The organism is Maricaulis sp. (assembly GCF_017643475.1).
Classification (GTDB): Bacteria; Pseudomonadota; Alphaproteobacteria; order Caulobacterales; family Maricaulaceae; genus Maricaulis.
In genome coordinates this window covers 171191-226761 of record NZ_JAEPNI010000004.1, presented here as the reverse complement: position 1 = coordinate 226761, position 55571 = coordinate 171191, and the positions used below count along the sequence as shown (strand labels likewise).

Genomic DNA, 55571 nt, shown 5'->3' with positions numbered 1-55571 from the left:
GGACTCGCCGGGGACGCCACCGAAACGCTGAAGTCCTGTGAGACGGATCATGGTGCCCTTCAGCTTTCGCCCGGGCGGACGGATACGGATGGTTTCTACATCTGTGTGCTGGAGCGCGAGGGCTAACGTCCTGTCAGCTTGCCAATCACGCCGCGACCGAGCTTGAGAAGCGGTTTCTCGATCAGGTAAAAGCTGAGAGCACCATAGACCAGGGCGGCCGAGATCAGGACCAGATAGGCGAGCACGCCTGTCAGCGGAAGTGCGGTCAGGACCGGAGCGGCCAGCCTGGCCAGCACACCGATGACCAGCAGGTGGCTGAGATACGTTGAATAGGACCAGTCGCCCAGCTTTATGGCGATGTCGGGCAGTTTGGGCTTGAACGCCAGGAGCGCCCAGACAACGCCGACCGCAAGCGGAGCGAACATGCCGACGCGCAGGCTGACCTGGGCGAAACCTTGCAATCCGTCGATCTGGGTGAACCAGCCGGCGAGGCCCAGACCGGAGATCAGGAGGGCCAGCCCGATCCATTTGAATTTCTCTGCCCACTTGAACCCTTCAGCCAGAGCGACACCGGCCAGGAAGAGCAGGTTGAACGGGCTCAAAAGGAGCTTGCCCCATTCCGGCCAGCCTGATTGTCCGAGGAAGACGAAGATCAGGGTCACAAGTCCCCAGACGCCAAGAACGGGCAACCGAAGCCGGCTTGGCAGGAACAGAAGCAGTCCATAGATCAGGTAGAAGTACAGCTCATGCGTCAGCGTCCAGCCGACCGCGAGGACCGGGTAGGCGCCAGTTGGCAGGAGGGTAAGCGTATTGACCCAGTCGAAGGTCGCGGCATCACGGCTGAGCGCATCGCCCATCACTGCATAACCACCCAGTGCCGCAAGCGTATACAGCCAATAGATAGGATAGATGCGGTTGAGCCGTTTGAGGAAATAGCCGGCATCCGGTTTCTCTGCCTGGCGGTAGAGATGATGGATGATGAAGCCGGAAATCACGAAAAACACATCGACCCCGGCGAACCCGATATAGGCCAGGTCCCCGATCAGGGCTGGTCCCATGAAACGTTCCTGCGCCTGATGGACGTGGCCGATAATGACCATGAGGACGGCGAGGCCGCGCAGGGCCTGGAGTTCGACGATGGATTTCACGCTGGACCTGTAAACTGGCTGAACGGTACTTGATGTGTCGGGGGGAGGATTGCTTTAGCGTTAGCCGCGCTGAAACTCGATCACGAAACTGACCGGTACCTCGCGTGTAATGCTGTCCAGTCCGGCCAGCTCCTGCAGCGTGTCGATCCCATCCATCAATTCCAGGGCGAGGGCGTTCACTTCAACTGGCTGGGCGCTTTCAACCCGCACGCGATCGGTGTCGAGACGGGTGATGCGAACCGGGGCGACGAGGTCGAGCGGGATCTCGCGCATGGTCAGGGTGATCGGCAGCTCATCATCTCGCGAGGCGCCGACAGCCATGTCTTCAAGAGCGGCCAGGTCATAGCTGGCGCTGATCACGGCAATCGGGTGATCGGCGGTCTGGAACAGGTGTTCGCGAATGCGCTCATTGCGGATGTCGATGAAGGTCTCGACACTGTCCATCTCCAGCGCGATGTGTACCGAGCCGAGCGCGTTGGCGAATCCGGAAATGCCGGACAGTTCGTGTGTCTCGTCCACATCGCCGTTTTTGACGGTCACAAAGGAGAGGCTCGATTCGCTTTCTATGATCGTCCAGTCCCCCGCGGAAACATCGGTCTGCGGCTGCGAACAGGCGGCCAGAACAGACAAGCCGGCGAGGGCGGTAATGAGCGTGCGCATGAGAATCTCCGGCGACAGGAAAGGACGGCAGGCGCCAATCTAGCCCATCTCGGCAAATCCGCCATGTCGATATGAGGAGATTCCCCACTGGAATTTCAAACTGACTCGCGCTATCGGCTCGCCATGACGACTGATACCCACGAAAAACTCCTCATCATCGACTTCGGCAGCCAGGTCACCCAGCTGATCGCCCGACGTGTCCGCGAGAGCGGCGTCTTCTGCGAAGTTCACCCCTACAATCGCGCTGATGCCGCTTTCATCGACAGCTATGATCCCAAGGCGATCATCCTGTCGGGGTCTCCGCATTCCACACACTGGGACAATTCCCCGCGCGCCGACGAAAGCGTGTTCACACGCGGTCTGCCGGTGCTGGGCATTTGTTACGGCGAGCAGACCATGTGCGCCCAGCTGGGCGGCGCGGTTGAAGCCTCCGACGAACGCGAGTTCGGCCGGGCTGATATCACCATCAAGGCGGACAGCCCGCTGTTTGAGGGGCTCGGCGGCGTTGGTCACGAGGAACGGGTCTGGATGAGCCATGGTGACCGTGTCTCAGCCATTCCCGACGGGTTTGAAGTCATCGCCACCTCTGGCAATGCGCCCTATGCGGCGATCGCTGACGAGGCGCGCAGATTCTACGGCGTGCAATTCCACCCGGAAGTCGTTCACACGCCGCGCGGTGCCGAACTGCTCAAGAATTTCACCCACAAGATCGCCGGGCTCAAAGGCGACTGGTCCATGGCCAGTTTCAAGGATGAAGCCATCGCCAAGGTCCGCGCCCAGGTCGGTGACAAGCGTGTGATCTGTGGCCTGTCCGGCGGTGTCGACAGCTCGGTCGTGGCCGTGCTGCTGCACGAGGCCATCGGGGATCAGCTGACCTGTGTGTTCGTGGACACGGGCCTGATGCGCCAGGGCGAAGCTGACCAGGTCGTCTCCCTGTTCAAGGAGCACTACAATATCCCGCTCATCCATGCGGATGAGGAGAAGCTCTTCCTCGATGCGCTGGCCGGCGTGGACGACCCGGAAGTGAAACGCAAGACGATCGGCAAGCTCTTCATCGACGTCTTCGATGCCAAGGCAAAGGAAGCCGGTGGTGCGGATTTCCTCGCCCAGGGCACGCTGTATCCGGACGTCATCGAGAGTGTCAGCTTTGATGGCGGCCCGTCTGTCACCATCAAGTCCCACCACAATGTCGGCGGTCTGCCGGCGCGCATGAAAATGGATCTGGTCGAGCCGCTGCGCGAGCTGTTCAAGGACGAGGTTCGTGCCCTGGGTCGCGAGCTGGGTCTGCCGGAAGCCTTTGTGGGCCGTCATCCCTTCCCGGGACCGGGCCTGGCCATTCGTATTCCCGGTGAGATCACCAAGGAAAAGGCCGATATTCTGCGCAAGGCCGACGCCATCTATATCGACGAGATCAAGAAGGCCGGTCTTTACGACGAGATCTGGCAGGCCTTCGCGGTCCTGTTGCCGGTGCGTACCGTGGGTGTGATGGGTGATGAACGCACCTATGACCACGTTCTCGCCCTGCGCGCGGTGACCTCTGTCGACGGCATGACGGCGGATTACTATCCGTTCGAACACGACTTCCTGTCCCGCACCGCAACCCGCATCATCAACGAGGTCCGCGGCGTCAACCGGGTTGTCTATGACGTCACGTCGAAACCTCCGGGAACGATTGAGTGGGAGTAGTTCCACATTCCTTTCTGCAGCGCTGGGCCCGAAAGCTCCGAGTGCTTCCGGCGAACCGAATCTGTTTCGGCGATGTTCAGGCCCATGCAAAAACGGCGCCCTATACCTTCCATCGGCCCTCTGCGGCTCTGCTCGAGAGCCTCGAACCCGGCGATTTGGTTAAGGTGTGGTTCGAGTACGAACCGCGATGGTGGAATGTCTATTCCGGCGAGCGAATGTGGGTGATAATTAAGGCCCGTGATGGCGATGGCTTGACCGGTGAGCTCGACAATATTCCGTTTGATGCCACAGGTCTGAAGCCGGGAGACAAGGTTCAGTTCCGGATCGAGAACGTGCTGTCCGCGGAACGGCAAGATCCCGAGGGGGATGCGACAGAACCCTACTGGGCTTTTTGTACAACATCACAGGCGGTCCTTGACGGGGCGCCGGTTGATTTTCTCGCAAGAAGTGAACCGCTGGAACGTCAAGCGGGCGATAAAGGGCCGGATAGTGGCTGGAGTATTCTGGCTGCTGGTGAAACTGGGGAACAGGTGTATGAGGCCGGGCTGGCCCGCAGCGTTCCGCTTGGCCGGGTGTTGAATAATGACGATCGGTGGTTGCACCTGATCGATGAGCCGCCGGGGCAAGCATTTGAATGGTCTGATGAGGCAAGCGAGTTTGTTCGTCTGGCACCGTTCGAGCCGGGCAAAGAAGCCGAAGCCTCCGGGGACGATTGAGTGGGAGTGATGCTCCCTAGTTAATATGACGAAAAATCAGCAGGATAGACTTGCTGTTCTGGACCGGCCTGACTGGGCAACTTACAGGTTGGAATCGACGCATTGGCAGGCGTCCGACCTTCTCGATGCTGCCCTGGAGGCTTCGCGCGACGTTTCAGTCTCGCGTCTCGCTCGTCTGATTCTGTGGGCGAGCAGCGATGTTGATCTTGTTCGCTCTAAACTGATTTCGGTTATCGCGGTCAGATGGTGGAGTGGCCTCGAAGAGGCTATCTCATCATTGCCGCCCAATGATCGCTCGGGACACACGAAGGCTATTAGCCAATCATCGGGATTAACGGCGATCGGAAAGCCTTCCTTCATACTCGCAGAAAAAAGCGACCCCCTGACCTCAACCTATGTTTGGGCCCGCCTTGAGGCATTGGGGCGCCGTTATCCGGTCGATCGGTTTCCACATTACGATCCCGAAGACAGCTGGATCGCCGATGGCGTGAGATGGCAAATCGTGCGGTACTCGAGGCGTTGGAAAACGGATGCTGTTTATCGCAAAACAGTGTTGGCGGAACGGAGCAAGTTTCGTCGTGATCATTCAGCTCATTGATGATGCAGCTTGCGGCGCAGATTCCGCCGCTTATTCGAGTGTCACTACCAGGGCCGAAAAATTCTATTGCGGGTTCGCCGCGCACCCTTTCCGATCCGCTGCTGCGCACCGGCCCACCCCGGATCAAATCCGGGGCAGGCTCTTTCCCATCAAGGGAAAGGAGAGGCGACTGGTTCCCCACCTCGCCCTTGATGGGCGAGGTGGATTGCGGCGCAGCCGCAAGACGGAGTGGGTGCGCGCCGTAGGCGCTCTAAAGCAGCGCCTCGATCTCCGAGCGCAATTGTTCCGGCGTATCCTGCGGGCCAAAGCGCTTGACGACATTGCCCTCGCGATCGACGAGGAATTTGGTGAAGTTCCACTTGATCGACTTTGACCCCATCAGGCCTTTCGCCTCCGACTTGAGATACTCGTAGAGCGGTGCGGTATTGGGGCCGTTGACCTCGATCTTGGCGAACATGGGGAAGCTGACGTCGTAGGTCAGCTTGCAGAAATTGGCGATTTCCTCGGCATCGCCCGGTTCCTGCTTGCCGAACTGGTTGCAGGGGAAGCCGAGCACGCTGAGGCCTTTTTCGCCCAGCTCGTCATGCAGTTTTTCCAGGCCTTCATATTGCGGGGTGAAGCCGCACTTGGAGGCGGTGTTGACGATCAGCATGACCTGGCCCTTGAAATCGGCCAGGGCGCGGTCTTCGCCGGAAAGGGTGTGGGCATTGAAATCGTAGATCTGGCTCACAGGGCTGTCCTTGTTTTTAGAGGCGGGCAAGATTGACTTTAGCGTGCCTTGATTAGATAAGCGCCATCGCAGCGAGTAAAGGAGACGCGCACATGAAGCAGCACCTGCAGTTCGAAACCCGTCCGATTGCAGCCGTTGCCGAGAACCTTCATGTCCGCCTTGCTTACTCTCGATTCCCTTTCCCTGACCACGCCTGACGCCAAGGCTCTTTTTTCCGGTCTCAGCCTGACCCTGGGCCATGAACGCATAGGCCTGGTGGGGCGCAATGGCTGTGGCAAATCCTCCTTGTTGCAGGTAATCGCCGGCCGACAGCGTCCGGCGGGCGGTCATGTGCGGCGTGTCGGCCGGGTTGGACTGCTTGAACAGCGCCTCGAGGTCCAGGGCCTCAGATGGGCAGAAGGCCTTGGCGTTGGCGAGGACTGGCAACGCCTCAAACGCATCGAGCGCGGCAAGCCCCTTGCAGACGATATCGAACTGGCGGTCTGGGACTTGGAAAGCCGTATCGAAACCTGCCTGCGCGACATGGATTTGCCGGTTCGTAGCCTGGACAGTCCTTTGGAGGCCAGCAGTGGTGGCCAGCGTACTCGCCTGGCGCTGGCACGGCTGATATTGGCGCGGCCGGACGTGCTGTTGCTGGACGAGCCCACCAATAATCTCGACGCCGAGGGGCGAGCGCTGATCCTCCGGCTGGTCAGTGAATGGCGTGGCGGTCTGGTACTGGCCAGTCATGACCGCGACCTGCTCGAACATGTCGATCGCATTGTCGAGCTAAACCCCGTTGGCTGTACGGTCACGGGCGGAGGCTGGTCGAGTTATGTCGCCGAGCGCGAGGCGCGGCGGGAAAGACTGGCCGACGCGGTGGAGAGCGCGCAGTTAGGATTGCGCCAGGCGAAATCCGCGGGACAGCAAAGGGACGAACGCAAGGCGCGATCGGACGGGCAGGGGCGCGCCGCGCGCCGTTCCGGGTCCCAGAGCAAGCTGATCCTGAACGCTCAGCGTGAGCGGGCGCAGGGCACGGACAGCCGGACAGTGGCCGCCAGTGCGCGCCAGATCAGCGAGGCCGAGGCTGCGCTGAGACAGGCCCGCGAGCAGCTGGAAGTCATTATCCCGCTTCAGATCGCGATCCCGCCAAGCGGTTTGGCATCGGGCCAGAAAGTGCTGACACTGGATGATGTTGCCCTGGAACGTGGTGGGCGCCTGTTGTTTGAGGGGGTGAGCCTGGTTATCACCGGGCAGGAACGTGTTTTGGTCAGCGGCGCGAACGGAGTTGGCAAGAGCAGCTTGTTGGCGCTTGTGAGTGGAGGACTTGAACCGAGTTCAGGTGAGGTCCGCCGTCATGCGCCACTAGCCATCCTGGATCAGCATGTCGGTTTTCTTGCGCCTCATCAGAGTGTTCGCGAAAACTGTCAGCGTCTGAACCCGGAACTGTCCGACAATGATGTCCGAGCGGCGCTGGCGCGGTTCGCCTTTCGCAATGAGGCGGCGCTGAAACCGGCCGGGGTGCTCAGCGGCGGAGAGCGTATGCGCGCCGGACTGGCCTGTTTGTTCGCCGGTTCTGCGATGCCATCCCTGTTGATTCTCGACGAGCCCACCAATCACCTCGATATCGAGGCGGTAGAATTGCTGGAGGCCGCTTTGCAGGGGTTCGATGGTGCCTTGCTGATCGCCAGTCACGACAGGACTTTCATTTCTGCACTGGCGCCGGACCGCTGTATCGAGCTGGGTTAGGGCTTGACTTCCTAGATAAGCATAACAAGATATATATCAAGTTATGGAGGTCGTCATGGTCGAGGATTTTGTCGCAAGTTTTGGTCATACGGCACTGGGCACGCGCCTGAAACGATCGGGTATGGCCATGCAGGCCGTGGTCCAGAAATGGTTGCAGGCGCAGGGCTGCGAATTGCCTTCGGCGCAGATGCCGGTGCTGGCGGCATTGCATTTTCATGGCCCCAGATCCACGGGCGAGCTGGCGCAGATGCTGGTGATTGCCCAGCCGGGTGTGTCCCGCCTGATCGATCAGATGGAAAAGGGCGGCTGGGTTGTTTCCACGACGACCGATGCAGATCGCCGCGTCCGCCGGATCGCATTGTCTGAGAGTGGCAAGGCACTCGCGGCGCGCGCAGCCGAAGAGTTGTGGCCTGTGATAGATGCGGCCGTGACCGAGTTGTGCGGCGAGCTCGAGGGATCCTTCATCGACCAGATCTCTGCCCTTGAGGAGCGCCTGGCCGGCGGGGCGCTGGACGCCAGGCTCGACAGCATCTCGACCAAGCGGGAGCAAACATCATGACCCTGTTGGATCGACCGGTCTGGTTCAGCCTGACCACACATCATGAACGCTTTTCGAGGGGGGGCGATCTGGCCCGGCGTTTTCTGCCGGATGTGAACAAGTTCGTCTGTGGCGTCGATGATGGAGAGGCGGCGATGCAGGCGGCCGGCGCGCTGGTGGGGAAGGGTGAGGAAGCCTACTTCCTGCAGGTCCAGGAGATCCGCATTCCCGAGGGCTTGACCGTCACCTTCGAGGCGCTTGGCGTGCAGATGGTGCGCGAGGACACGTCATTCCTGCCAGTCGACTCTTCGGACATGATTGCACTGGGGGATGATGACGCAGCCGAGATGCTGGAGCTGGCAAGTTTGACCAAGCCCGGGCCCTTCCTGAGCCGGACGCACGAAATTGGTCAGTTCTGGGGTATCCGGATTGATGGCCGGCTTGCCGCCATGGCCGGTGAACGCATGCGTTTCCAAGGCTATACCGAGGTAAGCGGTGTGTGTGCGCATCCCGATTTTCGTGGTCGGGGCCTGGCCAAGAGACTGTCTGCGCATGTGACCAACGAGATCATCCGGCGCGGCGATATTCCCTTCCTGCATGCCTGGGCGGACAATGCGACAGCGATCGGCCTCTATGAAAGTCTCGGCTTTTCCATTAGGTGCCATGTCAATGCGGCGGTGGTTGAACGCGCCGATTGAGGCCGAAATGACAGATACAATCGATCAGCGCATTGATGCGCTGGAAATGCACATCACTCACCAGGACCAGTCGATCGAGGACATGAATGCGGTCATCCTGGCCCAGGGCGAGGAAATTGAACGCCTGACCCGCCGGCTGAACAAGCTGATGGGCCGTGTTGGTGATCTCGAAGAATTTATGCCTGCGCCGGAAGCCAAAAAACCGCCGCACTGGTAGGAGCGTGACATGAGCAAGCTGATTACGAACGCCCTCTGGCTGGCCGCGATCTTTGCCTTTCCGATTCTGGCGCTGGCCTGGCGCGATGGTGGGCTGGATACCGAGCTGATCATCGCCCTGGTCCTGGCCGTGCCATTCGGGTTTGTCGTGGCGTTCGTGGGCGAACATGTGCGCAGTTTTCTCGAGCGAAAACTGCCGGAGCGTCGCGACGACTAACCTTCCGCCAGTGCGCTTCTCACCTTGGGCATGATGCGGCGGGAGACGGGGACTTCCTGGCCGTTGGACAGGAGCAGACGGCCGATCCCGCTGGCATCGCGTTCCAGGGCCGACACAAAGGCTGTGTTGACGATGTGGGAGCGGTGCACACGCAGGAAGGTCGGCGGGAGGTCGCTCTCCAGCGCGGAGAGCCCGCCATTATAAAGCGAGGTCTTGCCGCCCTCGAGATGGACTTCGACATAATCGCCGGCGCCCTTGAACTGGGTGATGGTGTCGGTCGCAACATAGTCCACCCGCCCGCTGGAGACGAGCTGGATCTGTTCCGGAGCCGTACGCTGGCGGGCCTGAGCGAGGGCGAGTTCGAGCTTGTCGGCGCGAATGGCTTCCTCACGCTTGTCCCGTCTTGTGCGCACCAGTTCTGCAGCCTGTTGCTGGATCAGGAAGAGCAGCAGGCCGGCGAACGCGTAGAAGGCGTAGAAGTCGAGGAATTCGCCCTGGAAAACCAGTAGCAGCAGCGACATGCCAGCGCTGATCGCCAGATAGGTCATAGCTCCGGGTTTTTTCTGCCAGCTCCAGAGTGCACACCACGCCGCGGCGAAGAGACTTGCGGTCAGGAAGCCATAGCCGGCTTTGGAATCGAAACCCGGCGTGGTGAGTGCGATAGAGACGCAGACTGCAACCACGCCGCCAAGACGCAGGTAGCGCTGGACGGCGTTGAGGCCAGAAAAGCGCTGCATCAGCCAGGCGAGCAGGAGCAGACCCGTACAGACGGCGGCAACCGCGATGCTGATCAGGCGATAGTCGTGCCAAGGATAGGGATAATACAAGAGGCCGCGGGCAGATTCGGCGATAAGCTGAACACCGGCCGCCAGCGCCAGTAGCGCCAGCAACAGGGGACCTTCGCGTTTGTCCTCACGCAGTGCGACCACGCCGAAAAACACCAAGGCCAGCAGGAAGACACCAAAGGTGATCAGGGAAGGCCAGTAGGTCCCCAGGATCAGGAGGGTGGGATTGGAGTATTCGCCAATACCCAGGGCATGCATGGGTGCGATCAGTTCGATCAGGCTGTGATGGCCCGACATTTCGATGATGATCTCGTTCTCGCCGGACGTCAGGATTTCGCGCGGTACATAGAGCACCGCATCCATCAGCCCCGGGATCTCGCTGGCCCGGTCAGGTCCGGGAGTGCCATTGTTCTTGAGCTCATGCCCATTCACCCAGACCCGGCTGGACGCCTTGCCGGCGATGTAGAAGCCCAGCGGAGACTGCCCGTTCAGAATCGTGTCGCGCAGCGTGATGCTGGTCCGTAGCCAGAGATGCCGGCCCTGGGGGTTGAGTTCTGTCAGCCCTGTCTCCTCGCACCCGGCGCCGGTGAAATCCGGCGGCGCGGCGTTCAGGCCATCGGCTGGGCAGATGATCGCGCCCTCGCTGTTGGCCCGCTGAAAGGTTTGCGCATTGGCGGCGGCGGGGAGGGTGACGAGAGAAAGGATGAGGAGGAGCAGACGAAACATGATCCGATCATAGCGCTGCCGGTTACCGGCGTCTCGCCGCTTGTCGTAAGCACGCTACCGTTCACCGATTCAGGCGTGATTTCCGGTGTTTGCGCGTGCTTGAAGGGTCTGGTCAAAGCTTGGAGCGATAACAATGAAAAACGGTTGGACCTGGATCAGCGCCCTGATGGCAAGCACGGTAATGAGCGCCGCAGCCCTGGCGCAGGCCGAAGAAAGCATCACCTTTGAAGCGGGCAATGGCGAAACAGTCGAGGCCTTTCGTGGTTCCTTTGACGTGCCCGAAAACCGCGCGGACCCGGACAGCCGCATGATCACCATTGGTTATGTGCGTTTCCCGTCCACGAGCGAAACCCCGGGTGATCCGATCGTTTATCTCGCCGGGGGCCCCGGTGGGACCGGTACGGGTACGGCACGTGGCCAGCGCTTCGCGCTCTTCATGTCGATGCGCGAACATGGCGATGTGATCGCCTATGACCAGCGTGGCACCGGCCTGTCCGAAAACGATCTGCCACGCTGCCAGTCCAGCTATGGCGGAGATGACCTCGCCCTGCAGACGGATGAAGAGTTTGCCCAGGACCAACGTGATGCCATCGAGGAATGTGGCGCTTTCTGGCGTGAGGCTGGTGTTGATCTCGATGGCTATACGACGCTTGAAAGCGCCCGGGACCTGTCGGACCTGCGCGAGCATCTCGGCGCCCAGCAGCTGGACCTGTGGGGGATCTCCTATGGTTCCCACCTGGCGCTGGCCGCCATCAAGGAAATTCCGGACGAGATCGACCAGGTCGTGCTGGCTTCGGTGGAAGGTCTGGACCAGACCGTGAAAATGCCGGCCCGTACGGATGCCTATTTTGGGCGTCTTCAGGCCGCAGTGAATTCCCAGCCGGCAGCCGCAGCACGCTATCCCGATATCGCCGGCATGGTTCGTCGTGTGCTTGGCCGGCTGGAAGCGGAGCCGATGCTGCTGGATATCCCGCAGCGTGACGGTTCCGTTGCCCAGCTGTTGGTGCAGCGCCACCATGCCCAGCAGTTCGCGTCCATGCTGATCTCCGATCCGCAGAACGCCGCTATCCTGCTAGCCCTGTTCGCTTCGCTGGATGCGGGCGATACACGCCTTTTGACGGGCCTGTTGCAGCGTTTCCATACGCCGAACGAAACTATCGGACTGCGGGCCATGCCGACGGCGATGGATATCGCGTCCGGTATCGACAGCGCTCGCCTGGCGGCCTTCCAGCGGGAAGCAGCAACCGGTCTTGTCGGCGGCTATCTCAACTTTCCGATGCCGCAGGTCTTCGGTGCCTGGGACGGGTTTGATCTGGGTGATGAATTCCGCGAGGCCCCGACGGGCGATGTAGAAGTGCTGGTCCTGTCCGGCACGCTGGATGGACGCACCTATGTTGAAAGCCAGGCCGAGGCTGTCGCCGGCCTGCTGAATGCCCACATCGTCACCGTCCACAATGCGGGCCACAACCTGTTCATGAGCTCGGATGAGATCCATGACACCATCCATGCCTTCATGCGCCGCGAGGGCGGTCTGGCCAGCGATATCACCGTTGATCTGCCGGACATGACGCAATTGCCGTTCTAGGCAACTCGCGTGAGAGGCGAGAATCGGGTCGTATGGCCTGATGTCTCGCCCGCTCTACAGACTTTACGGCCTCAAGCTTTCCTATTTCACAGGAAAGCTTGAAGGCTATCTGCGCGCCAAGGGCGTGCCCTATGACTATGTCGAGATGGATATGGCGACGTTCCGGTCCTGCGCCGCAGAGACCGGAATCTCGCAAATGCCCCAGCTGGAATGCGAAGACGGCAGCTGGATGACGGACACATCCGATATCATCGCCCATTTCGAGGCCTATTGGCCCAATCCGCGCTTCAAGCCGGGCCCGCCCGCCGTCGCTTTCGCCAGCCTGCTGCTGGAAGATTTCTTCGACGAGTGGCTGTGGCGCCCGGCACTGTATTATCGCTGGGCCTTCAAGCCGGATTCGGAATTGATGAGCGGACAGCTGGCCGATGGCTTGCTACGGGACGTCAAGGCACCGCGTTTTGTCCGGCAGCGTTTCATTCGCCATCGCCAGCAAAAGCAGTTCCTTAAACAGGATGGTGTCACCGCCGAGACGGCGCCGCTGATCGAGAACCTCCTGCTAGAGGTCCTCGATATGCTGGAAGTGGTCTTCGAGGATCGCCTCTTCCTGTTCGGAGACCGGCCCTGCGAGGCCGATTTCGGCCTGTTCGGGGCGATGCATCGTCATTTCTCCTATGATCCGACACCCCACGCCCTGTTGCGTGAAAAGGCACCACACACGCTCAACTGGACGGCGCGGCTCTGGGCCACGACACCGGAGAGCCTGCGCGACAGTGTCGCTGCGCAGCGCATCCCGCCGGATCTCGGCCCGATCTTCGCGCTGCTGGGACGCCAGTACCTGCCGTATCTGCACTACAACACGGTGGCGATGGCCGGGGGGCATGAGAATGTGTCCTGGGAGGAGGAGGGGGTGACCTGGACCGTCCCGGTCAATCCCTATCGGGCACGCTGTCTCGAGGCGTTGAAACTGCACTACGCCAAGCTGGAGGAACCGGCCCAGAAGGTGATCCGCATTCTGGTGGGCGACAGTCATGCCATTCTGGCAGACACCAGTACTGGCCAAGTCGAACTTCCCGCCAGACCGGACAAGAAGGCGCCGCTCGACCACCGCTGGCGCAAGGCCTAGCCCAGCATGCCGAGGCGTGGGCTGGCGTTGCTGAGAAAAATTTCAGCCCGCTGCATCCAAATACATCCGTGGCGGCAACTCACAGACGAAAACAAACAAGAAAGCGAGGTTTGTCGTGGCAGATTTGTTCGAGAATTACTGGTGGCTTCTGTTCCCGCTGGGCTTCTTCCTGTTCATGGGCTGGGCCAGTTTCATGAGCTACAAGCAGACAAAGGCGAAGATCGACCTGCTCAAGACCTATGCGGCCGCCGGAAAGGAACCCCCGGCTACGCTGGTGGAAAGCTTGGACAAGATTGAAAGTCGTGATCACGCCGACTGGCACGACAAAGATGATGGCAGCGGGGCAGGCGGCAATGCTTTCCTGGTCGTCCTCTTTGTGGGGCTCGGTGCTGTGTTTGCCTATGAAGGGTATGCGGGCATTCTGGGCATGGGCGAGGTCGCCTATTTTGTCTCCATGATCATGGGCGTGATGGCCGCAGCCTTCCTGGTCGGCGGAATCTTCAAGTCGGGCAAGAAGTCGGACTGATGAACCAGGCTCAGACGGATGCGGACCTGGTGTCCGCATCCCTGGCGGGGTCTGATGCAGCCTTTTCACGACTGGTGGACAGGCACCAGCAAGCCCTTCGCAGCTTCTTGCGACGTGTCAGCGGCAATGAAGCCGACGCTGACGAGCTGGCCCAGGAGGTGTTTCTCGCGGCCTGGACCAAGCTGAAGCTCCTGCGGTCGCCGGACAAATTCCGTTCCTGGCTGTTTGGCATGGCCTGGAGCATGAACAAGACGTTCCGGCGTAGCGCCGCCCGGCGCCGGGCGCGCGACGAGGCATGGCAGGATCTCCAGCCGCAGACGGCAACGCCGCAGGACGAGCTGCGCCTGGCGTTGAACAAGGCCATGGCCGAGCTGGGAGAGGATCAACGCGCCGTTGTCGCGCTGTGCCTGGCCGGGGGCTGGACGCATGATGAAGCGTCAGGGGCTTTGGATATTCCGCTGGGGACGGTAAAGTCACATGTAAGTCGCGGCCGGGCGCGGCTTGAACAGATACTCGGAGACGGCCATGAGCGGTGAAAACGCACTCGACAGCCTGTTTGCACTCGACGAAGCCCCTGCAGTCGACCCGACTTTCCGGGCCGGGGTGATGCGCGCGGTCGCGCAAAGGCGTTTCAGGATCGAGCTGGCCATTTTCGCAGCGTCAGCCCTGTTCATGCTGATTGTGCTCTTCCTGTCGGGAGACGCGCTGATGGCAGCAATCACCCAAATCCTTTCCAGCCTGGGTGACGTGGGTATTGTTCTGGTGATCGCAGGCGTGGTGGCCTTTCTGGGACATGCCATCGTCACGCGAACCATCCGCTTGCCGGTGCGCGTGTTTTCCTGATCTGAGCACATGCAAAACTCTTGGTTATGAACTGAATCACCTATAGTTGGCGGTCAGATAGGGGAGGCGTTCATGCTTGTACTGGTTGCCGGCCTGGTATTGTTCATCGGCGTCCATTCGCTGCGTCTTGTTCCGGGGGGCCGCGACAAGCTGCAAGCCCAGCTCGGAGAAATGCCCTACAAGTTGGGCTACACAGTCATCTCGCTGGTCGGCTTTGCCCTGATCATCTATGGCAAGATCATCGCGCATCCGCCGGTCGTGGTCTGGTATCCGCCGGAGTGGACGCGTCATCTGGCTTTCACCCTGGTCCCCGTCGCGCTCATCCTGATCGTGTCGGCCTATGCGCCGGGACATATCCGTCGCTGGGTGCGCCATCCCATGCTCGCCGGTACGATGTTGTGGGCCTTTGGGCACCTGGTGGCCAATGGCGAGTTGAGCGCGGTGTTGCTGTTTGGATCTTTCTTCGTCTGGTCGGCAATCACCTTCATTGCGTCCTGGATGCGTGAGACCCCGCCACCCATCGTAAAGGGCTGGGGCGGCGATCTTACCGCCATCATCCTGGGTGTTCTTGCAGCGCTTATCTTGATGAATATACACATGTATTTGTTCGGCGTGGTGATTATTGGATGATCTGTGCATCCAAAATCGCCCTGACCCGCATCTAATGGTCAGAAACGGCGTGCAGCGCGCCGGTCGAGTACAAGGAGAATAAAAATGGAAATCTCTACTATGCTGGTTGCGATGTCGCCGTTCCTGATGGTTGTTGCCATCGTCTGGATCGCGTTCAATGCAAACACCCAGCGTCGCAAGGCAACGTTGGCCACCATCGAGGAAGCCATTCGTGGTGGTCAGCAAATGACTCCGGATACGATCAAAGCGCTCGGAATGCCGCAGAAGTCTAGCGCCAATGGCGACCTCAAGGCTGGATTGATCCTGATCGCCGTTGCCGCCGGCTTCCTGGTTCTGGGCTGGGCGATTGGCTCCGTGGAAGGTGATCAGGAGGCCATGTTCATAATGCCAGCTATCGCGTCCTTCCCGGGTTTCATCGGTCTGGTTCTTGTTGGGTTCGGTCTGATGGGCCGGAAAAAAGAACAACAGGACGCGGCTTAAGCCGTAATTTGGGAACCGGGATCTAAGTCATGGCGGCATCGGACGAAGAACTCACGGCACTGGTTGTTGCCACGCGCAACAGCGCAGCCTTCGGCGAGCTTGTCCGGCGCCACCAGACCCTGGTCCGGGCCATGCTGCAGCGGATGTGCCGGAACCACGCCCTTGCCGATGATCTCGCCCAGGATACCTTTGTCCGGGCCTTCGAGAAGATCGGCAGTTTCAAGGGCACCGGCTCATTCAAGTCCTGGCTATGTTCGATTGCCTATACAGAGTTCTTGAAGTCAGCCAGGAAACGCAAATCCGCCGACCGTTTGCTGGAGCAATACCAGCAGGGTGCAGAGGAGAGTGAAGCGCCACGTGACATGGGAAATGTCGTAGACCTTGATCGCGCGCTCGCTACACTCAAGGATGAAGAACGTGTTGCCGTCGTTATGTGCTATTCTTGCGGAATGTCGCATTCGGAGGCAGCAGAGGCGACAGGAATGCCGCTGGGGACTGTAAAGTCACACGTGAACAGAGGCCGAGCCAAGCTCCAGGCTTTTTTCACCGAAGCGGAGGTAACTGTGAGATGACCATGGAAGATGCATTTGACGCACGCCTGAAAGCCGCTTTCGCCGCAGCTGCGAAACCGCTTGAAGAAGATAAAAGTGCTGATGCCTTCGCGCAGAGCGTGATCGCCAAGCTCAACAACCCGGATCGCAAGCGGGTGCTGATCCTGGGCGGAGCCGGGTCCACCGGATCGGCGATTGCGGGAACGCAGCTCGAAAGTGTTCTGGGCAATATCCAGATCCCGGCCGAGGGCATTATGGCCAATGCTTCCTTCCTGATGTCACCGGAAACCATGGCCGCTGCCGCAATGGCACTCGCTGCCGGCATGGTTGCTCTGGTCTTGCCTCGCCGGATTCTCCAAGGCGGATAAGCCACTCTTTTGCACTGCAGCATTATCGTCTAGATTGGCGGCTTCAAATTGCTTTGAGGCCGCCTTTTCATGTCTGCACAAACTCAAGTTCGCCGCATTACGGCTCCGGATATTCGTGCCCGCAAGGGCGGTGAGCCGCTGGTCTGCCTGACGGCCTATGACGCGCCGATGGCCCGCATTCTCGATCCGCATTGCGACCTGCTGCTGGTCGGTGACAGTGTCGGCATGGTGGTGCACGGGTTGGACAGCACGATCGGCGTGACGCTGGACATGATGATCATGCATGGCAAGGCCGTCATGCGGGGCTCCAGACGGGCGCTGGTAGCGGTCGACATGCCGTTTGGCTCCTACGAGGCCAGCCCGCAGCAGGCGTTCGAGAACGCAGCGCGTATCATGTCCGAAACCGGTTGCCAGGCGATCAAGATCGAAAGCGGCACCTATGCCGCTGAAAGCATTGCCTTCATGGCAGAGCGTTCCATTCCGGTGGTTGGTCATATCGGGCTTCGCCCGCAGGCAGCGCTGGCCGATGGTGGTTTCAAGGCCAAGGGCCGTACCGATGCAGAGCGCCAGCGTGTTATCGACGAGGCCCGCGCTACAGCCGATGCCGGTGCCTTTGCCATCGTCATCGAGGGGGTGGCAGAAAACCTGGCGGACGAGATCACTCAGGCGGTCGATGTTCCGACCATCGGGATTGGTGCGTCATCGGCTTGTGACGGTCAGATTCTGGTCACCCAGGACATGCTGGGCGTGTTCGAGTGGACACCGAAATTCGTCAAGAGATACGACAACATGGCCGAACGGACGGACGCTGCAGTGGCGCGTTACGCCGAGGAAGTGCGCTCGCGGGACTTCCCGTCCAGTGCCGAGGTCTACACACTCGAGCGCAAGGACGGTTGACGCCTGTTGCCGCAAGGCGCTGAGACGGCTAGGGTCCGCCCCGAATATCTGTTTCAGGGAGTCTGGCCGAAGTGGTCGATGTTTTTGAAGAAGTCGAAGAAGAGCTTCGCAACGACAAATATCAGGAAGCGCTGAAGAAATGGGGCCCCTGGGTGGGTGGCGCTGCTGCCGCTATTGTCGTGGGCGCGGCTGGTATCCAGTTCTGGGATTACTGGCGCACCTCTCAGCTCCAGGAAAGCTCTGACGCCTATCGTGAAGCTGTCAGCAATTTTGAATCCGGTGAGTTCGCTCTTGCGGATGCCGGGTTTGACACGCTGACCCGCGAAGGAACGTCCGGTTATGTGCTGATGGCACAGATGCGTCGTGCTGAAATTGCCCTCGAGAACGGCGAGAACGAAACGGCGGCCAGCCTGTTCGACCAGATCGCTGCCTCGACCTCTGACCAGATCATCTCCGACATGGCCCAGCTCAAGGCCGTCTGGGCCCGCTGGGAAACGCTCAGCTTCGCCGATGTGGAAATCCGCGTCAGCCCCCTGGCGGGCGCGTCGTCTCCCTATCGCCTGCTGGCGCGCGAAACGATTGGTGCCGCTGCCTTGCGGGCGGGTGATCTCGAGCGAGCCGAGAGCGAATACCAGCTGTTGACCTTCGCACTTGATGCGCCGCAGGGCGTTCAGCGTCGCGGGCAGGAAGCCCTGGCCCTGATCGAGTCCCTGTCTTCGGTCCAGGAAGCGCCTCTCGAGGAAGCGGAAGCCGAAGCGGCGACCGACCCTGTGGACACCCCGGACAATGCTGCTGAGGAAGCCGGCAATGATTGATGTAAAGCGTACGCGTTCTCTTCTTCTCGCGCTGGCCCTGGCGCCGGTTGCAGCCTGTTCCTCACTTCCCGATCCGGGTGATGCGCTGGATTTCATTCCGGGCATCGGAGGTGGCAGTGATGCCCCTGAAGAGACGGCTCCGACGGACGGTCGCATCTCGATCCTTGATTTCGAGGTTGGGCTGCAGGCCGGTGCGGAACTGCCGCCTGTCCAGTTGCCGACCGCTTATGTCAACACGGTCTGGCCGGGGCCGGATGGATATCCGACCCATTCGCTGCAGCACACGCAGGCTTCTGGAAACCTGGATATTATGTGGCGCGAAAGTGTCGGGCAGGGCTCTGACAATAGTCACCGCCTGAATTCGCGTCCGGTCGTTGCCGACGGTCGGGTCTTCATGATCGACGCTCGCGGCGAAGTGTCTGCGATTGATGCGGATACGGGCAATCGTGTCTGGTCTCGTCGCCTGGAAGGTCCGAATGAACGCGATCGCATGGCCTTTGGCGGTGGTCTGGCGTTTGATTCCGGCCGTATCTATGCACACGCCGGCTATAATTATTTTGTCGCTCTTGATGCCCAGACCGGCAGCGAGATCTGGCGCAGCGAAATCATCGTACCGTTCCACGGCGCTCCGACGGTGGCTGACGGACGTGTTTTTGTGGCGTCTGACGATAACGAGATGCTCTCGCTCGACGCTGCGACGGGTACGGTGAACTGGACCTATCAGGGCATCGTCGAGACGGCACGCCTGATCACATCGCCAAGCCCGGCAGTTTTGGGTGACATCGTTGTTGCGCCGTTCGCTTCCGGCGAACTGGTCGCGCTTCGGGTCCAGAACGGAAACCCGCTGTGGTCCGACAGCCTGGGCAGTTCCGGGTCCATGACCGCCATGTCCGAGATCAACGACGTTGCCGGCAGCCCGGTGATCGTCGACAACATGGTCTATGCGATGAGCCATTCCGGCACCCTGGTGGCTATCTCCCTGCGCTCTGGCGAGCGTGCGTGGGAATTGCCAGCCGGTGGTCTGCACGCACCGTGGGTTGCGGGTGATTATCTTTATGTTGTCACCACGGAATCCCAGGTCGTCTGCGTCAATCGCCTGAGTGGCCAGGTGCACTGGATCACCCAACTCCAGCAGTTCGAGAACCCGCGCAAGCGTGAGGATCGTATTGCCTGGTCCGGCCCGATCATGGCCGGCGGCCGCGTTTTTGTGACCTCCAGTCATGGCGAAGCTGTGCTTTTAAACGCCTATGACGGTTCGGAGATGCGTGAGTACGATCTGCGTGACGAGGTATATGTCGCGCCCGTTATTGCCAATGAGACGATCTATGTCGTCACCGACGAAGCGCGGGTAATCGCGCTGCGATAGGCCAAAACCGAATGACTGATAATCTGCCCCGCATTGCCGTCGTTGGACGTCCCAATGTGGGCAAATCGACCCTGTTCAATCGTCTGGCGGGCAAGCCGCTGGCGATCGTGGATGACCGTCCCGGCGTGACGCGGGACCGGCGCGAGGCGCGTGGCCGCCTGGGTGAGATGGAGCTGCTGCTCATCGACACCGCCGGTTACGACGATGCCGAAAAGGACGGGCTGGACGCCGAGATGCGCACCCAGACCGAAATGGCCATCCATGATGCCGATGTCTGCCTGCTGCTGATTGATGCCCGTGCCGGTATCACGCCGCTCGATGAGATCTTTGCCGATGTCATGCGCAAGTCCGGCAAGCCGGTGATCCTGTGTGCCAACAAGGCCGAGGGCAAGGCAGGTCTGGGCGGTCTGATGGACGCTTATGCGCTGGGCCTGGGCGAGCCGATCGGCCTGTCCGCGGCCCATGGCGATGGCATGAGTGATCTTTACCAGTCCGTCTACGAGGCGCTGGGTTCGCCCAAGCGTCGTCGCAAGAAGGATGAGGACGAGGAACCGCCGCTGCGCATCGCCGTGATCGGTCGTCCCAATGCCGGCAAGTCGACGCTCATCAATACACTGATCGGTGAGGAACGCCTGATCACGGGCCCCGAGGCCGGCATCACGCGCGACGCCATCGCTGTTGACTGGATGTGGGATGGTCGCCGCGTGCGCCTGCACGACACCGCCGGCCTGCGCAAGCGCGGCAAGGTCAAGGACCGTCTCGAACGCATGAGCGCCGCAGACACGCTGCGCGCGGTGAAGTTTGCCGAGGTGGTGCTGTTGCTCGTCGATGCCCAGCATCCGCTGGAGAAACAGGACCTGCACCTGGCGGACATGGCCTACAAGGAAGGCCGCGCCGTTGCGATTGCCATTTCCAAATTCGACCTGGTGCCAAATCGCACGGCCTTCCTGAAAGAGATGCAGCTGGAGTTCGAACGCCTCCTGCCGCAGATGACCGGTGCGCCCTTGCTGCCGATCTCCTCGGTCAAGAACAAGGGGCTGGATGAAATCATGCCGGCCCTGTCTCGCCTGCACAAGGATTGGGACGCCAAGATCAAGACGCGCGATCTCAATGACTGGCTGCAGGAAATGATCGAACGCCACCCGCCACCCTCCGTGGCGGGGCGCCGAATCCGTCCGCGCTACCTCACCCAGACCAAGGGCCGCCCGCCGACCTTCGTGTTGATGTGTTCACGTGGTTATGCCCTGCCGGACAGCTATAAACGCTATCTGATTAACGGCATCCGCGAGGCCTTTGACATGCCGGGCATCCCGATCCGGCTGATCGTGAAGTCGGGCAAGAACCCGTATGCGGATCGGAAGAATCCGGACGCACGCACCAAGCGAACCTAGGCTGCTTAGGTGAGGGCAACGGAGAATCGGCTGGCGGCCTGATTTTACCGTTGCTTTCACCGTCAAACTCCTGCTGACAGTGCCCTTTGCTCTACCTACTTGCCGTCGGTGATTGTGACAGGGAATGCAGTCGCCCATCAAAATACCACCATTCGATGCCCGGCAATTCTGCATTGAGGCGCTCCAACAAGGCCCAGCCCCGGTCATAAAACCTTGTAGCTGCCTCGGAAGACTGGAACCCCACTTTGGCGGGAAAAGCGGGGTCGGCCAAATCTTACAGGCTGTCGAACTCTTCCGACCAACAATCAATGTCGCGAGTCAGTTCCTCCGATACACCCAGTGCCGAAGGGGAAATATTGGACGGCTCATCCATGTCCCAAAGCGCCCAGCACCGCACTTCAGCCATCAACTTGATCCGACGTTTCGCGTTTATCCGCAGACCGTCAGCTTCGGGATGCCAGGTTTGAAATCTATAAATGGGACAGAAACATTTTTCGGGCCGGGTAATCGCGCTCTGTCACGTATGGATTGGGGAACAGGATCAGAGAAAAGGTGTCTATCCCGGTTTGTTCCGCAACATTTATTCTCTGGACGAGTAGTACTTATCTATCCTCGCTAGAACTCCTCACCGTTCTCAGATTCCCATTGCGCCCGATACTTCCAAATTGAATCCGGGTCCACTAGTTGCGAATACGTGAATTCTGATGCGATAGACAGCTTAGAAAAGGCACCGTGCGTGGTTACTTGACCTCGCTCCACAAAACATACTCGCCAATCACTCGAACTGTGCCGCACTATGACGCGGCGCTCTTCGTACCGCCCTTCTTGCCCCGTTTTGCAGATCTCAACGCGATTTCCATCGATTCCGCTTTTAGAGAGCGCATATCTCAAGAGCGCGTAAATCTTACGCTCCTCATCACTCAAGAAATCTAATTTGGATTTTGACTTAAAGAACATGCGGTCCTCAGTTTAATCTCTTTCCTGTAGCCACTTCGCAGAAATTCTCTGCGTGGACATTTGGGCGCTGGACAACACAGAGACACACGCCAAGCATTCCCTGTCCAGACACGGGCGTTCACTTGCGCGGGGGCGTAGCGGGCGGGAGGATTGGTCTCCGGCCCGTCCAGCCCGCCCAACGGATAGCCTGTCTTGGTGAAATATCCCACCGGTGCCTCGCGCATTTTACGCGCGAGAGTTCTTCGCTGTTTCCCGATAGGCGCGCGGTGTCATGCCTGTCACCCGTTTGAACGCGGTGTAGAAGGTCGAGCGCGTGTTGAACCCCACATCCAGCGCGATGGTCAGTACGGTCACCTTGCCTTCGGCGATGTGGGGCAGGGCGGCTTCGATGCGCCAGCGATTGACGTAGTCGAAAAACGTCTCCTCTAGCGCCTCGTTGAGTGTCTGGGAGACATGATTGCTGGCCATCCGGACATGCCGCGCCAGCTTGGTGAGGGACAGGTTGGGATCCAGATAGAGCCTGTCATCCTGCATGGCCTGTTCCAGTCGCTCTGCTATTCGCGCCGCGTCGGTCTCGCTGAGAGCGGATTTCTTGTATTTTTGAAAGTGTTCGACAGGGGCCTGCTCCGGCAACGGGGCGTGGGCGGGCTCTGCTGGTGTGACCAGGCCATTATCCTGTACCAGGCCGCGAAGGCTGAGGACGAGGATCAGCAGCAACACCATGACAGGACCCAGACTGGCGGGAAGGTGTATCCCACCCCAGACATTGTCGAGCACAAGCAAGATGATCGCAGCTGACCAGAGCGCAGCGATAGCCAGAATGATGCCGCTAAGCCAGAACAGATCCCGTCCATCCGTATTGGACAGATTGTCCCGCAATAGTCGGCGGTGGCGGATGAGGCGGCGCTGGACGGCGATCCCGTATCCCGCGGAAACAGGCGTCCAGCTGATGACCAGGATGAACAGGACAAGGGCGACCGCTGCGGCGTGATCAGTTCCGTCCAGATCGCCGGAAACGAACATGGCCAGGCGAACCTCTGCCGGCAGCGTGATGATGCTCAGAAGGCCGAGGCCGCCGCACAACGGCGCGATGGCATGTGTCCAGTGAGGTGTGACGGGCGCGCTTTCGGGGGCCTGGGTCAGCGAGAGCGTGTACAGCCAGAACAGTACGGGCAGGGCATAGAGCGCGAACAGTACAACGCTCATGATGACCGGATAGAGCGGCGCAAAGAGTGCCGCGCTGATCGGGCCGGAGGCCAGACCGCCCAGGCAGATAAAGATCAAAGAGAGCCATCGGCTGTGTGGTGCCAGCGCTGCCCTGGAGAGGAGAAGAATGGCGCACAGGCTGGCTTGCCCGAATGCTGCGGCTGACAGGATAAGGGCCAACGGGTCCGGGATGATCGAAAGAGGCATCATACTCCCGCCTTAGACAGGCCAGGGGCCCCTGTAAATGTCTCTCGTGCCCACATGTGTCCAAGCCTGTCGGTCCGGACAGTCGTCTGTCCGGGCGTGCAGGCTTGGGCGCGCGAGTGTTCTGGAGCTGTGAGTGTGCGTGGTGTTTGAAACTACGCAGGATCATTTCGATGCCGATCGACTATCTCAGCCTCGTTCATATCATCACCGGGACGCTGGCCCTGGCCGGCGGTGTGCTTGCTCTTGTCGCGCCCAAGGGGCGCCACTGGCACCGGCAAGGAGGGAGAATTTTCTTCTGGGCCATGCTGGTCTCTGCTATGAGCGGCAGCCTTTTGGGGCTGTTGGAACCGGAGCGTCTGTTGATCACTGCGCTGGCGGGCGTTCTGACCCTTTACCTCCTGCTTTCAAGCCGCCGCGCCGCGCGTAATCGAAGCGGCAGGTTTGAGCGTATGGACGGAGCGCTGTTTGCAGCCGTTGTGGTGTTGATCCTGCTGCTCGCCGGCCTGGGCGGTTTCGCCCTCCAGCAGGCAGACGGACGGCTATTGGGCTTCGCTGGCGAAGACTATTTCATGCTGGCCGTTATGGCGGGGCTGGGCGGCTGTGCGGACGTCACGCTGGTCTTTCGCAAGCAAATGTCCGACCGGCACAGGATTGCGCGTCATCTCTGGCGCATGGGGCTGGCTTTCTTCATCGCCGTCGGCTCGGCATTCACGGGACCCGGAGTGGGCGTTTTCCCCGAGGCATTGCGATCCAGTGGCCTTCTGGCGGCGCCGGAAGGGATAACCGCACTCGTGATCCTGTTCTGGTTGGTACGGACGGTATTCAACCGTCCTCGTCCTGTGCCTGGAGATGCATCATGAGCGAGATAAGCCTGGTTGGGCAAATCCATTTCGCCATAGGAAGCTTGAGCTTGCTGGCGGGTTTTGCCGCATTTCTTCTACCCAAGGGACGCCCGACCCATGTGACTGCCGGGCGGGTCTTTGCGATCAGCATGCTGCTGCTGTGTGCCAGTGGCCTCTACATGAGTATCACGCGGGAAATCGTCTTCACCGTCTTCCTGTCCCTGTTCGCAGCGCATGCGGTCACGACTGGCTGGCTGGCGGCCGTACGACGCTCCGGTCAGATGGGGATGCCCGAGCGGGCTCTGGCTTTGCTGATTGCGGGGGTGGGGCTCGCCAGCCTCGTCACGGGCATGTGGGTGATGAACGCCGCGTCCGGAGAACTGGACGGTCTGCCACCCGTCGGATTTTTCAGCCTGGGCGGGGTCGCCATCCTGATCGCCCTGATCGATCTCCAGGCACTTGCCCGGCGAATGGTGTCGCCCAAGCACAGGATCGCCCGTCATGTCTGGCGGATGGGTTTTTCCATGTTCATCGCGACATTCATCTTCTTTTTCGGCAATAATCATGTCCTGCCGGAGCTGTTGCGGGCGGAGGTTGCGCTGATCATTCCGGTGCTTGGCGTGGTGCTCGCGACCTTTATCGCATTGGTGCGAGTGCTTGTCCGATCGCGGTGGCTGGTGGACTAGTTCTTGAGGCGGTCCGAGAGGGCCTCGACACTCTCGAAAAACCGCTCGCGCAATTCCGCGGAATAGGGATTGTGTTTCTCGATGGCCCGGAAGAGGGCGTCGCTGTCCTGGGCGACCAGGCCGGCGGCTTCCATCAGGAGATCGTAGCTGCGTGTGGTGTAGGCGGCCGGGGTGGCGTCGATTTCGGTGATGACCTTGGCGACCAGATGGGTGAGGCCCTGAACGCGGGCCATGGTCCTGTCATGGGTGTCGGCGTCGGAGACATGAACGTCCAGCTTGAGGCGCTCGGCCAGGAAGTCGCGCTCGCAGCTGACATCCTCGCCATGGGACGGGCAGAGCACGATGGGCAGGCCTTCAAGGCCGGTCACGGCGGATTGCGGGCCGAACAGCGGGTGCGTGCCGACGATCTCGCAATGGTCGGGCAGGGCGTCGCGCATGGCCTGCATGGGGCGCAGCTTCACCGAACCGACATCGTAGATCCGGGTGCCCGGCTGGACCAGCGGGGCAAGCGCGGTCGCGACTTCGCCGATCGCCTGGACCGGGGCGGCGATGACGATACGTTTGCAGGCGGCGACGTCTTCCAGGCTTGCAGAAGCCGTGCGTCCCGGCTGGGCATCATGAATAACCAGGTCGAAATGCGGTCCGAGGTGGCTGCAGGCAAGGCGCCCGAAAGCGCCATATCCGATCCAGCCGAGTTTCATGGATCAGGCCGATTGCAGCGCTTGCGAGAAATCGATGATCTCGCCATGTCGCGTGCACTCAGGCGAGACCAGTTCGGCGAAATGCGGCCACAGATCTGCAGGAGCAGGCAGTGTCATCGGGTCTTCGCCCGGGAAGGCCTTGGCGCGCATTTGTGAGCGGACGGCACCGGGGTAAGCGATATTGATGCGCAGACTGTCCTGCTGGTGTTCATTCGCCCAGGACTGGACCAGGGCATCCATGCCGGCCTTGGAGGCGGCATAGGGCGCCCAGAAGGCACGGCGTGAGCGTGCAGCACCGGAGGAGACAAACACCGCGCGACCGGCGTCGGACGCGAGAAGTGGTGCTTCGAAGGCGCGGATCATGCGCGCCGGCGCGAGCAGGTTCACACCGATAACCTCATGCCAGGTTTTGGCTTTGACCTGCGAAGCCGGCGTCAGGACGCCCAGGGCGCCCGCATTGGCAATCAGGATGTCCAGCTTCTCCCAGCGTTCCATGATAATCTGGCCGAGCTGTTCGATACCGTCTTCCGACATCAGGTCCATCGGTACGAGGGTCGCGCTGCCGCCGGCCGCGCGAATGGCATCATCGAGTTCCTCAAGCCCGCCAGTCGTGCGGGCCGAGGCGATGACATGAGCGCCGGCCTTGGCCAGCTCCAGGGCTGTGGCATAGCCGATGCCACGCGACGCTCCTGTGACCAGGGCGAGGCGTCCGGAAAGATCGATTTGGGTCATGCGTCTACCAGGAGAGAGAGCTGGAATTCCTTGGCCGAGAGATCGCGGTCGTGATCCATCAGGCGCGTGGGATACTGGCCAGTGAAATAGTGATCTGACAACTGCGGCACGCGGTTATTGCGCGGTTCGCCGACAACAGCCTGGTAAAGACCGTCGACAGTAAGGAAGGCTAGGCTGTCTGCCTCGAGCTTTTCAGCCATTTCCTCGACTTCCATATTGGCGGCGATCAGCTCTTTCTGACCGGCCATGTCGATGCCGTAGAAGTCCGGGAATTTGATCGGCGGACAGGCCGAGCGGAAATGCACTTCAGCTGCACCGGCCTCACGCATCATGCGTACAATCTTCAGCGAGGTCGTACCGCGCACGATGGAATCATCGATCAGAAGGACGCGCTTGCCCTTGACCGCTGCCGCATTGGCAGAGTGCTTGCGTCGGACCGAGAGGTCGCGGCGGTCCTGGGTCGGCTGGATAAAGGTCCGGCCGACAAAGTGCGAACGGATAATACCCAGCTCGAAGGGAATACCACTGGCCTCGGCATAGCCGATGGCAGCGGGAACGCCACTATCGGGAACCGGGATGACGACATCGACATCCACCGGGTTCTCGATCGCCAGCTGACGGCCCATCTGCTTGCGTGCCTCATAAACGGAGCGGCCACCAATGACCGAGTCCGGACGGGCGAAATAGATGTATTCGAACGCACAGACACGCGCGGTGCGTTCCGGAGCAAACCGTTCCGAACGCAGGCCATTTTCGTTGACGACCACCGCCTCACCCGGCTCGATCTCGCGCTCGAACGTCGCGCCGACCATGTCCAGGGCACAGGTCTCGGAGGCGAATACATAAGCGTCTCCAATCCGGCCCATCACCAGCGGGCGGATGCCATAGGGATCGCGCGCGGCGACGATGCGGTCATTGATCAGGACCACAAAAGCAAAAGCGCCCTCAATCTGTTTGAGGGCGTGCAGGACACGATTGGTCAGCTTGTTTTTGGTTGATTGTGCGGCCAGGTGGAGCACGACCTCACTGTCGGAGGTGGACTGGAAGATGGCGCCCTTCGAGACCAGCTCTTCTCGCAAGACCCGGGCATTGGTGAGGTTGCCGTTATGCGCCAGGGCGACACCGCCGCCGCGAACGTCGGCATAGAGCGGCTGCACATTGCGCATCACCGACGCGCCCTGGGTCGAGTATCGGGCGTGACCGATGGCACTGCGCCCGGGCAGGCGTTGCGGCAGGTCCGGCGAGGCGAAATTCTCACCCACCAGGCCGAGATAACGTTCATTGTGGAAACGCGATCCGTCATGCGTGGCGATGCCACAGGATTCCTGCCCGCGATGTTGCAGGGCATGCAGGCCAAGTGCGGTCAGGACGGCAGCGTCATCAGCGCCGTAGACTGCAAATACGCCACATTCTTCCTGGGGGCGGTCTGTTTCTGGATCGTAGGTTAGCGTAGCCGGGAATGCCTGATCAGCGCTCATCCATCATCATCCTGGTCATCCGTGGTCGAACCAATGAGGTCATCTAGTCGGTTTCGGTCACGTCTGCCATAAGAAGTGTCATCATTTCTTATAGTTTCTGCAATCGGGTCATCCGCGGCGGCCGGAAGACGGTCGGTTTCGGCGATTCTGGAGGTTTCCGGCGCCAATACCTGCAGCGCTCTCGCCGTGGCGTTGACCACCGGATAAATGCGCGCTGTGGTAACCCAGCTGGGCGGGCGACCGTTCTCGCCAAAGATGGCGGCGATGAAAATCACGCTGAGGCCCAGAAGCACCAGTCCCCTGATTACACCGAATGCAAAACCGAGTGTGCGATCAACGACGTTGACATCCTCGCCCTTGGCCAGGCCGCTCGACAGCGAGCTGGTGACGAAGGTCACCGCCAGATAGATGATGATGAAGACAAACCCGCCAACAGCCAGCGGAGCCAGCCAGTCCGGGTCGATCATGTCGCGAGCAGGGTTGATGAAAGCGGGCAGAGACCACAGCGTGGCCAGTGATGCGGCGACAAAGGCGGTGACTGACAGGGCCTCGCGGACAAAACCACGAACCAGGGCCAATAATCCGGACACCAGGACAATGGTGAAACCGATACCGTCAAATGCACTCAAAGACCCGTCCATCGCGGTGTCTCCTTACTCGCCCGCCAACGCTTTCAGAGTTTGCACCAATTCGAGCGCTGTGGCCACGCTTTGAATGGTCACGTGACCGGCATCACTCTTGGCGGACTCCGGGGCGATGGCCCGTTCAAATCCGAGCTTGGCGGCCTCTTTCAGGCGCGCTTCGCTGCGTCCAACGGGCCTAACATCGCCGGAAAGACTAATTTCTCCGTAAACAACCGTCTTGGCGGGCAGGGCGACCTCGAACGCGGCAGCGACAATGGCGGCGGCAACGGCGAGATCGGCGGCAGGCTCATTGATTTTCAGACCACCGGCGACATTGAGGAAAATGTCGTGATTGCCGAACGATACGCCACAGCGTGCTTCCAGCACGGCCAGCACCATGGCGAGGCGTCCACTGTCCCAGCCGACCACGGCCCGGCGCGGATTGCCAAAAGCGGCGGGAGCGACCAGGGCCTGGATTTCAGAAAGAACCGGCCGGGTGCCTTCCATTCCGGCGAACACGACCGAGCCTGCGGTTCCATCCTCTCGACCATCGAGAAATAGCGAGGAGGGGTTGGCAACTTCGCCCAGGCCCTTGTCGCCCATTTCGAACACGCCGATCTCGTCCGTGGGGCCAAAACGGTTCTTGACCGCGCGCAGGATGCGGAACTGGTGGGAGCGCTCGCCCTCGAAATAGAGCACCGCATCGACCATGTGTTCAACGACACGCGGACCGGCGATCTGGCCGTCCTTGGTGACGTGGCCGACGATGATCACGGTGCAATTGCGTTTCTTGGCATAACGCACCAGCTCCTGCGCACAGGCCCGGACCTGGGCCACGGTGCCGGGCGCTGCCGTTAGCTGGTCTGACCAGAGCGTCTGGATGGAATCGACAACCACAACATCGGGTTTTTCCGATTTCAGCCCGTCCAGGATGTTATTGAGCGACGTCTCGGCTGCCAGCGAAACCGGGGCGTCAGCGAGCCCAAGGCGCTTGGCGCGGCGGCGGACCTGGGCCACGGCTTCCTCGCCCGAGATATAGATCGCGCGGTGTTTGCTCATCGCCAGGCGAGCCATCAGCTGGAGCAGCAGGGTCGATTTGCCGATACCCGGATCACCGCCCACCAGAACCGCGGAACCGGGAACCAGCCCGCCGCCGCAGACCCGGTCCAGCTCTGACATGCCGGAAATCAGGCGCGGCGGTTCCGGCGTATCTGCTCCGAGATCAACCAGATCCAACCGCGCGGCACGTCCGCGTTTCTTGGGCGCGGACGCCTGTGTTCCCAAGGGCGCAGCTGGAGCTTCCTCGACGAGGGAGTTCCATTCGCCGCAATCATCACAGCGGCCCGCCCATTTGGAATGAACTGCGCCACAGGACTGGCACACAAATATCTTATCGCTTCTCGCCATGAGACTCGCTCCGTCGCCCTGACCACAATGTTCTCATTATGTTCTGCTCGTGGCAAGGGGATTTAGCGGCGATAGACCCGGTTGAAACGCAAACCAAGGCGTACAAGCAATTCATAGGAGATCGCTCCGGCATGGTTGGCCAGCGCGTCGAGATCCTCGCTCAGAAAACACACCGGATCACCCGGCCTGGGCTCGCCTTCGTAGTTCGATAGATCCACGGAAATGAGATCCATGGATACCCGACCCAGTATCGGCACCGCCTGCCCGTTGAGGCGGGCAATGCCGCCTTCGCCACAGGCCCGCAGAATACCGTCGGCATAACCCGCTGCGACAGTTGCTGTCCGGGTCGGTTTGTCCGCGGTCCAGGTGGCACCATACCCAATCTGGTCACCGGGCTGGAGTTTTCGCAGCTGCAGGATGGGCGCCTCGATCTGCACACAGACCTGGAAAGGCGAAGCCGAGGCTGGATTGGGGGCGCCGCCGTAGAGCGCAAGGCCGGGGCGCAGGACATCGAAATGATAGTCAGAACCGAGCAATGTACCGGCCGAATTCGCCAGACTGATCTTGATCTCTTTACCGGAGCGCGCTGCGATCGTGCGAAAACGTTCAAGCTGGGTGGCGTTGAGGGCATGCTTTGGGTCGTCCGCACAGGCCAGATGACTCAGGTGCTGACGCACTTTGAGCGTCTCTGGGAGGTCGCTGCCCAGATAGGTCTCTGCCTCGCGCGCATCCAGTCCTAGTCGATTGATACCGCTGTCGAAATGGATCGCGCATGGAAGGTCGGGTGCAATTTCGCGCAGCTGCCGGGCCTGACCCAGATCATTGATCACCGGGAAGAGATCAAATTCACGCAGGGCCGGAAGTTCAGCCGGCCAGAAGCCGTTAAAGACGAAGATTTCGGCATCTACGCCTTTCAGGGCACGCCGCGCTTCTTCACCTTCTGACATGTGCGCCACGTAGAAATGCTTGCAACCCGCATCGGCGAGGGCCGGAACCACTTCGGTCGCGCCCAGCCCATAGGCGTTTGCCTTTACGACAGCACCCACGGCCGAGTGCGGGGCCATGGCCTGCAACGTCTTGTAATTGGATTGTATTTTCGCGAGATCGACGATCAGGCGTGGCGCGGGCTGGGGCAGTCGATCAATATTCCGGTTCGTCAAAACGCGTCTCGATATCGTGGAACTTCGTACGGGCACCGTCGAACGCCACCTTGGCCGTTCCGATTGCCCCGTGACGCTGCTTGCCGATGATGACTTCGGCCAGTTTCTCGATCCTGCGGAATTCTTCTTCCCAGGCCAAGTATTCCGGCGTGTCCTCACGCGGCTTCTCGCGTTCCTTGTAGTACGCTTCACGATAAACGAACATCACCACGTCTGCATCCTGCTCGATCGAGCCGGATTCACGCAGGTCCGAAAGCTGCGGCTTCTTGTCTTCCCGCTGCTCCACCTGACGCGAAAGCTGGGAGAGGGCGATGACAGGAACATTGAGTTCCTTGGCCAGTGCCTTGAGGTTCTGGGTAACGTCGGAAATTTCCTGTACCCGGCCTTCACCGCTCTTCGAGGACGTCACCAGCTGCAGATAGTCGACCACGATGAGATCCAGGCCATGTGTCCGCTTGAGCCGTCGAGCACGAGCAGCCAGTGCGGAAATGGGCAGGCCACCGGTATCGTCGATGAACATCGGCAGGCTCTGGATTTCCAGCACCGCGTCGCGGATTTCCTCGTACTGGGTGGCGTCAATCGTACCCTGGCGGATCATATAGCCGGGAATGCCGGTATAGTCTGCGATCAGACGGGTCGCGAGCTGTTCGGCGGACATCTCGAGTGAGTAGAAGCCGACCACGCCGCCATTGACGGTTTTCTTGGTGCCGTCCGGCTGCATCTCGAACTGGTAATTCTTGGCGACATCAAAGGCGATATTGGTGGCCAGCGAGGTCTTACCCATCGAGGGGCGACCGGCCAGGATAATGAGGTCTGACGGGTGGAGACCGCCGAGTTTCTCGTCCAGCGCTTTCAGGCCGGATGAAATACCTGACAGGCCACCATCACGCTCATAGGCAGCCGCAGCCGTCTCGATGGCTTCGGCCAGGGCCTGTTTGAAGCCGACAAAACCGCGGGAAGAGGAGCCTTCCTCGGCGAGATTGTAGAGCTTCTGCTCGGTGTGCTGGATCAGTTCGCGCGGTTGGGCATCTGATTGCTGGGTGGCATTGTTGGACAGCTCGTCACCAATGCGGATCAGCTCGCGGCGCAGGGCCAGCTCATAGACGATGCGCGCGTATTCCTGTGACGCCGCGCTGTCGGCCGCGCTTTCGATCAGTACGGCCAGATAGGTTGCGCCACCGATTTCCTTGAGGCCGTCATCGCGCTCGAAATGGGTTTTCAGGACCACGGCATCGGCCAGTGAGCCCTTGCCGATCAGATCGGTCGCCGTCTCGTAGATGCGTGCGTGAACCGGATCATAGAAATGCTCCGCCTTCAGCCAGTCCGCGACCCGGTGGAAGACTTCATTGTCATAGAGCAACGCCCCCAGAAACGCCTGTTCAGCGTCCAGATTGTGCGGGGCGGTATCCAGTTCAGGTTCGGTGTCGAAGGGAAGAAGCGCGTTTTCCATGGACCTTACCTAGCCCGATCCGGGCACGCGCGGCGAGGGCTGATATCGCTTGTCCACGGGGAAATCCCGACCCTGTTGATAAGTGTGGATAATCACCCTGCAACGAAAAAGGGCGGCTCATGTGAGCCGCCCTTTCAGGTCGAGTGGAACCGGAGGAATTATTCCTCGGTTGCAGCCTCTTCAGCGTCAGCTGCCGGAGCGGCGCCGCCGAATTCGTCGTCTTCACGCTCGGCATTAGCTTCATGCAGCTCGGCTGCCTGGGCGTCTGCGATAGCGCGTTCTTCATCCGCTGCCGCTGCGACAACGTCCTCACCAGCAGCCTGGCGCTCGGCTTCGTCTTCGGAACGGGCGACGTTGATCGTCACGTTCACGGAAACGTCGGCGTGCAGGCGGATGCGGACTTCGTGCAGACCCAGGGTCTTGATCGGTGCGTTGATCGCGACCTGACCACGGGACACGGAAACGCCGGCTTCAGAGATCATCTCGGCGATGTCACGGGAGGTGACAGAACCGTAGAGCTGACCGCTTTCGCCTGCCTGACGGATCAGAACGAAGCTTTCGCCGTCGATCTTCTCGCCATCGGTGGCAGCAGCTGCTGCACGCTCGGCATTGCGCTTTTCCAGGGCTTCACGCTCGGCTTCGAACCGGGCCAGGTTGGCTTCGGTTGCGCGCAGAGCTTTTTCCTGCGGCAGCAGGAAGTTGCGGGCGTAACCCGGGCGTACGGTGACGACGTCACCCATCTGGCCCAGATTTTCAACGCGTTCCAGGAGAACCAGTTTCATCGTCAGTTCTCCTTAGTCGGCAGCGTACGGCAGGAGAGCCAGCTGACGGGCGCGCTTGATGGCGCGAGCCAGTTGACGCTGTTTCTTGCCGGAAACTGCGGTGATGCGGGACGGAACGATCTTGCCACGCTCAGACATGTAGCGAAGCAGGAGCTTGGGGTCTTTGTAATCGATCTTCGGTGCGTTTTCACCGGAGAACGGGCAGACCTTGCGGCGACGCATGAACGGACGGCGTGCCGGGATATTGGAGATGTTTCCAGAAGACATTCTCGGCGCTCCTTAGTTACGTTCACGACGACCGCGACGATCGTCTTTCTTGGTCAGGATGGCGGACGGCGTCTCGACGTGCTCGTCAACACGAACCGTCATGTGACGGATGATGTCTTCGGACAGGCGCTGCAGACGGTCCAGCTCGTCGATCACGTCAGCAGAAGCGTCGATGTCGATGAGGCCGTAGTGACCTTTGCGGGATTTGTTGATGCGGTAAGCAAGATTGCGCAGACCCCAGTATTCGGTCTTGCCGGTCTTGCCGCCTTTTTCCTCGATGAGGGTTTTGACGTCCTCGATAAGGGATTCCATCTGTGCCGGCGACATGTCCGGGCGAGCGATGAAAATGTGCTCGTAAAGTGCCATTTCGGCTCCCTTCAAGTCGATTGCGGCGCAGACCAAGCCGAAGGGTCGGGCAGGTCCGCGGTGGCTCCGGCCTCCATGCCTCACCCCATGTGAGCCATATAAAGAGGGCGGACCGCAATCACGCGAAGCGCGGGCTTTATCCGATCTTGTGAGCACATTCAAGCCGCAAGGACGCTTGCACACCTCATGGAATATTGGCTATCGAGCTTTCACACCCAGTTCAGGGGAGGAAATTTAAATGAAACTCGCCTTTGTTTTTCCCGGTCAGGGCTCCCAGGCCGTTGGTATGGGCCAGGAACTTGCCGACAACTTCGCCAGTGCCAAGGCCGTCTTTGACGAGGTCGATGCGGCCCTGGGCCAGGACTTGTCCGGCCTGATGGCCAATGGCCCCATTGAAGATCTCACACTGACAGAGAATGCGCAGCCCGCTCTGATGGCTGCCAGCCTCGCTGTGATGCGGGTCCTGGAAAACGACTTTGACGTAAACGTCACGGCGGCCTCCTTTGTGGCCGGCCACAGTCTTGGTGAGTATTCAGCACTGGCAGCGGCGGGCTCCCTGTCCATCGCGGATGCGGCCAAACTGCTCAAGCTGCGTGGCCAGGCCATGCAAAAGGCAGTTCCGGTCGGCGAGGGCACGATGGCAGCGCTGCTCGGCGCGGATGAGGGTCTCGCTGCCCAGGCGGTCGCAGCCGGCCAGACGGCCGGTGTCTGCGGCATCGCCAATGACAATGCCCCGGGCCAGATCGTGATCTCCGGCGCCACCGCGGCCATCGAGGCAGCGATCGCCAAGGCTGGCGAGCTGGGCCTGAAGAAGGCCATGAAACTCCCGGTCTCCGCACCGTTCCATTGCCCCATGATGCAGCCGGCGGCTGACGCCATGGCGGAAGCTCTGGCGGCGGCAACGATCAATGCGCCCGCCGTCCCGGTGGTCGCCAACGTCACGGCGCGCCCGACGGATGATGTCGAGACCATTCGCCGCCAGCTGGTTGAACAGGTCACTGGCCGGGTTCGCTGGCGCGAGAGTGTGATGTGGATGGTCGAGGAGGGCGGTATCACCACGCTCGCCGAAGCCGGTGCCGGCAAGGTGCTGTCCACCATGCTCAAGCGCACCACCAAGGACGCCAAGGGCCAGCCGCTTAATAGCGCTGCTGACCTGGGAGATTTTGCTGCGGCTTTGAAGGAAAACGCGTGAGGCCATGACGACGGGCGGTGATCAAGAGGATTACGACACGCTCGTCAGGGATCTCGTTTCGGCCAAGCGAGGCGACAATATTGGCAAACTCTGGCGTGCGCCCTTGCTCGACGCGTCAGCACTGATTGTCGGCGGGGGCATCAATTTTGTTGATGCATCCGGCTGGCTTGGATTAATCGTCACGGTCGCGTTCTTTATTGGGGCGCGGTCACAATGGAAGTTTCCGACATTGATCGGGTGGATCGTGATTCTTGGCATCGCCGGGGGGGCTCGGCCATTCGTTGGGAACTTGGACTTATTAGAGAAGAACCAGTCGGAGCTTTTTCATGTTTGATCTTACCGGCAAGAATGCCCTTGTGACCGGCGCGACCGGCGGTATCGGCAAATCCATTGCCAAGGCGCTGCACGCGCAGGGCGCGACCGTGGCCCTGTCGGGCACGCGTGAACACGTGCTGGCCGAGCTGGCTGCCGAGCTGGGCGAGCGCGCACACGTGCTGCCCTGTAACCTGTCTGACGCGGAAGCCGTGGACGCGCTGCCGAAACAGGCGGCCGAAGCGATGGGCTCGTTGGACATTCTGGTGGCCAATGCCGGCATCACCAAGGACCAGCTGTTGATGCGCATGAAGGACGAGGACTGGGACCAGGTCCTCCGCATCAACCTGGACAGTTATTTCCGCCTGTCCCGCGCAGCCCTGCGCGGCATGATGAAGGCCCGTCACGGCCGTATCATCGGCATTACGTCCGTTGTGGGCGTCATGGGTAATCCGGGCCAGTCTAACTACTGTGCCTCCAAGGCGGGCATGATCGGCTTTTCCAAGTCGCTCGCCCAGGAAGTCGCTGCACGCGGCGTTACCGTGAACTGTGTCGCTCCGGGCTTCATCGCTTCGCCGATGACCGACGTGCTCAATGATGAGCAGCGCTCGGCCATCCTCAGCAAGATCCCGGCAAACGATCTGGGCAGCGGTGATGACATCGCGTCCGCAGTTGTCTATCTCGCCAGCGCCGAAGCCGGTTACGTGACAGGCCAGACCCTGCACGTAAATGGCGGTATGGCGATGATTTAATTGAAACCTGCGGGTGCCGTATACGGCAGCTTCGCTAGCCACGGCGAATGAAGTGTGCTAGGTGCCCGCGCATCTTCGGGAAAGTACGGTAAAACCTGACTTCCCGTCCTTTCCTGCATCGCTATAGTCATGGCGATGAATCACTATGAGGGTCTGAAATGTCTGACGTTCTCGAGCGCGTAAAGAAAATCGTTGTTGAGCATCTTGATGTCGATGCGGACAAAGTCACCGACAATGCAAGCTTCATCGATGATCTGGGCGCTGACTCCCTGGACAATGTTGAGCTGGTCATGGCTTTTGAAGAAGAGTTCGACATCGAAATTCCGGATGATGCAGCAGAGCACATCCAGAAAGTCGGTGATGCTGTGAAGTTCATCTCCGAAAAGGTCGGCTAACTGACCCACGCCATGCGTCGCGTCGTTGTCACGGGGATTGGGCTCGTTACCCCACTGGGCCAAGGTCAGGATGCCGTCTGGAAACGGTTGATTGACGGTGAGTCCGGTCTGGGGCGGATCGAGCACTTTGAAACCGACGATCTGGCTTGCCAGATCGCCGGGCTTGTTCCCCGTGTAGACGGCCGCGGTGGCGGCTCTGCGGATATGCAGGGCGTTTTCGATCCGGATGCGGTGATGTCACCGCGTGAGCAAAAACGGATCGACGACTTTATCCTCTACGGCATCGCCGCAGCGGATCAGGCTCTCGCCGACAGTGGCTGGGAGGCTGAAGATGACGCGGCCCGGGAACGGGCCGGCGTCATGATCGGATCGGGCATTGGTGGTCTTGAGACCACATATGATGCCTCGATCACGCTCCACGAGAAGGGGCCGCGCCGTCTCTCTCCCTTTATTATTCCAGGCATGCTGATCAACCTCGTCTCGGGACAGGTATCCATCAAGCACGGCCTGAAAGGTCCTAACCACGCGGTCGTTACGGCTTGTTCCACGGGCGCCCACTCCATCGGGGACGCGGCTCGCCTGGTTGCCCGCGGGGATGCGGACATGATGGTTGCCGGTGGTGCAGAAGCCGCCGTTTGCCGCCTCGGTATTGGCTGTTTCGTATCGCTCAAGGCGCTGTCGACCAATTTCAACGATGACCCGACTGCGGGCTCGCGCCCCTATGACAAGGACCGCGATGGTTTTGTCATGGGAGAAGGCGCCGGCGTGGTCGTGCTGGAAGAATACGAATCGGCCAAGGCGCGCGGCGCCAAGATCTATGCCGAAGTGAAAGGTTACGGCCTTTCCGGGGACGCCTATCACATCACCGCGCCGGCAGATGACGGCAATGGCGGGTATCGCTCCATGCAGGCCGCGCTCAAGGATGCCGGCCTGGATGCATCCGACATCGATTACGTCAACGCGCACGGCACCTCGACCCCGCTGGGCGACGAGATTGAGCTGCGCGCTGTCGAGCGACTTTTCGGCGGAGCCTCCGATGATCTGGTGATGTCCTCGACCAAATCGGCGATCGGTCATTTGCTGGGGGCAGCCGGCGCTGTTGAGGCGATTTTCTCGATCCTGGCCATGAAACACGGCGTCTGCCCGCCAACGCTGAATCTCGACAACCCGTCCGTCGACACCGACATCAATCTGGCTGCCAAGGCGCCGGTTGAGAAATCTATCAGCGCTGTACTGTCGAATTCTTTTGGATTCGGTGGCACAAATGCTTCGGTCGTGTTTGTAGCGGCTGACTGACCGCATTCGGGGAATAGTCATGAGTGAAGTGGAAGCGCGCAAGTCTGCGCCGCTGTGGATGAAGCTCCTTATCTGGGGCGGCATAGCCCTGGTGGTTCTTGCACTGCTTGCAACAGGCGGGGTGTATGCCGGCTATCGCTGGATGCAGGACGAGTTTGCGGCGCCCGGTCCAACGGCTGAGGCCACTGTGACGACCCTGCCTCGTGGCGCAGGGCTGATCCGCATTGCAACCCAGCTGGAAAATGAGGGCCTGATCAGTGATGCGCGGATCTTCCGCTTTGCCATCACGCTCGACGAGGGCGATCGATCCCTGCGCGCTGGCGAGTACGAGATCCCGGCCGGGGCATCCATGGCCCAGATCTATGAACTCCTGCGGTCCGGCCAAACCGTCCAGCACCCGATTACACTGGCCGAGGGGCTGACCAGTGCCATGATTGTACGCTCCCTGGCCGAGGAAGCCGTGCTGACAGGCGAGATCACCGATCCACCCGCCGAGGGTGACCTCTTGCCGGAAACCTATCTGGTGACCCGCGGAACCTCCCGCCACGAAATCGTCGACCGCATGCGTCGTGCCCAGGATGACCTACTGGACGCGCTGTGGGACCAGCGGGCCGAGAACCTGCCGTTTGAAACGCGTGAGCAGGCGATCATCCTGGCCTCCATCGTCGAGAAGGAGACCGGCATTGGTGGCGAGCGTGGTGAAGTCGCTGGCGTCTTTGTGAACCGCCTGCGTCGTGGCATGCGGCTGGAGAGTGACCCTACCATCATCTACGGCATCTCTCAGGGAGAGCCGCTGGGCCGTGGCCTGCGTCGCTCCGAGATCGATAATCCGAACAACGCCTGGAACACCTATCAGATCCCGGCCTTGCCGCCGACGCCGATCGCCAATCCGGGCCGCGAAGCAATTGCTGCGGTTCTGAACCCGACCGAGACGAGCGCGCTCTTCTTTGTTGCGGATGGTACCGGTGGTCATGTGTTTGCCGATACGTATGCGGAACACCAGCAGAATGTGCGCCGCTGGCGCCAGATCGAGCGGCAGCGCCGCCAGGCAGGAAACTAGACATGAGCCAGCTCTCCGGCATGACCGGCTTTGCGCGCGCCGAAGGCCAGCACGAAAATGTCCGCTGGATCTGGGAAGTGCGCAGTGTCAATGGCAAGGGGCTGGAAGTGCGCTCTCGCGTGCCTTCTGGTCATGACGGCCTGGATCTCAAGATCCGCGAACAGGCCCGCAAACGGTTCACTCGCGGCAATCTTCAGGCCTCGCTCAATCTCAAGCGAGATGCCAGCCAGTCGGCACCAGTGATCAACCGTTCAGCGCTTGATGCACTACTGGCACAGGCGGAGGACCTGATTCTGTCCAACCAGGTCGAGCGCCCGCGTCTGGATGGTTTGCTGGCAATTGACGGCCTTCTCGAGACGTCAGCGGATCCGGATCCCGAAGCGCGGGCTGCGCTGGAGAAGGCGCTACTGGAAGGTCTCGGCGAGGCGCTGGAAGGCTTGAAGTCTGCACGTGAGGAAGAGGGGGCGGCCCTGGCCCCCGTGCTTGCAGGACATATCGACAAGGTGGAAGTCCTGACGGATGCGGCAGAGGCCAATGCCGCCACACGCATCGATGCCATCCGTGATCGCCTGTCCGCCAAGATCGCGGAACTGGTCGATGCCGAGCTGGAGGAAAACCGCCTCGCTGCCGAGATCGCAGTGCTCACTGTCAAGATGGATGTGCGCGAGGAACTCGACCGTTTGCGCGCGCATGTTGCCTCGGCTCGGGAACTGCTCAAGCAGGGCTCCCCGGTGGGGCGCAAACTCGACTTTTTGTCACAAGAGTTTAATCGTGAGGCGAACACCTTGTGTTCGAAATCCTCTGACTCGTCGCTGACGCAGATTGGTCTGGATTTGAAGAACGTGATCGATCAGTTCAGGGAGCAGATCCAGAATGTCGAGTGACGGCTTTTCCGGTACCATTTTCAGAGGCCGTCGTCGCGGCGTGTTGATCGCGCTGTCGAGCCCGTCCGGCGCCGGCAAGACGACGCTCTCCAAACGCCTGCTTAGCCAGAATCCTGATGTTGTCCTCTCCATCTCCTGTACGACGCGAAAGCCGCGCCCGGGCGAGATCAATGGCCAGGACTATGACTTCATCTCCGTCGAGGAATTCAAGAAGCGCATTGATGCGGGGTACTTTTTTGAATGGGCAGAAGTTTTTGGTCGCTATTACGGCACGCCGAAAACCCCGGTCATGGAAGCCATCGACGAAGGTCGTGACGTCATTTTCGATATCGACTGGCAGGGCGCACAGATCATTGCGGACCAGGCGCCTGCGGACACCGTGCGTATCTTTATCCTGCCGCCATCGCTGGCCTTGCTCGAAGATCGTCTTCGCAAGCGCGGCCAGGATTCCGACGAGGTTATTCGCGATCGCATGAACCGCGCCAAGGACGAGATCTCGCACTGGAACGAGTATGACTATGTCATCGTCAATGATGACTTCGCGCGCGCACTCGAAAAGCTCAATCAGGCCCTGCACGCGGAACGCCTGAAGCGCAACCGCCACCCCTGGCTGGGTGAATTTGTCGACGCTCTTATGGAGCAGTAGCGGCCCGCCAGGCCCGTGCAAGCCTCTGGAAACCCGCAATATCAATCGTCTCCGCGCGCAGGCCCGGATCGATGTCGGCTGTCTGCAGCAATTCTTCTGCGGAAGCGCGGGTCTTGCCGGCCGCTGCCGCGAGACTCCGGCGCAGTGTCTTGCGACGCTGCCCAAACGCCGACGCGGTGACTTCCCCAAGCGCTTTGAGATCATCGAAACGCTGATCTTCGGGAAGCGGATCGAGAACCACGACAGCGCTCTCCACCTTGGGCGGAGGTGTGAAGGCCCGGGCCGGGATTTTCAGCGCCAGACGTGTCTCGCAGACGGACTGGGAAAAGATGGCGAGGCGGCCATAAGCCTTGCTGCCAGGTTGCGCGACAACGCGGTCGGCGACCTCGCGCTGGAACATCAGCACCGCCCGGCGCCACCAGATCGGCGAGGCTTCCAGCCATTTGATCAGCAAAAGTGTACCGACATTGTAGGGGAGGTTGGACAAGATGGTGCAAGGCCCCTCCGGCAAGACGTCCGGTTCGTCGACCTTGAGCGCATCGGCCTCGACGATTTCGAGTTTACCCGGGTAGGCATCACCGATCTCGCCCAGCGCGCCGAGAAACCGGCTGTCCTTCTCCACCACCAGCAAGGAACCCGTGCCATGGGCGAGGATGCCACGGGTAAGCCCGCCCGGTCCTGGCCCGATCTCGATCGCGCTCTGTTGGGAGATATCTCCGGCTAGGCTGGCGATCTTGCGCGTAAGGTTGAGATCCAGCAGGAAATGCTGGCCAAAGGACTTGTTGGCGCCCAGCCCATGCGCGGCAATCACATCGCGTAGCGGTGGAAGCTCATCAATCATCGCGTCCGGTTCTCCGCAATGCTGGCTGCCAGTTTCAACGCCGCGATAAGGCTGTCGGCACGCGCCTGGCCCTTGCCGGCAATGCCGAACGCAGTGCCGTGATCAGGCGAGGTTCGCACGATCGGCAGGCCCAGAGTGGTGTTGACCCCGCCATGAAAATCCAGCGTTTTTACCGGTATCAGTCCCTGGTCGTGATAATGGCAAATGGCCGCGTCATACTGCGCCCGGGCCTCGGCATGAAACATCGTGTCCGGGGCCATGGCATCCGTGATATTGATACCTTCATCGCGTAACTCGGCAGCTGCCGGGTTTATGATCTCGATTTCTTCACGCCCCAACGCGCCATCTTCACCGGCGTGCGGATTGAGACCGGCCAGGGCCAGTCGCGGCCTGGCGATCCCGAAATCACGCCTGAGGGCCGCGTAGGCGAGCCGGGCGACATGTTTGATGCGCTCGGGATTGACCGCGCGAACTGCGTCTTCAAGGGCGATATGGATCGTGGTGAGCACCACACGCAAACCGCCACCCGAGAGCATCATCAGTGGCCCCCTGGGACCGTCGAGCGGAGCGTCCTTCGTCAGGTCTGCGAGAAACTCGGTGTGGCCGGGAAAGTCGAACCCCGCCTGGTACATGACCGACTTCGCGATAGGGGCTGTGACAACGGCGTTGATTTCGCCCGTTCTCGCGAGGGAGACAGCATCCTCGATCGCGCTGCGGACCGCTGCAGCATTTTCACTACACGGAACGCCAAGCCGGACCGGCCTCGAGAGCGGGCACGACTGCGTGAAAACCGGGAGCTCCGTTTGGAAATGTTGCGCAGCATCAGCCGCGCTCTCGATCGGGACAGCCTGGCTGAAACAGGACGGGTCACCGATCACCACGAACGGGATGTCAGAGCGCTCGCGCAGCTCGTGCCAGGCCTTGCTGATGATTTCAGGGCCGATGCCTGCAGGATCACCCATCGTAACGCCGATGGGAGAGGGAAGCGGCATTAGTAGCGAATCTCGATCGTGCTTTCGCGGCGCAGGTCGCGCAGCCAGCGACGAGAGAGCAGGGAAAGCTGTTGGCCCCGCAGCTGACCTTCAAGGTCGTCACGTGTTGGTACGCCCGGTCCGCCAATTGCGCGGTCGCAGACCACAATGCTCTGTACGCCTGCAGCGCTTTCGATAACGCCCGTATTCTCACCCTGGTCAAGCGGGGCAAGCGAGTCGCGGATCTGAGGCAGTAGCGCATCTGCGCCAATGGAGCCCAGCGGAGTCACGATGGCACCATCGATCTCGGCAGCGACTGCATCCAGCGTGTCACAGACGGGATTGCGGTTCATCGCGCGTTCCAGATCGCCACGCGTCGTGTCGGTTACTGCGCTTGTGGGCACAGTCAGCTGGACGAGGTCGTATTGCAACGTGGTGGTGCCGTCCCGGGCACCGACAAGAGCGATGATCATATAACCGCCCGGCACGCGGACAGGATTGGACAGTGCGCCTCCATTTTGCTGGAAGACCGGCAGCAGCTGCGGGATGACCTGCGCGACTTCCGGCTGCAGTTGTGAGGCTGCGATCCAGCCAATATCACCGCCGGTGGCGGCGGACGGCGCGTCAGAGAATTGTTGCGCGAGCTGCGGGAAGGCCGCGCCCTGCTGCAGCTGGTTCATTACGCCGATGATGCGCTGGGTTGTTTCCTGTTCGGATGCTGCCGTGCGGATCTCGAAGAACATCTCGAAAATGCGGAACTGAGGCTGGGACGCACTGGCTGCCAGGCGCTCGAGCGCCAGCTCAATTTGCTGATCGGAAATTCGCACGCGCGAGCCGTAACGGCCATTGACCAAAATCTGCCAGGCAATCTCGGACTCGATCTGGTGGCGCAGCGTCTGGACGTCGACGCCGGACTGCTCAAGCTCCGCGACAACAGCTTCGATGGTCGAGTTGTTACGCTGAGCGAGATCGAGCAGGGACTGCATGATCTCTTCTTCCGATACCTGGATCTCGTACTCGCGAGCAGCCTGCAGCTGCAGGTGTTCATCGATCAGGCCGCGGATGGCCTGGTCCTGCACGCGCAGCATGGCTTCCTGGTCAAGCTGTGCCAGCCCTGTGGAAGCGATTATCAGGCGCATCCGATTGCGAACATCGACCGTCGTGATCGGTTCGTCATTGACCAGAGCAGCAACGCCCTCGGTAATCTGAGCGCTCGCGCTGACGCCAAAAAGGCTCGTCAGGGCGGCAAAAGAAGCAAGTACGAAATTTCTGGTGCGTGACATCGGTTCTTTCCGTTCCGCCGGAAGATTACTCAAGATCGCTTACAACGCAATGACGAGACACTGTTGCTAGTCAGGCGCGACGCTTCCCAATGTGAACAGCGAGATCCTAAACTGGATCGACTCGGACGGGCCAAGCCGGTCAATTCCCAGATCCTGGCGCTCATAGACGATTTCCATCTGTGTGCAGTCATCACGATAACGGAAGCCAGCCTGGAGCCTGCGGGATGTTTCGAGGTCCAGATCATGCGTCACATCGCTGACAAGCTGCCAGCGCTCGGTGAGTTGGTAGGAGGCGCCGGCGATGATCTCACGCTGGGCGGAGCGTGTGGAATCATCGTCGCTGATGTCAGTGTATCGAAGGTCGCCACTGAACCGTCCATTGGAATATCTCGTCGTAACGCTCAGTCGATCGATATCCATATCACGTGAGTCCAGACGTGTCTGGAAAGCGGCCTGGAAATCGCCCCAGTCGACTTCACCGGAAAAGACATAGTCGGAGCTTTCGGTCGCCAATCCGCTGGCACCGCTAAACACGGCATCACCATCAAGGCGCTCGCTGCGCCCGAGGAAAGCTCGAAGCATTCTATCTTCACCGAAATAGGCCGTCGCGCGTACACCTGCTGTGACCCGCTGCCCCTCTTCCCAAAGATCGAACCCCGGAGCGCGGGACGGTTGGAAGAGAAGGGTCTCATCGAGGTCGATGGAAAGGCTGTCTTCATTGAGGACCCGCGCGGAAACCGGATCGTCCGTGGCGATCACGCCGGCGATGATCGGTTCAACGATTATGTCGCCACCCTCGACTGAGCGTACGAGCGGCCAGGAAACTTCTACACCGGCAAGACCGACCTGACGGTCAAAACCGTCACCATAAGTGCCACCATTTCCGTCCGGGACATTGCTGTATTCGAAGGCATCAATTCGGCCAAGGGCGAAGGGTTCTGCGACGATGCCCTGCGGGCTGGTCCAGCGCGTGCGCCAGTCAATGCTCGACGAGAGGCGCTGATAGTCGGTGCCAACCTCGCGGTCGAGAACGGCGCCATTGATCCCCAGATTCACGCGCCCCCATCCTTCCGGGGCAGTGAAGACCTGACGATATTCAAGCACCGGCAGCAGATCCGGAAGGGATTCATCGTCGCGCTGCGAGCGCAGCGACTGGTATGAGGCCGAAATCACGGTACCAAAAGCATTGCGTGACCGGTGTTCTACATACAGCTGGCTCAGCAGGCGGCGCGTATCCGGATCAAATGGGGCGCCACGATCCTGGTCGATCTCGGAGAAGTCATAGCGACGCAGGTGCAGGTCGTCCGAGGCGCGCTGAACCGTGAAGCCCCAGCGCCAGTCCTCGGTGATGCGAAAACGTCCACCGCCATAGATATGCCAGCGATCATCTTCCTCACCGAAACGATTGCCGTCGCTGTCGACCTCGGCTTCGTGTGTATAGCTCCCCTCGAAGGCCATGGAGCCGGACCAGAATCGTTTGCGGTACTCGCCAAAAACCAGCGGATTCACATTGCTCATATAGCGCGGAGCAACAACCAGGTCCTGGTGAGGCGAAATAGCCCAGAGATAGGGTTGCTGGTAGTTGAAGCCGAGCCGTGATGAAACGCCCAGGCCTGGGAACAGGAAACCGGAACGGCGTTCTGACGACGGATCGGGATGTGCGAATGTCGGGGCGTAGAGGACCGGTACGCCAAGGAACTCCAGCTGGGCATCCTTGTAGTAGATCATCTGATCTTCGGTGTCTTGGACCACTTCGCGCGCGCGAATGCGCCAGGTCGGCTCCTGTTCACCGTCTTCGCAGAGTGGGCAGGCGGTGTAATAGGCTCGGTCGAGACGAATGGAACCGTCCTCGGAGCGAGCCGCCGTCGCGGCAGCCATGCGACCATTGTTTTCCATCATGGTCGCGAAACCGACTGCGATACCGGTGGACATCTCGCTGTCGAGTTCGAACTCGTCAGCGTATTGCGGGTATTCGCCCTGGCCGTGGATCTCGACATTGCCGCGAGCAATGACGCGGTTTTCCTCGGGGCGGTATTCCAGCTCGTCGGCGATCAGCAGACGGTCGCCTTGCTGGACCCGTACATTGCCGCGCGCGATATAGCCCTCTCCGGACCCGAAATCATCCAGCGTGTCAGCTTCGAGATAGACCGGTTGGTCGTCCTGCGTTTCCTGCAGGGCGAACGCGGGAGCTGAACACGCGAGTAATGTTGAAGCAAGCAAGGCCGCAGCGATGCGGCGATAATGCGACGCCATGCGCGTCACTCCCTCAATTGAATCGGCCCCACCCGACCGAGCCATCATGACTAGCCGATAGCGGGCATTTCGTCCACGCCGTCAACCGTCTTCGGTCGAGGCAATATAGGTCAGGGCAAGCAATGCGGTGATGGCAGGTGCAGCCCAGGCCGCCGTTAGCGGCGGCAGTGCCCCCGCTGCGCCGATAGAGCCGAGCAATTCCTGCAGAAAAAACATCACGAAGCCCGTCAAACCGCCAGCCAGCGCAAAACCTGCTGCTCCGCCCAGACGTTGCAGGCGCATGGTTGCAGCGGCGGCGATCAGTGTCGCCGCGAGCAGGGTCAGCGGCAGGGCGAGCAGGCTGTGCAGGCGCAGTTCATAGCGCTCAGTCGCCAAGCCGGCTTCGTTGGCCGAGGCGATGAGCGTCGGCAGGTCCCAGAAAGAGACCCCTTCAGGTGATCGGGATCGCTCGAAGAGAGCCTGCCGGTTGATGCCTGTGGGCAGGGTGATCAGGCCCAGCTCGACCGAAGGTGTGTTGGGCGTACGCTCGACGGCGTTTTCAACTTCCCAGAAGCCTTCCTGTAGCGTCGCAGCGTCAGCATCGATGCGGCGGTCGAGCGCGGGAACTCCATCCTCGTTGACGGCGTAGTAGAGAAAGGCCGGTGCTTGCAGTACGCGGTCGCCCTCCGCCAGAGACGTAGCCGCGATAACGGTGAAGCCGTTGACATTCGCCTCTCGCAGCCAGACCGGAGTGGCCGCATTGGGGTCCCGGCGGACATTCATCAGCGCATCGCGGCGCGCTTCGAAGGCGGCATTGCCGGCCGCACCGAGCGGGTTGAGCACAGTTGTGCCGAACAGGCCGACGACAAGCGCCAGGATCATGGGGGCGGTCAGAATGCGCCAGGCCGACATGCCTGAGCCGCGCATGACAACCAGTTCGCTTCGCCGGTTCAGGCGGAAGAGTGCGGTCAAGACGCCAAACAGGAATATGAAAGGCAGAGTGGTTTCAAGTAGGGCGGGAACTTTCAGCATCGTGAGGCCGACCAGTTCCGGTGCTCCGATGTCGACCCGCGTGCCGATCGTACGCGACTGTTCCACAAAATCGATGAGGATGATTACCGCGCCGATCACGCCGGCAGCCATACCCAGGCCGGCCAGTGTCTGGTTCAGCATGTAGCGGTTGAGGTGGCTAGCGACGGTCATCTAGCGGGCCTCCGCGGCGGGCGGCGCATCCGGCCGGGCCCGGCCCGGCCAGTAGATAACGGCCAGCGCCCCGATAATTCCAATCAATGGAACAATGTACTGGGCGATGTTGAGGGCCGGGTCGTCCGTAGCACCAGATTGAACGCTGAAACCAACGAGGCGAAGGGTCAGCCCTGCGCCCACGGCTATTGCTATTCGTCGCCCGTAACCCAGGCGGGAATAATCGCCTGCCAGGTAGGCCGCAGCGGCGATAAGAACGAAAGCCAGATTGAACAGCGGCGCGGAGAGACGGTAGTGCGCTTCCGCCCTTGCACTTTCCTCGCCGCCGGGGCGTGCGAGAATGGATCCGTCCGGCCACAACAATTCATGCAGAAAGCGGTCGCTTTCCTTGAAGAAAATGGCGTCTGCGATTCCCGAGAACTCCTCCAGGTCCGGTTCGGTCCGGTCGAAGGTCGTGTAGTTCATTTCCTGGTTTTCATCGAGCCATTGCGCATTGCCATTGATGAGGACCAGGGCGGTACGATTGCCACCACGCGCGATCACGCCCTCGCGGGCGGTGTATGTGACAGCCCCTTCCTGGCCGCGTGTATCGTGGATCATGATGTCCAGCAGGCGGCCATCACGCGTGCGTTCGCGCGCATAGATCGTCACGCCTTCGCCGATGCGTGAGAAGGCGCCCGGTGTCACCAGGCTGGAGGCCACGTCGGACCGCAGGTCATAGAGGCTACGCCGCATCTCCCGGTAGGAGACGGGTTGGATAAAGAGATTAATCGCCAGGTTGGCGATGACGACATATATGCCTAGGCGCATAAGCGGTGAGAGCATGCCCCAGCGTGTCATGCCGGAGGCCGAGGTGACGACAAGCTCACTGTCGGAGGACAGGCGGCTGAGACCGGTCAGGGTGGCCACGAACAGTGCAATCGGCAGCAAGAGGGCTGTCAGGTGCGGCAGGGCCAGCAGCGTGACCTTGAAGAAGGTGAAGGCCGTTTCGGAATAACCTGAGACCAGATCCGTATTCGACAGACTCTGTGTCAGCAGGGACAGTCCCGCAAAGGCACCAACCGAAGTCAGGAAGGGCCAGAGGAGTTGTCGGAAGAAATATCGCTGAACAAGAATCATGACGGATCTAAAGCTGCGCGTTCAGCCTTCTATCTCGCTTCCGGATCGGATACCACTTTCGCGACCCATCTTTTTCGCCCCAATCACATACGGGCGGTTCCACTGTTCTAGCGAGGTTTTGCCATGAAAATCGAATTCGCTTCGGCTGATTCCGTTTCAGGTTCCCAGGCCGTACCGGTCTTTGCCGACTCGACTTTTTCCGCCGCTGCCAAGGCGATTGATGATGCTTCCGGTGGTGCGCTGTCGCGCGCTGTTGCCGCCAGCCGCTTCACCGGCAAGCCGGGCCAGACCCTGGAAGTGCTGGCGCCGGCCGGTACGAATGCTGACCGCGTGGTCCTGTTCGGACTGGGCAAACAGGCTGAGCTGAAGGCCAGCGTCATCGAGAAATCCGCTGCGGCTGTGACGTCCAAGATACTGCTGTCTGGCGAGACCTCCATCACCATGCGTCTTGACGGTGTGGCGGATGCTGAAGGCGCCGGCCGTGCAGGTCTGGGAGCCCGCATGGCGGCCTATCGTTTCGACGAGTATCGCACCAAGCTCGCCGACGACAAGAAACCCTCCCTATCCGGTATGACCATCACCGCTGATAATGTCGCCGCGGCAAATACCGCCTGGGACAGTTGGGGCGCCGTTGCCGCCGGTGTCGACATGGCGCGTGAAGTGACCAACCTGCCGCCAAACGTTCTCAACCCGGAAACCTATGCCAAGAAGATCGAGGGCATGTCCGAACACGGTCTCGAGATCGAGATCCTCGACGAGGCGGCCATGGCCGAGCTGGGCATGGACATGCTTCTGGGTGTGGGCCAGGGCTCCGAGCATGAAAGCCATATCGCCATCATGAAGTGGAATGGTGGTGCGGAAGGCGAAGCACCGCTGCTTTTCGTTGGCAAGGGGCTGACCTTTGACAGTGGTGGCATCTCGCTGAAACCGGGTGCTGGCATGGACGAGATGAAGGGCGATATGGGCGGCTCTGCTGCCGTTGTCGGCCTGATGCGTGCTCTCGCAGGCCGCAAGGCGAATGTGAATGCCATCGGTATCGTCGGCCTGGTCGAGAACATGCCGGACGGCAATGCCCAGCGGCCGGGTGACGTTGTTCGTTCCATGTCTGGCCAAACGGTGGAGATCCTCAACACTGATGCCGAGGGCCGTCTCGTCCTGGGTGACGTGCTCTGGTATGCCCAGGGGCGTTTCGAGCCGAAGCTGATCATCGACCTGGCGACGCTGACGGGTGCCATGCTGATTGCCCTGGGCAATAGCCGTGCAGGTATCTTCTCCAATGACGACACCATTGCCGAGCAGCTGTTTGCGGCGGGTAACGCGTCGGACGAGCCGGTGTGGCGCATGCCGCTGGGTGCCGATTATGAAAAGCATATCGAGACCAAGAATGCCGATATCAAGAATGTCGGCGAAGGCCGCCTGGCCGGCTCCATCTCGGCTGCTGAATTCCTGAAATGCTTCGTCAATGAGCGTCCGTGGTGTCACATCGATATCGCCGGTACGGCCATGGGCGGTATGAAGGACGATCCGCGCCAGCCGAGCTGGGGTACGGGCTGGGGTGTACGTATCCTCGACCGTTTCGTGCGCGACAATTACGAAGGCTGACGCCGAACAGGAGAGGGCGGCCACGGCCGCCCTTTTTCTCATGTCAAATTCCGATCAGGCAGGCGAACTCTGGTTCTACCACCTCGAGCGATCGAGCGTGGAGGAAGTGCTGCCTGAACTGGTCGAGAAAACCATCGGTCGGGGCTGGCGCGCCCTGATTAAGTCGAGCGATGAGACCCGGTTGAAAGCGCTCGATGCGCTGTTGTGGACCTGGCGCGAGGAAAGCTTCACGCCGCACGGACTGGCCAGCGAGGCCCATGCCGAACGCCAGCCCGTCCTGTTGACCCTGGGCGATGACAATCCGAACGGCGCGCGGTGCCTCTTCCTTTTGGACCGGGCCGAACCGGGTGATTTCAAGGCCTTTGAACGCACTATCGTGATGTTCGATGGCAATGATGAGAGCGCCGTCGTTGCAGCGCGCGGGCTCTGGAAGACAGCCAGCGGTGTTGGCGCGAATGTCTCCTACTGGCGCCAGTCCGATGCCGGTCGCTGGGAGAAGAAGGTGTAGCCCTGTCCAATTTGTCGCTTGAGCTTCGCTGTATGGACGCTAGGGTGACCGCGTAGTCAGTGCGGGTGAGTGTGATATGCGGGTCTTGGTCCTGGGATCGGTTTTGTTTCTGTCGGGATGTTTTGCCACTTCCGGTGAGCCGGCCGGGCAGTCTCCATCTGCAGGTCAGGCGGCGGACGCTCTACCGCCCATGATGCCGGTCGAGGAGCTTGGCTCATCTGATGTACATCGGCCGATCACCGGTAATTGCGGCATGGAAGACCTGCAGCAATATATCGGTCGCCAGCGAACCTCGGTCTCTCGTGACGTCCTGCCAACGAATTTCCGTGTGCTTGGACCTGATACGATGACGACCATGGAATACCGGGCCGACCGCCTGACCATCCGTATCGACCGCAATGACCGCATAGAGAGCATCACCTGCGGGTAAGTTATTTTTCTGGGGGAATATTATGTTTCAATTAGTTGCTGGGCTGGCTGCTGCCAGCCTGTTTGTTCAGGACGGAACTGAGTCGAGTGAAGAGCAGGAAGTGGATCCGGCCGCTGCTGTTGTGGAGATGTCGTCGACGCCTGTTGCCGCTGAACTAGATACACGCCCGATTTCGGAGCGGGGTGAGGAAATCGAGTTTCGCCAGCGTTTCCGCAGCTGGTCACTGGGAGATCTGTCTGGACGTCTGTCGCGACGGACAACGTCATCTAATATCCTCGGTCTCAGACGTGGCCAGAGCTCAAGGGTGACCCTCACTGTCAACAATGGTGCGTATGAAGACAATCCGCTGACAATTACCTGTTCCGCGCGCGAAGTATCACTCGGGCTGGAGTGGATCGCGAGATTGGATCGGGACGAACTGGTGTACGGATGCAGTTTCGAGCAGGACGGTCAAGAAACTGACGCGGTGTTCGAGATGGTTCTCGGTGGCGGTCTCATGGGGCGAGGTGATCGAGCTGGAGAGTATCGGAGTGGAGACACTGTTCTACGCTTTCAGAATAGAGAAGGAAGCGGAGGGCTGATGTCATCAATGATGCCTGACATGTCAGTTTATCAAGGCGAACTCGAAGTGGGCGCTCTTGATCCGGGCATGATGAGTTATGACGTTTGGGTAGTACGGGAGCCCGGAGCGGTGCGTGAGCACACAACTATTGTGCTTGCAATACTGGCGACCTACACGGAGCCGGGAAACTAGCCGGGTTTCGGCTGAAGTGATTTGCGGCCCCGCTTTGGGTAAGCGGGGTCGTTTTCTTATCTCGGGCTTGGGGGGCGCTTCGACTTGCGTCCAGCGCCAAGATCAGGAGGTCCAGGGGATGGTCCTGGATAGTGCCTGGCTTGGGCCCAGGATTTGCGGCGTCTGGTCGTAATCCAGTTCGGCCAGGTGTTTGCGCACCTGAGCGACAAGCTCATGGAAGTTTGGGGGTGCCTTGCCCCGATATCGGCGCAACAGGGTCGCCAGAGAATAAGTGAAGGCCCCGTAGCTGGTGACACCGTGGCGGTATTCATAGGCGTATTGGTTTTCCGCACAGGCCTCGATGATCAGCGGCAGATAGGGGCCCGGCAAATAGGCTGACGTGTCCTTGCTGGCTTCATAGTCGCGGGCACTGGTCTGGCGCAGCATGCCACTGCGACCGAGCCGTGCAACGGCCCCATCGAGACCGAAATATTGTCTGCTGACATCGCTGTCTTCGGACCAATCGGTGTTGAGGGGCTTGAAGGCGCGCGGAACCCACATTTCACGCTTGCTGTCCCAGCGGATCTCTCGGTGACGGATATCATCCGGCGGCGAAATACCCTTCGCTTTGCGGCTGCCATCACGGTGCATGCTGCCGGCATGACAGCAGTCAAAGATCAGGCCCAGCTGAACCTCATAGGGCAGCTGGCTGTAGAATTGCTGGATCTGTTTGTCGGTCACCGCGGTTTCTGCCGACCAGGCGAAATCCCAGGGCACCAGGCATTCCAGATGATGGTCCGGTTCGGTGCTTGGCCCGTATTCGGGGATCTGGGCCCCATGTCCGCTGAAATAGAAGATCCGCTCATCTCCCGGCTGTGAATCATCCACGAGCCATTCCAGGCGTTCCAGTATTCCGTCCGTGGTGGCGCGGCTGTCCAGGCAGACATGGATATCCGCCGCATCGAAACCGCATTCCTGGAGCACGGAACTCATCAGGAAGACATCATTGACACAGCCTTCCAGGCGACTGGCCTCGTCCGGATACTCATTGATGCCGACAAGTACGGCGCGTTTGCTGGCCCTTGACTTGGTCTTCGTACTCCTGCGAGCGGAACCGAAGCTGCGCGTCGCGCGGTAGACGCCGTCACCGAGCAGGCCTGCTGCGAGCGGGTTCCAGAACTGTTCGACGGCAACGCTATGTCCGAGATAACCCGAACCGGAGTGATCACCGATCCCGTCATCATCGAAGGGGGTTTCCAGCTGCAGGAAATTGTCTGCCTCGGGCAGCCTGATCTGTGCCGTGAAGACGTCATCATGGCGATTGTAGAAATGCCGCCACGTCTTCACCGCCAGTGGAGTAACCCGACCATTGGTCAGATTGCCGACCACAAAAGGATTGCCGATCTGGGAACCGATGGTGACGTAGTTGATCCGGGACAACAGCTCGGCGATATCACCCTCGCGGGCGCTGGGGTGGGAGAAGGCGTTGTAGCTGACAAGCGAGCCCAGGCTGTGGGCAATGACGACTTCAGGTTTGTGTTCACGAAGGCGGTCATGCAGCCAGTCGCGGCTACTTTGCTGGAATTCCCTGTCCTCGACCCAGGCGACAACATAGCCCGCCGTCCAGCGCGCCTTGTCCTTCAGATCACCTATTTTACCGCGCGCGCGACGCGGCCGGATCGCGCTCGAGGCGAGTTTCCAGACGGCTTTTGCAATGTCCCAGCCGCTGATATCGATCTCTTCGAAAATCGGGTCATAGGTCTCGAAAATGATTTCGAGCGGACGCTCACTCCCGGTCGGGTAGGCGGCCTCGATGGCCGTGCGCCATTCCTCGTGCCAGCCATTGTCCCTGTGGTCGCCGAGACCATGCACACACAAGATGCGTATCGGATCCATCTCGTTCTCCTCTCCCTTTGGTGCCGCCGGAACGGTATTTCGCCCCAAGGGGGAGGTGCAAGGTAAATTCGATCACAAGTTGTTTTTCTGGGCTTCCTCGAGTTTCTCTTCCGCTTCCAGCCATTTTGTTTCGGCCGCATCGATCAGTTCGACGGCCTTTGCGCGTTTGATCTGGAGGTCGGTCGCGGTTTGCGGATCCTTTTCGTAAAGGCCGGGCGTTGCGAGCCCCTTGTCGATCACATCAAGCACGCCGCGCAGGCGATCACTTTCCTTCTCCCACCGCGCCACTTCATCACGCAGGGGTTTAAGCAGTTTACGTTGCTCGGCCGCGGATCGGCGCGCGACAGATTTTTCATCCGTTGCGACGCTTTTCTTGCCGGAGCTTTCTTTAGCGCCACGCCCCAGCAGAGACTGACGGTAGGTCTCGATATCCTCGCCATAGGGCGTGACAGTTCCGTCCCCGACCAGCCAGAGCCGGTCAACGCAGGCCTCGATCAGATAGCGGTCGTGGGAGATGAGAACGACAGCGCCCTCGTAATTGTTGATCGCATTGATCAGCTCGGCGCGACTGTCCATGTCCAGGTGGTTGGTCGGCTCGTCGAGGATCAGGAGGTGTGGTCCGTCGAAGGTGATCAGATTGAATAGTAGACGGGCTTTCTCGCCACCGGACAGTGATTTCGCCGGTGTTTCCTGGCGATCGCCGGGCAGGCCGAACGTGGCCAGGCGGGCACGGCGCTGTGCCTCGGTTGCGTCCTCCATGCGCTCGACGACGTGCTGATAGGCCGAGACTTCCGGCGACAGCATGTCGATCTGGTGCTGGGCGAAGTAAGCGATCTGCAACTTCTTGTGCTTGCGCAGGAAACCGTCCTGCGGATCCAGCTTGTCACAGAGCAGTTTCGCCATGGTCGACTTGCCGGCGCCATTGCGACCGAGAATGCCGATGCGATCATCCGGATCGATATTCAGGTTCACATCGCGCAGGATGTGTTTGCCCGGCTCATACCCCGCTTTGAGGTCCAGCATGCGGATGATAGGCGGGGCCATGCGGCGCTGGGGATTGGGAAACTCGAAGGGCGCGACCGGGTCGTCTACGATTGTGGCGACGGGTTTCATGCGCTCGAGCATCTTCACCCGCGACTGCGCCTGTTTCGCCTTTGACGCCTTGGCCTTGAACCGGTCCACGAAGGACTGGAGATGACGGCGCTGGGCTTCCTGCTTTTCCAGCAATTTCATCTGCAGGCGCTGTTTCTCGCGCAGGGCCTTTTCGAAATCATCATAGCCGCCTTCATAGACGCTGATCTTGGCGTCCTTGAGGTGGGCGATCTTGTTGACGGCACCATTGAGCAGGTCGCGGTCGTGGGAGATCAGCAACACCGCCCCGGGGAAAGTGCGCAGATAGGCCTGAAGCCACATCACGCCTTCCAGGTCGAGATAGTTGGTCGGCTCGTCGAGCAGCAGCAGGTCCGGTCGCGCAAACAGGGTCGCTGCCAGGGCCACTCGCATGCGCCATCCGCCCGAGAATTCCTTGCACGGTCGACGCTGAGCCTCGCCGGAAAAACCCAGACCGGACAGGATAGAGCCTGCACGGGCTTCGGCAGAGTGGGCCTCGATATCGGCCAGACGGGTCTGGATCTCGGCAATCCGGTTCGGCTCGGTTGCCGTCTCCGCTTCTTCCAGCAGAGATGCACGCTCGAGATCAGCGGCCAGGACGACATCCATCAGCGTTTCATCGCCAGAGGGGACTTCCTGGGCGACCCAGCCCACACGTGCGCCCTTCTTGATACTGGTATCGCCGCTTTCCGGCGAGGCTTCGCCGCGGATCAGGCGGAACAGGGTCGACTTGCCGGTGCCATTGCGCCCGACAAGACCCATCTTGGCCTTGCCGCGAAGCGCAAAGGTCGCCTTGTCGAACAGGACCCGGCCTTCAATCCGGTAGGTGAGATCATTGACGTGCAACATGGAAAGGGCGCGTAGCGGGTCTAGCTAGGTGGTGCAAGAGGACGATGCGCCTTGTCTCAGCCTAGACTTAGGAAAATGCCTGACCTACCAAATAGGTGAGACGGGGGAAATATGTCGAAATTACAATTGGTCTTCCGATGCGTCCTGGCCGGATTGGCGTTTTGGACTGGTGGATTCGAACAGGCGATAGATGAACAGGATACAAATCCAAACAATTGTATGCGCTCGTTATCGTCGGGGCACACAGACCTTCAAGGTCCGGAGCTTCTGCTGTCACTGGAGCGGCATGCTCTCAATGGTGACCGGGTTGCGCAGGCGCAGCTCGCATTCCTGAGCCTTTATTCCGAAGATTACCCTTATGACCCCATTGGC

The 55571-nt window shown here is 60.4% G+C and carries 61 protein-coding genes (2 of these 61 running past the window's edge); 37 read left to right on the top strand and 24 right to left on the bottom strand.

Annotated features, from left to right (window positions below; all coding sequences use genetic code 11):
* Positions 1–126 carry the 3' end of an RsmB/NOP family class I SAM-dependent RNA methyltransferase gene (locus JJ889_RS14605; RefSeq protein WP_291896351.1) on the top strand. The gene continues 1188 nt to the left of window position 1, outside the view, so the window shows 126 of its 1314 coding nt (coding positions 1189–1314); its start codon lies off the left edge, out of view; the stop codon is at positions 124–126.
* Here the strand turns inward: JJ889_RS14605 and JJ889_RS14600 are convergent.
* Together JJ889_RS14600 and JJ889_RS14595 are read right to left on the bottom strand one after the other, a co-directional pair.
* A complete protein-coding gene (locus JJ889_RS14600; RefSeq protein ID WP_291896349.1) occupies positions 123–1148 on the bottom strand; it encodes an acyltransferase in 1026 nt (341 codons plus the stop codon). The two genes, JJ889_RS14605 and JJ889_RS14600, sit on opposite strands and share 4 nt — an antisense overlap.
* 60 nt (positions 1149–1208) lie before the next feature.
* A complete protein-coding gene (locus tag JJ889_RS14595) occupies positions 1209–1808 on the bottom strand; it encodes a YceI family protein (RefSeq protein WP_291896347.1) in 600 nt (199 codons plus the stop codon).
* Between the two features lie 123 nt (positions 1809–1931).
* Here JJ889_RS14595 and guaA point away from each other — a divergent pair, with 123 nt between their 5' ends.
* From guaA to JJ889_RS14580, 3 genes are read left to right on the top strand one after another with little or no spacing between them, the layout of a single operon-like run.
* The gene (gene guaA, locus JJ889_RS14590; protein WP_291896345.1) at positions 1932–3494 is read left to right on the top strand and encodes a glutamine-hydrolyzing GMP synthase; all 1563 of its coding nucleotides are present in this window, start codon (positions 1932–1934) and stop codon (positions 3492–3494) included.
* A gap of 41 nt (positions 3495–3535) precedes the next feature.
* Positions 3536–4210, top strand: coding sequence for a DUF2185 domain-containing protein (locus JJ889_RS14585; protein WP_291896343.1), 675 nt, complete (start codon positions 3536–3538; stop codon positions 4208–4210).
* A 25-nt stretch (positions 4211–4235) separates the two neighbouring features.
* Positions 4236–4808 (top strand): hypothetical protein, encoded by a 573-nt coding sequence (locus JJ889_RS14580; RefSeq protein ID WP_291896342.1) that lies wholly within the window; start codon positions 4236–4238, stop codon positions 4806–4808.
* A 250-nt stretch (positions 4809–5058) separates the two neighbouring features.
* Here JJ889_RS14580 and JJ889_RS14575 read toward each other — a convergent pair whose 3' ends face one another.
* Positions 5059–5538 carry a glutathione peroxidase gene (locus tag JJ889_RS14575; protein WP_291896340.1) on the bottom strand — a complete coding sequence of 160 codons (480 nt, stop codon included), beginning with the start codon at positions 5536–5538 and terminating at the stop codon, positions 5059–5061.
* A 150-nt stretch (positions 5539–5688) separates the two neighbouring features.
* Here JJ889_RS14575 and JJ889_RS14570 point away from each other — a divergent pair, with 150 nt between their 5' ends.
* From JJ889_RS14570 to JJ889_RS14550, 5 genes are read left to right on the top strand one after another with little or no spacing between them, the layout of a single operon-like run.
* Positions 5689–7266, top strand: a complete 1578-nt coding sequence (locus JJ889_RS14570) for an ABC-F family ATP-binding cassette domain-containing protein (RefSeq protein WP_291896338.1) — start codon at positions 5689–5691, stop codon at positions 7264–7266.
* A gap of 55 nt (positions 7267–7321) precedes the next feature.
* Entirely contained in the window at positions 7322–7825 is a 504-nt protein-coding gene (locus JJ889_RS14565) for a MarR family transcriptional regulator (protein ID WP_291896336.1), read from the top strand.
* Positions 7822–8502, top strand: a complete 681-nt coding sequence (locus JJ889_RS14560; protein ID WP_291896334.1) for a GNAT family N-acetyltransferase — start codon at positions 7822–7824, stop codon at positions 8500–8502. The genes JJ889_RS14565 and JJ889_RS14560 overlap by 4 nt, the downstream gene beginning before the upstream one ends.
* Positions 8503–8509: 7 nt before the next feature.
* Positions 8510–8719, top strand: coding sequence for a SlyX family protein (locus tag JJ889_RS14555; protein WP_291896332.1), 210 nt, complete (start codon positions 8510–8512; stop codon positions 8717–8719).
* 9 nt (positions 8720–8728) lie between these two features.
* Entirely contained in the window at positions 8729–8935 is a 207-nt protein-coding gene (locus JJ889_RS14550) for a hypothetical protein (RefSeq protein ID WP_291896330.1), read from the top strand.
* On the opposite strand, the gene JJ889_RS14545 is transcribed toward JJ889_RS14550, so the two are convergent.
* Positions 8932–10446: a LytTR family DNA-binding domain-containing protein gene (locus JJ889_RS14545; protein ID WP_291896328.1), complete on the bottom strand. Its 1515-nt coding sequence runs from the start codon at positions 10444–10446 to the stop codon at positions 8932–8934. The genes JJ889_RS14550 and JJ889_RS14545 overlap by 4 nt on opposite strands.
* Before the next feature lie 133 nt (positions 10447–10579).
* Here JJ889_RS14545 and JJ889_RS14540 point away from each other — a divergent pair, with 133 nt between their 5' ends.
* From JJ889_RS14540 to der, 13 genes are all read left to right on the top strand, one after another.
* Complete coding sequence (locus JJ889_RS14540) at positions 10580–12031, top strand: alpha/beta hydrolase (protein ID WP_291896326.1); 1452 nt, start codon at positions 10580–10582, stop codon at positions 12029–12031.
* A 40-nt stretch (positions 12032–12071) separates the two neighbouring features.
* Positions 12072–13154 (top strand): glutathione S-transferase family protein, encoded by a 1083-nt coding sequence (locus JJ889_RS14535; RefSeq protein ID WP_291896324.1) that lies wholly within the window; start codon positions 12072–12074, stop codon positions 13152–13154.
* 115 nt (positions 13155–13269) lie between these two features.
* Positions 13270–13680, top strand: coding sequence for a hypothetical protein (locus tag JJ889_RS14530; protein WP_291896322.1), 411 nt, complete (start codon positions 13270–13272; stop codon positions 13678–13680).
* Complete coding sequence (locus JJ889_RS14525; RefSeq protein WP_291896320.1) at positions 13680–14216, top strand: RNA polymerase sigma factor; 537 nt, start codon at positions 13680–13682, stop codon at positions 14214–14216. The genes JJ889_RS14530 and JJ889_RS14525 overlap by 1 nt, the downstream gene beginning before the upstream one ends.
* The gene (locus JJ889_RS14520; RefSeq protein ID WP_291896319.1) at positions 14206–14523 is read left to right on the top strand and encodes a hypothetical protein; all 318 of its coding nucleotides are present in this window, start codon (positions 14206–14208) and stop codon (positions 14521–14523) included. Before JJ889_RS14525 ends, JJ889_RS14520 begins: the two co-directional genes overlap by 11 nt.
* 72 nt (positions 14524–14595) lie before the next feature.
* Positions 14596–15153, top strand: a complete 558-nt coding sequence (locus JJ889_RS14515) for an NnrU family protein (RefSeq protein WP_291896318.1) — start codon at positions 14596–14598, stop codon at positions 15151–15153.
* Positions 15154–15237: 84 nt separating this feature from the next.
* Complete coding sequence (locus JJ889_RS14510) at positions 15238–15633, top strand: DUF6249 domain-containing protein (protein ID WP_291896317.1); 396 nt, start codon at positions 15238–15240, stop codon at positions 15631–15633.
* A 29-nt stretch (positions 15634–15662) separates the two neighbouring features.
* A complete protein-coding gene (locus tag JJ889_RS14505) occupies positions 15663–16205 on the top strand; it encodes a sigma-70 family RNA polymerase sigma factor (RefSeq protein ID WP_291896316.1) in 543 nt (180 codons plus the stop codon).
* 2 nt (positions 16206–16207) lie between these two features.
* Complete coding sequence (locus tag JJ889_RS14500; protein WP_291896315.1) at positions 16208–16552, top strand: hypothetical protein; 345 nt, start codon at positions 16208–16210, stop codon at positions 16550–16552.
* Positions 16553–16621: 69 nt separating this feature from the next.
* Positions 16622–17449 carry a 3-methyl-2-oxobutanoate hydroxymethyltransferase gene (panB, locus tag JJ889_RS14495; protein ID WP_291896314.1) on the top strand — a complete coding sequence of 276 codons (828 nt, stop codon included), beginning with the start codon at positions 16622–16624 and terminating at the stop codon, positions 17447–17449.
* 71 nt (positions 17450–17520) lie between these two features.
* Positions 17521–18264: a tetratricopeptide repeat protein gene (locus tag JJ889_RS14490; protein ID WP_291896313.1), complete on the top strand. Its 744-nt coding sequence runs from the start codon at positions 17521–17523 to the stop codon at positions 18262–18264.
* Complete coding sequence (locus JJ889_RS14485) at positions 18257–19630, top strand: PQQ-like beta-propeller repeat protein (RefSeq protein WP_291896312.1); 1374 nt, start codon at positions 18257–18259, stop codon at positions 19628–19630. The genes JJ889_RS14490 and JJ889_RS14485 overlap by 8 nt, the downstream gene beginning before the upstream one ends.
* Before the next feature lie 11 nt (positions 19631–19641).
* Positions 19642–21021 carry a ribosome biogenesis GTPase Der gene (gene der / locus JJ889_RS14480; RefSeq protein WP_291896311.1) on the top strand — a complete coding sequence of 460 codons (1380 nt, stop codon included), beginning with the start codon at positions 19642–19644 and terminating at the stop codon, positions 21019–21021.
* A gap of 274 nt (positions 21022–21295) precedes the next feature.
* Here der and JJ889_RS14475 read toward each other — a convergent pair whose 3' ends face one another.
* Positions 21296–21427 (bottom strand): hypothetical protein, encoded by a 132-nt coding sequence (locus JJ889_RS14475; protein ID WP_291896310.1) that lies wholly within the window; start codon positions 21425–21427, stop codon positions 21296–21298.
* A gap of 776 nt (positions 21428–22203) precedes the next feature.
* Complete coding sequence (locus JJ889_RS14470) at positions 22204–23394, bottom strand: AraC family transcriptional regulator (protein WP_291896309.1); 1191 nt, start codon at positions 23392–23394, stop codon at positions 22204–22206.
* A 167-nt stretch (positions 23395–23561) separates the two neighbouring features.
* Between JJ889_RS14470 and JJ889_RS14465 the strand changes: the two genes are divergently transcribed.
* The gene (locus JJ889_RS14465) at positions 23562–24251 is read left to right on the top strand and encodes a DUF2306 domain-containing protein (protein ID WP_291896308.1); all 690 of its coding nucleotides are present in this window, start codon (positions 23562–23564) and stop codon (positions 24249–24251) included.
* Positions 24248–24919 (top strand): hypothetical protein, encoded by a 672-nt coding sequence (locus JJ889_RS14460; RefSeq protein ID WP_291896307.1) that lies wholly within the window; start codon positions 24248–24250, stop codon positions 24917–24919. Before JJ889_RS14465 ends, JJ889_RS14460 begins: the two co-directional genes overlap by 4 nt.
* On the opposite strand, the gene JJ889_RS14455 is transcribed toward JJ889_RS14460, so the two are convergent.
* The 10 genes from JJ889_RS14455 to rpsF all read right to left on the bottom strand — a co-directional run bounded on the left by JJ889_RS14455 (position 24916) and on the right by rpsF (position 33885).
* The gene (locus JJ889_RS14455) at positions 24916–25620 is read right to left on the bottom strand and encodes a prephenate dehydrogenase (RefSeq protein ID WP_291896306.1); all 705 of its coding nucleotides are present in this window, start codon (positions 25618–25620) and stop codon (positions 24916–24918) included. The genes JJ889_RS14460 and JJ889_RS14455 overlap by 4 nt on opposite strands.
* Positions 25621–25623: 3 nt before the next feature.
* Positions 25624–26352 carry an SDR family NAD(P)-dependent oxidoreductase gene (locus JJ889_RS14450; RefSeq protein WP_291896305.1) on the bottom strand — a complete coding sequence of 243 codons (729 nt, stop codon included), beginning with the start codon at positions 26350–26352 and terminating at the stop codon, positions 25624–25626.
* Entirely contained in the window at positions 26349–27830 is a 1482-nt protein-coding gene (purF, locus tag JJ889_RS14445) for an amidophosphoribosyltransferase (protein ID WP_291896304.1), read from the bottom strand. Before purF ends, JJ889_RS14450 begins: the two co-directional genes overlap by 4 nt.
* Complete coding sequence (locus JJ889_RS14440) at positions 27827–28471, bottom strand: CvpA family protein (RefSeq protein WP_291896303.1); 645 nt, start codon at positions 28469–28471, stop codon at positions 27827–27829. The genes purF and JJ889_RS14440 overlap by 4 nt, the downstream gene beginning before the upstream one ends.
* Positions 28472–28483: 12 nt before the next feature.
* Complete coding sequence (gene radA / locus JJ889_RS14435; RefSeq protein ID WP_291896302.1) at positions 28484–29860, bottom strand: DNA repair protein RadA; 1377 nt, start codon at positions 29858–29860, stop codon at positions 28484–28486.
* 62 nt (positions 29861–29922) lie between these two features.
* Positions 29923–31020, bottom strand: coding sequence for an alanine racemase (gene alr, locus JJ889_RS14430; RefSeq protein ID WP_291896301.1), 1098 nt, complete (start codon positions 31018–31020; stop codon positions 29923–29925).
* Entirely contained in the window at positions 31001–32470 is a 1470-nt protein-coding gene (locus JJ889_RS14425) for a replicative DNA helicase (protein ID WP_291896300.1), read from the bottom strand. Before JJ889_RS14425 ends, alr begins: the two co-directional genes overlap by 20 nt.
* Positions 32471–32628: 158 nt before the next feature.
* The gene (gene rplI / locus JJ889_RS14420; protein WP_291896299.1) at positions 32629–33252 is read right to left on the bottom strand and encodes a 50S ribosomal protein L9; all 624 of its coding nucleotides are present in this window, start codon (positions 33250–33252) and stop codon (positions 32629–32631) included.
* Between the two features lie 12 nt (positions 33253–33264).
* Complete coding sequence (rpsR, locus tag JJ889_RS14415; RefSeq protein WP_291896298.1) at positions 33265–33519, bottom strand: 30S ribosomal protein S18; 255 nt, start codon at positions 33517–33519, stop codon at positions 33265–33267.
* Between the two features lie 12 nt (positions 33520–33531).
* Positions 33532–33885: a 30S ribosomal protein S6 gene (gene rpsF / locus JJ889_RS14410; protein ID WP_291896297.1), complete on the bottom strand. Its 354-nt coding sequence runs from the start codon at positions 33883–33885 to the stop codon at positions 33532–33534.
* A 238-nt stretch (positions 33886–34123) separates the two neighbouring features.
* Between rpsF and fabD the strand changes: the two genes are divergently transcribed.
* The 8 genes from fabD (at position 34124) to gmk (ending at position 40422) form a co-directional block, all read left to right on the top strand.
* The gene (fabD, locus tag JJ889_RS14405; RefSeq protein WP_291896295.1) at positions 34124–35077 is read left to right on the top strand and encodes an ACP S-malonyltransferase; all 954 of its coding nucleotides are present in this window, start codon (positions 34124–34126) and stop codon (positions 35075–35077) included.
* Between the two features lie 4 nt (positions 35078–35081).
* Positions 35082–35411 (top strand): hypothetical protein, encoded by a 330-nt coding sequence (locus tag JJ889_RS14400; protein ID WP_291896294.1) that lies wholly within the window; start codon positions 35082–35084, stop codon positions 35409–35411.
* On the top strand, positions 35404–36141 hold the full coding sequence (gene fabG / locus JJ889_RS14395; RefSeq protein ID WP_291896293.1) for a 3-oxoacyl-[acyl-carrier-protein] reductase: 738 nt from the start codon (positions 35404–35406) through the stop codon (positions 36139–36141). The genes JJ889_RS14400 and fabG overlap by 8 nt, the downstream gene beginning before the upstream one ends.
* 158 nt (positions 36142–36299) lie before the next feature.
* Positions 36300–36536 carry an acyl carrier protein gene (locus JJ889_RS14390; RefSeq protein ID WP_291896291.1) on the top strand — a complete coding sequence of 79 codons (237 nt, stop codon included), beginning with the start codon at positions 36300–36302 and terminating at the stop codon, positions 36534–36536.
* 12 nt (positions 36537–36548) lie between these two features.
* Entirely contained in the window at positions 36549–37832 is a 1284-nt protein-coding gene (gene fabF / locus JJ889_RS14385; protein ID WP_291896290.1) for a beta-ketoacyl-ACP synthase II, read from the top strand.
* 19 nt (positions 37833–37851) lie between these two features.
* On the top strand, positions 37852–38892 hold the full coding sequence (mltG, locus tag JJ889_RS14380; RefSeq protein WP_291896289.1) for an endolytic transglycosylase MltG: 1041 nt from the start codon (positions 37852–37854) through the stop codon (positions 38890–38892).
* Positions 38893–38894: 2 nt separating this feature from the next.
* Positions 38895–39776, top strand: a complete 882-nt coding sequence (locus tag JJ889_RS14375) for a YicC/YloC family endoribonuclease (RefSeq protein ID WP_291896287.1) — start codon at positions 38895–38897, stop codon at positions 39774–39776.
* Positions 39766–40422 (top strand): guanylate kinase, encoded by a 657-nt coding sequence (gene gmk, locus JJ889_RS14370; RefSeq protein ID WP_291896285.1) that lies wholly within the window; start codon positions 39766–39768, stop codon positions 40420–40422. Before JJ889_RS14375 ends, gmk begins: the two co-directional genes overlap by 11 nt.
* Here the strand turns inward: gmk and rsmA are convergent.
* The 6 genes from rsmA to JJ889_RS14340 form a co-directional block, all read right to left on the bottom strand.
* A complete protein-coding gene (rsmA, locus tag JJ889_RS14365; RefSeq protein WP_291896283.1) occupies positions 40409–41263 on the bottom strand; it encodes a 16S rRNA (adenine(1518)-N(6)/adenine(1519)-N(6))-dimethyltransferase RsmA in 855 nt (284 codons plus the stop codon). The genes gmk and rsmA overlap by 14 nt on opposite strands.
* Entirely contained in the window at positions 41260–42255 is a 996-nt protein-coding gene (gene pdxA / locus JJ889_RS14360; protein WP_366940133.1) for a 4-hydroxythreonine-4-phosphate dehydrogenase PdxA, read from the bottom strand. The genes rsmA and pdxA overlap by 4 nt, the downstream gene beginning before the upstream one ends.
* Positions 42255–43517 (bottom strand): peptidylprolyl isomerase, encoded by a 1263-nt coding sequence (locus tag JJ889_RS14355; RefSeq protein ID WP_291896279.1) that lies wholly within the window; start codon positions 43515–43517, stop codon positions 42255–42257. The genes pdxA and JJ889_RS14355 overlap by 1 nt, the downstream gene beginning before the upstream one ends.
* Before the next feature lie 66 nt (positions 43518–43583).
* Positions 43584–45770 (bottom strand): LPS assembly protein LptD, encoded by a 2187-nt coding sequence (gene lptD / locus JJ889_RS14350; RefSeq protein WP_291896277.1) that lies wholly within the window; start codon positions 45768–45770, stop codon positions 43584–43586.
* A gap of 81 nt (positions 45771–45851) precedes the next feature.
* Positions 45852–46952: an LptF/LptG family permease gene (locus tag JJ889_RS14345; protein WP_291896275.1), complete on the bottom strand. Its 1101-nt coding sequence runs from the start codon at positions 46950–46952 to the stop codon at positions 45852–45854.
* Positions 46953–48071, bottom strand: coding sequence for an LptF/LptG family permease (locus tag JJ889_RS14340; RefSeq protein ID WP_291896273.1), 1119 nt, complete (start codon positions 48069–48071; stop codon positions 46953–46955).
* Between the two features lie 123 nt (positions 48072–48194).
* Between JJ889_RS14340 and JJ889_RS14335 the strand changes: the two genes are divergently transcribed.
* From JJ889_RS14335 to JJ889_RS14320, 4 genes are all read left to right on the top strand, one after another.
* Positions 48195–49673, top strand: coding sequence for a leucyl aminopeptidase (locus tag JJ889_RS14335; RefSeq protein ID WP_291896271.1), 1479 nt, complete (start codon positions 48195–48197; stop codon positions 49671–49673).
* 40 nt (positions 49674–49713) lie between these two features.
* Complete coding sequence (locus JJ889_RS14330; protein WP_291896270.1) at positions 49714–50181, top strand: DNA polymerase III subunit chi; 468 nt, start codon at positions 49714–49716, stop codon at positions 50179–50181.
* A gap of 76 nt (positions 50182–50257) precedes the next feature.
* Entirely contained in the window at positions 50258–50611 is a 354-nt protein-coding gene (locus tag JJ889_RS14325; RefSeq protein WP_291896269.1) for an I78 family peptidase inhibitor, read from the top strand.
* A gap of 22 nt (positions 50612–50633) precedes the next feature.
* A complete protein-coding gene (locus JJ889_RS14320) occupies positions 50634–51365 on the top strand; it encodes a hypothetical protein (protein ID WP_291896268.1) in 732 nt (243 codons plus the stop codon).
* Between the two features lie 102 nt (positions 51366–51467).
* On the opposite strand, the gene JJ889_RS14315 is transcribed toward JJ889_RS14320, so the two are convergent.
* Positions 51468–53240 carry a caspase family protein gene (locus tag JJ889_RS14315; RefSeq protein ID WP_291896266.1) on the bottom strand — a complete coding sequence of 591 codons (1773 nt, stop codon included), beginning with the start codon at positions 53238–53240 and terminating at the stop codon, positions 51468–51470.
* Between the two features lie 72 nt (positions 53241–53312).
* On the bottom strand, positions 53313–55199 hold the full coding sequence (locus tag JJ889_RS14310; RefSeq protein WP_291896264.1) for an ABC-F family ATP-binding cassette domain-containing protein: 1887 nt from the start codon (positions 55197–55199) through the stop codon (positions 53313–53315).
* A 111-nt stretch (positions 55200–55310) separates the two neighbouring features.
* On the opposite strand from JJ889_RS14310, the gene JJ889_RS14305 reads away from it, so the two are divergent.
* Positions 55311–55571 carry the 5' portion of a tetratricopeptide repeat protein gene (locus tag JJ889_RS14305; protein ID WP_291896262.1) on the top strand. The gene runs 768 nt beyond the window's last position, so 261 of the gene's 1029 nt are visible here — the first part of the coding sequence; its start codon is at positions 55311–55313; its stop codon lies off the right edge, out of view.

Excerpts from the sequence above, each read along its gene's own strand:
- JJ889_RS14595 (WP_291896347.1), bottom strand. The coding sequence starts at position 1,808 with ATGCGCACGCTCATTACCGCCCTCGCCGGCTTGTCTGTTCTGGCCGCC.
- guaA (WP_291896345.1), top strand. The coding sequence starts at position 1,932 with ATGACGACTGATACCCACGAAAAACTCCTCATCATCGACTTCGGCAGC.
- JJ889_RS14580 (WP_291896342.1), top strand. The coding sequence starts at position 4,236 with ATGACGAAAAATCAGCAGGATAGACTTGCTGTTCTGGACCGGCCTGAC.
- JJ889_RS14570 (WP_291896338.1), top strand. The coding sequence starts at position 5,689 with ATGTCCGCCTTGCTTACTCTCGATTCCCTTTCCCTGACCACGCCTGAC.
- JJ889_RS14565 (WP_291896336.1), top strand. The coding sequence starts at position 7,322 with ATGGTCGAGGATTTTGTCGCAAGTTTTGGTCATACGGCACTGGGCACG.
- JJ889_RS14560 (WP_291896334.1), top strand. The coding sequence starts at position 7,822 with ATGACCCTGTTGGATCGACCGGTCTGGTTCAGCCTGACCACACATCAT.
- JJ889_RS14555 (WP_291896332.1), top strand. The coding sequence starts at position 8,510 with ATGACAGATACAATCGATCAGCGCATTGATGCGCTGGAAATGCACATC.
- JJ889_RS14550 (WP_291896330.1), top strand. The coding sequence starts at position 8,729 with ATGAGCAAGCTGATTACGAACGCCCTCTGGCTGGCCGCGATCTTTGCC.
- JJ889_RS14545 (WP_291896328.1), bottom strand. The coding sequence starts at position 10,446 with ATGTTTCGTCTGCTCCTCCTCATCCTTTCTCTCGTCACCCTCCCCGCC.
- JJ889_RS14540 (WP_291896326.1), top strand. The coding sequence starts at position 10,580 with ATGAAAAACGGTTGGACCTGGATCAGCGCCCTGATGGCAAGCACGGTA.
- JJ889_RS14535 (WP_291896324.1), top strand. The coding sequence starts at position 12,072 with ATGTCTCGCCCGCTCTACAGACTTTACGGCCTCAAGCTTTCCTATTTC.
- JJ889_RS14525 (WP_291896320.1), top strand. The coding sequence starts at position 13,680 with ATGAACCAGGCTCAGACGGATGCGGACCTGGTGTCCGCATCCCTGGCG.
- JJ889_RS14520 (WP_291896319.1), top strand. The coding sequence starts at position 14,206 with ATGAGCGGTGAAAACGCACTCGACAGCCTGTTTGCACTCGACGAAGCC.
- JJ889_RS14515 (WP_291896318.1), top strand. The coding sequence starts at position 14,596 with ATGCTTGTACTGGTTGCCGGCCTGGTATTGTTCATCGGCGTCCATTCG.
- JJ889_RS14510 (WP_291896317.1), top strand. The coding sequence starts at position 15,238 with ATGGAAATCTCTACTATGCTGGTTGCGATGTCGCCGTTCCTGATGGTT.
- JJ889_RS14505 (WP_291896316.1), top strand. The coding sequence starts at position 15,663 with ATGGCGGCATCGGACGAAGAACTCACGGCACTGGTTGTTGCCACGCGC.
- JJ889_RS14500 (WP_291896315.1), top strand. The coding sequence starts at position 16,208 with ATGGAAGATGCATTTGACGCACGCCTGAAAGCCGCTTTCGCCGCAGCT.
- panB (WP_291896314.1), top strand. The coding sequence starts at position 16,622 with ATGTCTGCACAAACTCAAGTTCGCCGCATTACGGCTCCGGATATTCGT.
- JJ889_RS14485 (WP_291896312.1), top strand. The coding sequence starts at position 18,257 with ATGATTGATGTAAAGCGTACGCGTTCTCTTCTTCTCGCGCTGGCCCTG.
- der (WP_291896311.1), top strand. The coding sequence starts at position 19,642 with ATGACTGATAATCTGCCCCGCATTGCCGTCGTTGGACGTCCCAATGTG.
- JJ889_RS14475 (WP_291896310.1), bottom strand. The coding sequence starts at position 21,427 with ATGGCTGAAGTGCGGTGCTGGGCGCTTTGGGACATGGATGAGCCGTCC.
- JJ889_RS14470 (WP_291896309.1), bottom strand. The coding sequence starts at position 23,394 with ATGATGCCTCTTTCGATCATCCCGGACCCGTTGGCCCTTATCCTGTCA.
- JJ889_RS14465 (WP_291896308.1), top strand. The coding sequence starts at position 23,562 with ATGCCGATCGACTATCTCAGCCTCGTTCATATCATCACCGGGACGCTG.
- JJ889_RS14460 (WP_291896307.1), top strand. The coding sequence starts at position 24,248 with ATGAGCGAGATAAGCCTGGTTGGGCAAATCCATTTCGCCATAGGAAGC.
- JJ889_RS14455 (WP_291896306.1), bottom strand. The coding sequence starts at position 25,620 with ATGAAACTCGGCTGGATCGGATATGGCGCTTTCGGGCGCCTTGCCTGC.
- JJ889_RS14450 (WP_291896305.1), bottom strand. The coding sequence starts at position 26,352 with ATGACCCAAATCGATCTTTCCGGACGCCTCGCCCTGGTCACAGGAGCG.
- purF (WP_291896304.1), bottom strand. The coding sequence starts at position 27,830 with ATGAGCGCTGATCAGGCATTCCCGGCTACGCTAACCTACGATCCAGAA.
- JJ889_RS14440 (WP_291896303.1), bottom strand. The coding sequence starts at position 28,471 with ATGGACGGGTCTTTGAGTGCATTTGACGGTATCGGTTTCACCATTGTC.
- radA (WP_291896302.1), bottom strand. The coding sequence starts at position 29,860 with ATGGCGAGAAGCGATAAGATATTTGTGTGCCAGTCCTGTGGCGCAGTT.
- JJ889_RS14425 (WP_291896300.1), bottom strand. The coding sequence starts at position 32,470 with ATGGAAAACGCGCTTCTTCCCTTCGACACCGAACCTGAACTGGATACC.
- rplI (WP_291896299.1), bottom strand. The coding sequence starts at position 33,252 with ATGAAACTGGTTCTCCTGGAACGCGTTGAAAATCTGGGCCAGATGGGT.
- rpsR (WP_291896298.1), bottom strand. The coding sequence starts at position 33,519 with ATGTCTTCTGGAAACATCTCCAATATCCCGGCACGCCGTCCGTTCATG.
- rpsF (WP_291896297.1), bottom strand. The coding sequence starts at position 33,885 with ATGGCACTTTACGAGCACATTTTCATCGCTCGCCCGGACATGTCGCCG.
- fabD (WP_291896295.1), top strand. The coding sequence starts at position 34,124 with ATGAAACTCGCCTTTGTTTTTCCCGGTCAGGGCTCCCAGGCCGTTGGT.
- JJ889_RS14400 (WP_291896294.1), top strand. The coding sequence starts at position 35,082 with ATGACGACGGGCGGTGATCAAGAGGATTACGACACGCTCGTCAGGGAT.
- fabG (WP_291896293.1), top strand. The coding sequence starts at position 35,404 with ATGTTTGATCTTACCGGCAAGAATGCCCTTGTGACCGGCGCGACCGGC.
- JJ889_RS14390 (WP_291896291.1), top strand. The coding sequence starts at position 36,300 with ATGTCTGACGTTCTCGAGCGCGTAAAGAAAATCGTTGTTGAGCATCTT.
- fabF (WP_291896290.1), top strand. The coding sequence starts at position 36,549 with ATGCGTCGCGTCGTTGTCACGGGGATTGGGCTCGTTACCCCACTGGGC.
- mltG (WP_291896289.1), top strand. The coding sequence starts at position 37,852 with ATGAGTGAAGTGGAAGCGCGCAAGTCTGCGCCGCTGTGGATGAAGCTC.
- JJ889_RS14375 (WP_291896287.1), top strand. The coding sequence starts at position 38,895 with ATGAGCCAGCTCTCCGGCATGACCGGCTTTGCGCGCGCCGAAGGCCAG.
- gmk (WP_291896285.1), top strand. The coding sequence starts at position 39,766 with ATGTCGAGTGACGGCTTTTCCGGTACCATTTTCAGAGGCCGTCGTCGC.
- rsmA (WP_291896283.1), bottom strand. The coding sequence starts at position 41,263 with ATGATTGATGAGCTTCCACCGCTACGCGATGTGATTGCCGCGCATGGG.
- pdxA (WP_366940133.1), bottom strand. The coding sequence starts at position 42,255 with ATGCCGCTTCCCTCTCCCATCGGCGTTACGATGGGTGATCCTGCAGGC.
- JJ889_RS14355 (WP_291896279.1), bottom strand. The coding sequence starts at position 43,517 with ATGTCACGCACCAGAAATTTCGTACTTGCTTCTTTTGCCGCCCTGACG.
- lptD (WP_291896277.1), bottom strand. The coding sequence starts at position 45,770 with ATGGCGTCGCATTATCGCCGCATCGCTGCGGCCTTGCTTGCTTCAACA.
- JJ889_RS14345 (WP_291896275.1), bottom strand. The coding sequence starts at position 46,952 with ATGACCGTCGCTAGCCACCTCAACCGCTACATGCTGAACCAGACACTG.
- JJ889_RS14340 (WP_291896273.1), bottom strand. The coding sequence starts at position 48,071 with ATGATTCTTGTTCAGCGATATTTCTTCCGACAACTCCTCTGGCCCTTC.
- JJ889_RS14335 (WP_291896271.1), top strand. The coding sequence starts at position 48,195 with ATGAAAATCGAATTCGCTTCGGCTGATTCCGTTTCAGGTTCCCAGGCC.
- JJ889_RS14330 (WP_291896270.1), top strand. The coding sequence starts at position 49,714 with ATGTCAAATTCCGATCAGGCAGGCGAACTCTGGTTCTACCACCTCGAG.
- JJ889_RS14325 (WP_291896269.1), top strand. The coding sequence starts at position 50,258 with ATGCGGGTCTTGGTCCTGGGATCGGTTTTGTTTCTGTCGGGATGTTTT.
- JJ889_RS14320 (WP_291896268.1), top strand. The coding sequence starts at position 50,634 with ATGTTTCAATTAGTTGCTGGGCTGGCTGCTGCCAGCCTGTTTGTTCAG.
- JJ889_RS14315 (WP_291896266.1), bottom strand. The coding sequence starts at position 53,240 with ATGGATCCGATACGCATCTTGTGTGTGCATGGTCTCGGCGACCACAGG.
- JJ889_RS14310 (WP_291896264.1), bottom strand. The coding sequence starts at position 55,199 with ATGTTGCACGTCAATGATCTCACCTACCGGATTGAAGGCCGGGTCCTG.